Consider the following 57,671-nt stretch of genomic DNA (forward strand, 5'->3'; position numbering starts at 1 on the left):
ACCGAGACGTTCTCGGGGCCCGCGGGTACTGATGTGCTCGGCTACTCGGTGTCGCCGGCCAGGCGCGCGAGTTCCTCGTCGACCACGGACGGGTCGAGCTTGGTGAACAGCGGCTCCGGACGACTCAGCGGGGTACCCGGGACGATCGGCGTCGAGGCCCACCGGGCGTCGTTGTCGACGTAGTCACCGGTGATGACCGGGTAGTCCACCTTCTCCTCGGAGTCACCGATGGTGTCGTGTCCCGACTCGATCCGAGGCATGCCGGTCCAGGTCCCCGTGCCGCCCAGCATCGCGTACACCTTGTTGGCGGCGACGGGCAGGAACGGGGTGAGCAGGGTGTTGGCGTCCTGGACCAGCTGCAGCGCCACGTGCAGGACGGTGGCCATCCGCTCGGGGTCGGTCTTCTTCAGCGCCCAGGGAGCCTGGTCGGAGATGTACTTGTTGGCCTCGGCGACGGTGCGCATGGCCTCCTGCAGGGCGGCCTTGAACTGCGAGCGCTCCAGGCGGACGCCGACGGTGTCGAAGGCGGCCTTGGAACCGGCCAGGACCTCGCGGTCCTCGGCGGTGAGTTCACCGGCCTCGGGGATCTCACCCAGGTTCTTGGCGGCCATGGAGATGGACCGGTTGACCAGGTTGCCCCAGGCCGCGACCAGCTCGTCGTTGTTGCGGCGCACGAACTCGGCCCAGGTGAAGTCGGTGTCCTGGTTCTCCGGGCCGGCGGCCATGATGTAGTACCGCAGCGCGTCGGCGGAGTAGCGCTCCAGGAAGTCGCGCACGTAGATCACCACGCGGCGCGAGGAGGAGAACTTCTGTCCCTCCATGGTGAGGAACTCGCTGGAGACCACTTCGTTGGGGACGTTCAGCTCGCCCAGCGTTCCGACCTCGCCGCCCCGGTCGCCCTTACCGCTCGCGCCGAGCAGGATGGACGGCCAGATGACCGAGTGGAAGACGATGTTGTCCTTGCCCATGAAGTAGAAGGACTCGCTGTCCTCCGTCTGCCACCAGCGCTTCCAGGCGTCGGGCTCGCCCACGCGCTCGGCCCACTCGATGGACGCGGACAGGTAGCCGATGACCGCGTCGAACCACACGTACAAGCGCTTGTTGGCGTTCTCGCTCCATCCCTCCAGCGGGATCGGCACACCCCAGTTGAGGTCACGGGTGACCGCGCGCGGCTGCAGGTCCTCCAACAGGTTCAGGGAGAACTTGAGGACGTTGGGTCGCCATTGGTCCTCCTTGCCCTTGAGCCACTCGGTGAGGATCTCGGCGAAGGCCGGCAGGTCGAGCATGAAGTGCTCGGTGTCCGCGAACTCGGGGGTCTCCCCGTTGATCCGGGACCGCGGCGAGATCAGGTCGATCGGGTCGAGCTGGTTGCCGCAGTCGTCGCACTGGTCACCGCGGGCGCCGTCGTAGGCACAGATGGGGCAGGTGCCCTCGATGTAGCGGTCCGGCAGGGTCCGGCCGGTGGAGGGGGAAATCGCCCCCTTGGTGGTGCGAGTGAAGACGTATCCGTTGTCGTGGAGCGTGGTGAACAGTCGCTGGACCACGGAGTAGTGATTGCCGGTGGTGGTGCGGGTGAACAGGTCGTAGGACAGGCCGAGGGCGACGAGGTCCTCGGCGATGATCCGGTTGTAGCGGTCGGCCAGCTCGCGGGCGCTGACGCCCTCCTGGTCGGCCAGCACCTGGATGGGGGTGCCGTGTTCGTCGGTACCGCTGACCATCAGCACGTTGTTCCCCGACATTCGCTGGAAGCGCGAGAAGACGTCCGAGGGAACCCCGAAACCGGAGACGTGGCCGATGTGGCGCGGGCCGTTGGCGTAGGGCCAGGCGACCGCGGTCAGGATGTGGCGATTCGACGACATGCCCCAAGCCTAAAGCCGGCCGGGGTGTCCGCGGGCCGCATCCCTGGCCACGGCGCCGATTCCCCGATGTGACGGCGCTTCCCACCCCTTCCCCCCTCTCCTCCGATCCGGGGTTCCCGAACGGTCGATCGCACACGTTCCGGCAACGGTTGTCCACAGGGCGGCCGGCAGTGATTCCCCGGGGTGGGCCCCTGCCCTTATGCTCGGCTCAACGACGTCGAGTGCCACCGGGGCACCGACGCGGAACGACAGAGAGCGACCCTCCAACCCGGTCCCGAGGCGGTGGTCACCACGGATACCCGTGCCGTACCCCGTCCTGCCCGGAACACCGCGTCCCTGATCGCCGGCGTGGTGTTGATGGTCGTGCTGTCCTTCCCCTTGGCCGCCGCGCCGTCCGGTGACGGGGAGGCCCTCCCCTCCTCGGTCGGTTCGGCCGACACCCCGGCGACCACCGCCGATTCCGGCTCCTCCCCCTCCGCCAAGGAGGCGGGCAAGGAGGTCGGGCCCTATCTCGACCCACAGACGGTCGCGCTCGGGCCGCCCGCTGCCACCTGCGATCAGCGGTTGGTACTGCGGGACCTGCCCGACGCGGTCCCCTCTTGCGCTCTGCGCCTGGCGGTGTGGGACCAACCCTGGTGGCCGCTGCCCCTCCCCCTTCACGACCCCGTTCCCGAACGGGTCGACACCGAGGGGCTGCCATCCACTCGGGCGCCCCCTCTCACCGCGTACACCACCGTCTGACCACCCCCGGTCGGCCCTCACCCGTCTCGTACGGGTCCGGGCCCTCGCACCCCCCGTTCGGTCCCGGGCCTCGCGCCGCGCGCGAGCCGTCCGGTGCCCGGGCACGCGACCGGTTCCACCATCCGCAGTGAGAGGTTCACCCCTTGTCCAGTCAAACGGGAGCGGGAGCGCGCTGGACACGCGCGCTCATCTCCCTCCTCGTCATCCTCGTCGCGTTCGGCGCGGCGTGGTTCATCCCACCGCGCCTGGGTCTCGACCTGAGCGGCGGTACGCAGATCGTCCTCGAAACCCAGGACGGCCCCGACGGCACCGCCGCCGACTCGGAGAACACCGACAAGGTCGTCGAAGTGCTGCGTCAGCGCATCGACCGTCTCGGTGTGGCCGAGGCGAACATGTCGCGTTCCGGTGAGAACCGGATCATCGTCGAGCTGCCCGGCGTGCAGGACCCGGCGGAGGCCGCGCAGATCGTCGGCCAGACCGCCCAGCTGTCCTTCCACCCGGTTCTCGGTGTGGGCGAGTCCGGTGGCCAGGGCGTCCAGGCGCCCCAGGGTGGAGACTTCGCCAACCCGCCGGCCGACGAGGCCCGCGCCCCCTCCGACGGCGAGGGCGAGGCTCCCGCCGGCGGTGAGGGCGGCGAGATGACGCAGGAGGAGATGGAGGAGCTCCTCGGCGGCATGGGCGGCGACCCGGGCGGTGGCGGCATGCCCCAGGCGCCCGCCGGTCCCCCCGCGGAGAACCCCGAGGACGTCGCGCTGACCCTGCCCGACTCCGAGGGCACCATGCTTCAGCTGGGCGAGGCCGCCATCCAGGGCGACCGTGTCTCCAGCGCCGAGGCCGGCCTCGACCAGGTCAACCGCGCCCAGTGGGTCGTCAACGTCGGCTTCCGTGGTGAAGGCCGTGACCAGTGGCAGGAGCTGACCGGTCAGGCCGCCTGTTTCCAGGAGGGTGACCCGCGTCGCCGCGTCGCGATCGTCCTGGACGACCAGGTCATCTCGTCCCCGCAGGTGACGGCGGAGACCGCCTGTGAGGTGGGCATGGCCGGCGGCCAGACCACCATCAGCGGTGACTTCAACAGCGAGACCGCCGAAGAGCTGGCCGTGCTGATCGAGGGGGGCTCGCTGCCGCTGCCGGTCACCGAGGTCCAGCGTCAGACCGTCGGCCCGACCCTCGGTGCCGCCGCCATCGAGGCCAGCGCCATCGCCGCCATCCTGGGCATCGCGTTCACCGCGCTGTACATCACGCTGGTGTACCGCATGGTCGGCTTCCTGGCCTCCCTGGCCCTGGCGTTCTACACCCTGATCGCCTACGGCGCCCTGGTGGCCATCAGCGCCACACTGACGTTGCCGGGTCTGGCCGGTTTCGTGTTGGCGATCGGTATGGCCATCGACGCCAACGTGCTGATCTTCGAACGGGCGCGTGAGGAGTATCAGCGCCAGCAACAGGTCTACGAGGCCAACAAGGCCTCCGGCATGAAGGAGTCCGACAAGGAGGGCAAGGACGGCAAGGAGACCGGTGCCCTGGCACGTCGCCGTCGCCGCGCCGTGCCTCCCAACCTGGAGAAGGCCTTCGTCCAGGGCACGCAGAAGGCCTGGAGCGCGGTCCTCGACACCAACGTCACCACGATCCTGGCCGCCGCGCTGCTGTTCTTCTTCGCCTCCGGCACCGTCCAGGGCTTCGGTGTGACCCTGAGCCTCGGCACCATCGCCTCCATGATCTCCGCGCTCGTCATCGCGCGCGTGTTCGTGGAGTGGGCGGTGCGCCGGACCGTCATCAAGAAGCACCCCTCGATCAGTGGTATCGACCGCATCGGCAAGGTCCGCACCTGGCTGGTCGAGAAGAACCCGCAGCTGATGAACTTCCGCCGCGTCGGGCTCATCGTCGCCGCACTGATCGTGGTCACCGCGATCGCGGCGCCGTTGGTGCGCGACACCAACCTCGGTGTCGAGTTCACCGGTGGTCGCGTCCTGGAGTACGAGATCACCGGCGACCAGGACCTGTCCGTGGACGAGGCCCGAGGTGTCATCTCCGGGCTCGACTTCGCGGGTTCGGACACCGCGGTGGTCCAGGAGTCCGGTGACGGCGACCTGTCCGTCCGTACCGGCGACATCTCCGACACGGAGGCCGACGGCATCACCGAGGCCATCGCCGAGGAGACCGGGGGCGTGGACCTGGTCAGCGACGAGCTGATCGGGCCGAGCATGGGCGACGAGCTGCGCAACCGGGCCCTGATCGCGCTCGGCGCGGCCCTGGCCCTACAGATGATCTACCTGGCCTGGCGTTTCCGCTGGTCCTTCGGTGTCTCCACCATGGTGTCGCTGGCCTTCAACATGGTGCTGGTCGTCGGCCTGTTCATCTGGCTCGGCAAGCCCATCGACGGGGTCTTCCTCGCCGCGATCCTGAGTGTCATCGGGTTCACCGTCAACGACTCGGTGGTGGTGTTCGACAGGGTGCGAGACGAGTGGGCGAAGGACGACAAGTCCTCGTTCACCGAGATCGCCAACCGCGCGATCCTCAACACCCTGCCGCGTACGGTGAACACGACCGTCGGTGCGTGGATCATCCTGGTCTTCCTCACCTTCCTCGGTGGGTCCTCGCTCCAGGACTTCTCCATCGCCATGTTGGTCGGTCTGACCACCGGTGTGGTCTCCACCGTGTTCGTCGCGGTGCCGCTCGCCATCTGGCTGCAGAAGTGGGACAAGACACCCGCACCGCACGTGATCAAGGAACGCAAGGCCAAGCAGAAGGTGGCGGCCAAGGCCGCCCGCGACGCGGACGACGGAGCGGTCGTCTAGCTCGCGCCTTCACAGGCCCAAGAGATGGGAAGGCCCCGAACCGCCTCGTGCGGCTCGGGGCCTTCTCCTGTACGCGGTCCGTTCAGCCGTTGGTGGGGGTCGGTGCGCCCTCGGAGCCCTGGACGAGCACGAAGCCCTGCCCCTGCAAGGCGAGTTGGAAGGCCTCACCACTGCCGCGCCCGATGATCGCTCCGGCCTTGACCGTGCTGCGGATGTCGGCCTGTAGGGAAGTGCTCCAGGCGACGGCGGCCTGGGTGTCGACGAAGGTCGGCTGGTCCACGTTGAGCAGCACCGGGCTCCCGTGGCAGGCCACGGCGATCCGCCCCCGCCCGGTGAAGACCGTGTTGAAGAGTCCGCCGGCCACCATGCCGCCGAACCCCCGCACCTTCTGGATGTCCCAGTTCAGGGTGGGCTCGAAGGCCAGGACGTTGGCGCCGTTGACGGTGAGGGACTCCTCCTCCAGGTCGATCAGGTGCACGTCCCAGGCCTCGTGGGCCAAGAACACGTCCCCCTGCCCGGACACCTTCATCAGTGGCAGGCCCTCGCCCGTGAACGCCTTCTTCATGAACCGGCCGACGCCGCCCGCGCCCTGGTACGCGAATTCGATCCGCCCTTGGTAGGCGACCATCGATCCCTGTCGGGCGTAGAACTCACCGTTGAGCCCCACTCTCAGCATCTTGCGGTTCTGCGGGTGCATCCCCGGTTGCCGGGTCTCCTGGGCTTGTTGGAAGAGCTCACTGCGCATGAAGGAATCCTCTTTCGTCACTTGGGCCTCAGCGCTGTTCGACGCACCGACCCGGGAGCCGGTTTCGCCGGCGCCCGGATCCGCCGAGGTCACTCCGCCTCGACGACACCGTGGACCAGGTCGTAGACACGGCGCTTGGGCACACCGGTCTCCTTGGCGACCCGGACGATGGCCTCCTTGCGGCGCATCCCCTCATCCTCCAGCTCCCCCACCGCGGCGATCAGGTCGGTGTCGCTCGTGGTCTCCGCACGGGGACGGGCGCCCTCCACCACCACCGAGATCTCGCCGCGCACACCATCGGCGGCCCACTCGGCCAGCTCGCCCAGGCCGCCCCGACGCACCTGTTCGTAGGTCTTGGTGAGCTCACGGCAGACCGCCGCCCGACGTTCGACACCGAACGCCGCGGCCATCGTCTGGAGGGTGGCCGCGATCCGGTGCGGGCTCTCGAAGAAGACCATCGTCCGGCGCTCGTCGGCCAACTCCTCCAGGTAAGGCCTCAGTCCCTTGCGCGGTGGGAACCCCTCGAAGCAGAATCGGTCGGTGGGAAGTCCGGAGACCACCAGGGCGGTGGTCACCGCCGACGGTCCCGGGATCGAGGTGACGGGGATCCCCTCCTCGGCGCAGGCCGCCGCCAGGCGGTAACCGGGATCGGACACCCCCGGCATCCCCGCGTCGGTGACGACCAGGACCTCCTCGCCACGCCTCAGGTCGGCGAGGAGTTCGTCTCCTCTGCGGCTCTCGTTCGCGTCGTAGTAGGACACGACGCGGGCACCGGACTCACCACCGAGGCGGATGCCCGCACGGGAGGCGAATTGACGCAAGCGACGTGTGTCCTCCGCGGCGATCACGCGCGCTCCCTCCAGCGCGTGCAACAGCCGAGGTGGCGCGTCCTCCAGGTTCCCGATGGGCAACCCGGCCAAGACGAGCCTTCCGCCCGGCTGTGTTCTCTCGACACCCTCAACCACTGTGATCCCCGTCCTGTCGCGCTACGGTTGGCCATGATCGAACCATCCGAAACCCGGTTTCACGGCCCGCCCGCAACGGACCTCCATCTCTGACCCCAACCTACGAGCCGAGATGACCACCACCGCACTTCCCAGCGAGGCCGAGCCCTCGCCCCCTCCGGCCGTGGCCCGGCCCTCCGACCTCCGTTCCCGCTTCGTGCCCCGCATGCCCACACCCGCCTGGCCGGGTTGGCTGGGCGCCGGCCTCGTCGCGTTGTTCGCGGGGGCGCTCAGGTTCTTCAACCTCGGGCGGCCGGAACGGATCTACTTCGACGAGACCTACTACGCCACGGACGCCTTCGCCCTGTGGCGTTTCGGATACGAGCACGAGACCTTCGACAACTCGGACACCATGTTGGCCGAGGGCGATCCGAACATCTTCACCGGCGCGGGTGACTTCATCGTCCATCCGCCCGTCGGCAAGTGGATGATCGCGCTCGGCGACTGGCTGTGGACGCTGATGCCGTTCGGTTCGGCGGTCAGCCCCGAGGGTTGGCGGGTGGCCTCCGCCCTGGCCGGGATGATCTCCGTTCTCATCCTGGTCCGGCTCACCACCCGGATGACCCGCTCCGTCCTGCTCGGCTGCACCGCCGGGCTGATCCTGGCCCTGGACGGCCTGCACTTCACCCTGAGCCGCATCGCCATGGTGGACATCTTCCTCACCCTGTGGATCCTGGCGGGGTTCACCTGTCTGGTGATCGACCGGGACAAGACGAGGGAGCGTCTGGTCCGCCTGGCGGAGGCCGGGGTCGATCTGACCACGGTGGGTTGGCTGGGCATGCGCTGGTGGCGTCTGGCCGCCGGTCTGTGCTTCGGCCTGGCGGTCGGCACCAAGTGGTCGGCCCTGTTCTTCATCGCCGCCTTCGGTCTGCTCACCGTCGCCTGGGACTACGGTGCCCGACGCAGCGTCGGCCAGCGTCGTGTCCTCGGCCGTTGGCTGGGCGTCGACGCCGTACCCGCGTTCCTGCAGACCGTGGTGGTCGCCGGGATCGTCTACCTGGTCTCCTGGTCCGGGTGGTTGTTCACCCGCGGTGGTTACAACCGGGACTTCGCCGACGGTCTGGCCCCCGACCCGCTGCCGAACTTCGTGGCCGCGCCGTTGGAGGCCCTGTGGAGTCTGGTCGACTACCACGGCCGGATGATGAACTTCCACTCCGGCCTCACCAGCGACCACACCTACATCTCCGCGCCGTGGGAGTGGCTGATCATGCGCACCCCGGTGATGTTCCACTACAACGGGCAGGCCGTCGGGTGCGACACCGGGAGCTGTGTGACCTCGGTGGTCTCCATCGGAACCCCGGTCATCTGGTGGGTGAGCATCATCGCCATGGTGGTGATGCTGGGCTGGTGGATCACCTTCCGCGACTGGCGGGCCGGCGCGGTGCTGCTCGCGGTCGCCGCCGGTTGGCTCCCTTGGTTCGCCTACCCGGACCGCCCGATGTTCCTGTTCTACGCGCTGCCGTTCCTGCCGTTCCTGGTGCTCGGCGTCGTGCTGATGCTGGGGATGCTGATGGGCGCGGGAGAGGACAGTCCGCGCTTCGCTCCGTACACACGCGCCCTCGGCGGAGTGGTCTTCGGTGTCGTGGTGCTGTTGACCATCGCGCACTTCGCCTACCTTTACCCGGTCCTGTCGGCCTATCCAATGCCGGACGACACCTGGGGCGATCGGTTGTGGTTCGAGGTGTGGATCTACGGGCGCGACGCCTCCTAACGAGTGGACCGCCCGGGGAACGGCCGAAACCGTTCCCCGGGCACAACTCCATTAGTCGCACAAGGGCGGGAAATCAACCTTCTCGAGTAGCCGAAACAGGACACTCGGATATCGGGGATTCATGGCCGAAAGGCCTCGGCAAGATCCCATCCTCCCTGATACTGTCTGCAACTGGTTGCTGTTGTAGTTTCCATGGATGCCCGAGGCGCCTCGCGGAACTTCACGTGGGCGCTTGTCGATTCGGGTATGACCCTTCTTCGGTCCGGCGCCCGGCGACCCGGGACCAGCAGGGTGCGGTCCCGCCGTAGTCCCCAAGGGAGAGCACATGGCTCAGGGCACCGTGAAGTGGTTCAACTCTGAGAAGGGTTTCGGGTTCATCGCCGTCGAGGGTGGTCAGCCCGACGTGTTCGTTCACTACTCTGCGATCGCGGGCACCGGCTTCCGGAACCTGGAAGAGGACCAGAAGGTCGAGTTCGACATCATCCAGGGCCCGAAGGGCCCGCAGGCGGCGGACGTTCGCACGGTCTGACCGTCACACGTGCGTTTCCCCAGCCCTCCGCTCGCTTCGGGTGGGGGGCTGGTTCGCGTTCAGGGCCCCGACGTGCTCCGAGAGCCACCGATGGGTGTTGGATGGGGACACGGTTACCCAAGCGTGGCGATACCGGTTAACCTGCTTGAAGCCGGTCAGCACCCGAAGGCGAGGACCATACATGTTCGGCATCAGCGGTGGAGAGTTCGTCGTCCTCCTCCTTCTCGCGTTGCTGATCTTCGGGCCGGACCAGCTCCCGAAGGCCGCGCAGCAGGTCGGACGCGTCCTGCGCCAGCTCCGTACCATGGCCAACTCCGCCTCCAACGACATCAAGGAGGGGCTCGGCCCGGAGTACAAGGACTTCGACGTCCAAGACCTCAACCCGAAGAGATTCATTCAGAAACACTTCTGGGAAGAGGAAGAGGAGACCGACAAGAAGCCGGTCTCCCGCCTGAACGGCAAGCGCCCGCCCTTCGACGACGAGGCCACCTGAGCCGACCTTCCTCCCGCTCCACCGGACCGGTGCTCAGCCCACCAGCATGAGGAAGAACGCCCCCAGCACGAGCAGGACGATCGATCCCACGATGATCGCGGGCGATCCCACCGCCAGGATGAGCACCTCGGCCGTCACCGCGCCACCCAGCGCCGCGAGCAGCCACGGCCACCGTGGTCGCGGCGCCCAATCGTGTCGACGTTCCCGGGCCACCGTCAGCCCCAGACCCACCCCGATGAGCAGCCAGAACGCGAGGTGGGCGATGACGCGTACCTGCGGGTCCACGTAGTCGGCCATGCCCCCGACCACCATCACGTACAGGACCGTGGACGTTCCCAGACGCCAGAACCCCCGGCCGCGTTCGGCCCGCATGGTCTTGTTGCGCGCTCTGGTGGTGCGGCGGAATCCCTCGCCGACGACCGCCGTGGACTCCTCCGGAAGGGGCCGCACGCGGCTCTGGGGTGGGCGTCCGCTCGGCGCTCCCTCCGGGACGGGTGGAGGAGTGTACCCACCCGTGGGATCCGGTTCCTTCGGGTATTCGTATCCGCCTGACTGCTGAGGGGAGTCGGACACTGCTACTGGTCGCCCCTTCACGTTCGTTTCGGCCCCGACCCGGACGGCCCGGACGACGTATCGGGCTCTTACCCGGTCGGGTGTGCGGTCAAATCCCCCTCGCGATCACGGAGCGGAGTGTCCTGGGCGGACATGGCGAAGGGCCCGTCGACGATGTCGAACGGGCCCTCCGAACGTGACGGGCTCCGCGTCGGTGCCCGTCAAGCCGGCCTGGTTACCACCAGGTCCAGCCGTTGTTCTTACGAGAGCTCTGCGCGTGCACGGTCATGGCATCTACCTTTCTTGGTGTTTCCAGCCCATCCCGGAACCAAGATGTCCTATCGCGGCAGAGTCCACAAGGTCCGAGGCCGAATATTCATCATTCCATGGCCTACGGTCGACCAAAGTTCGTGGCACCGGTTCCGAAATGACCACAGAAGACGGAATCGGCGCAGCTCAGGGCGGTTTCCGGCCCCTTCCTGGCGCGACACCGTCTCCGATGACCTGCAAAGACAAGTCCCTTGATAAGCAAAACAAGAAGAGGCCGACATAACGGAGAGCGACGGTACGGATATTGCCACGGGGAGTATGGAAAACGACTCACGGAACCCGGTTCCCCTCGGGGCCGGCGCGTGTGGCGACGTCACGGCCGGGCGTCCGCATCCGCACATCAACCCAGAAACCCCCACATAGCGGTACTTCCGCGACTCTTCACCAGAAGAGGGACGTCACTTTGAGTGATCATTCAAAAACCCGGTTCCATCCGGACGCGCGTCCCTGAGGCCCCGGCTACCCCCGTTTCGGACGCGACCAAACCCGAGTATGTGCCTGAACCTTTCTGCTCGCCACTCCTCTCCGTAGGGAGGTTCGAACGAGCGTGAGGCCGCCCATCCTCAACGCGGTCCCGGCCGCCAGAAGGCCGCGTGCCTCCCGATCGTCCCGCGATCGTTCGACGGGCCCGGTGAAACCCTCGGTGGCGGGTCACCACCGCAAGGATCCGGGTGGTCGATCCGAGGTCCCGAACCCATAGGCGTTGCGGCGCGTCGGTGGTTAGGCTGGGAACCGCATCGGCACCACCCCGCCGCAGGGGATAGACGCTTCGCCGGTGACACTCGGGGCTCAGGTCCGGATGACCTCCCGCCGCAGGGAACAGCGAGCATGGCGTCCGGCCCCATCACGAGCACGAGAAAGGGCCCGATCCGTGGATCGGGCCCTGCTCTTTTTCGGTCTTGGAGAACAAAGAAGTCGAAGGGAAGACGTACTTCCCTTCGACTTCCCCTCTTCGGTGGAGCTGAGGGGATTTGAACCCCTGACCCCCTCGATGCGAACGAGGTGCGCTACCGGTCTGCGCCACAGCCCCGAAGACGTGACCAACTTTAGCAGGAAAGTTCGAGTGGTCCGAACGCCCGACCGGGCGTTCGGACCGGGTCAGTCCCCGGCGGCCCTCAGGCGGGCGTCCGCGTACTGGTCGTAGACCTGACTGCGGCGCTCCTGGAGTGCGATCACCTTGGCCAGACGCTGGGCCTCCCGTGCCTCGTGCTCCTGTCGGTCACGGTCCCGACGTGCGCGCAGGTAGGCCTGGCGGCGTGCCTTGAGGCGGGCCTGACGCTGTTCGGCGTCGACCTTGGCCGCCTCCCGGAGCAGTGCGAGGTGTCCGACGAGCAACAGGATCGGCGGCGCGATCACCCACCAGGGACCGAGACCGAAGGCGACGGCCACGATGGTGGCGACGTTGAGCAGGGTGAGCGCACTGGTGCGCCGACGACGACGGGCGATGATCCGGGCCCGGGGTTCGGGTACGGGCGTCCCGCCCCGTTCCACGGAACGAGGCTCCTCGGACTCCTGCGCCGCGTGCCCTCGGCGGGCCCGCGGCCGGGTGATGACTCGGGTCTCGGTGAGATCCGGGTCATCCTCGTCCGCGTCTTCCTCCTCGAACGACTCGTCGACCTCGTCGGTGTCCGGCTCGGCGTCCTCGCGCCGGGTCTCCTCGTGGGTCGGCTCGACCGCGTCCTTGCGCAACAGCATCGGCACCAGGACGATGAGCCAGACCACCACGATGGCGAGGTACAGGGGAGAGCTGCTCATCACCCCTCCTCACGATGACGGCCACTGAACGTTGATCGACACTTCGTCGACACCGCGCCGCGTGTACATGAACACTGCCTCGGGGGTACCGACGCCCCCCGGCCCGGTACCGTTCCTACTCCCTGCCGGAGCCGGAACGAATCCCGTGTGCCATATCCACGCGCTGCCCGCATCGTCAATGCGTCTATGTTCCGCACGGTACGACCCCGTGTCCATAAATGCGCCGCATTCCGACCGGAGTGTCGCAAGATTGTGGACCTTCAGTTTCGGTCGCCCCGCCCCTCCGGAAGAAATCGCAGGTCAGATGGTGACTGCGGAGCGCAGTGCCAATTCAACGCAAAGTAATGAATCAATGTGCTTAAAGTGAGGTTTAGGCTTCGGATGCATCCGTGATGCTGTCACGTTCAGTTCGGTCCCGGGTTCGGACTCGCCGGATCACGTGGATCCTCGTCGCCGTTCGGGCCATGTGGCCCCAATGCGGAACCGGGGCCGGAACCACCCTCCAAGGTCGGACCGGAAGTCCCCCCGTCGTACCAACGACGCAAAACCCCCCGGGGCACCTCCTCCGCGGTGAGCCCATAACAAATATGGTCCCGCCAGGCCCCGTCGATGTGCAGCTGTCTGCGCCGCACGCCCTCATCCCGGAAACCGAGTTTGGTGACCACGCGTCTGCTGGCCCTGTTCTCGGGTCGGATATTGGCCTCGATCCGGTGCAGTCCGACGTTGAAGAAGGAGTGGTCGACGGCCAACGCGACCGCGGTCGGGGTGATGCCCCGCCCCGCGTAGGCGCTGTCGATCCAGTAACCGACCTGTGCCGATCTGGCCGAACCCCACACGATGGCGCCCACCGTGAGCTGTCCCACGAAACGGTCGTCGTAGGTGACCGCCCAGGGCATGGACAACCCCTGTCGCGCCTCACCGCGGATGGCCTGGATCATCGCGACGTAGGGGGAGATCCCGGTGGTGCGCAACGGCATCTCCGGGTAGGTGGGCTCCCACGGCCGCAGCCACTCGGCGTTGCGGGCACGGGTGTCACGCAGGGCGGAGGCGTCGCGTAGGCGCAGTGGGCGAAGCGCGATCGAACCCTCCCTCAGGGTGACCGGCCACCTCTGTCTGCGATTCACGTCGTCCCTCCGTGGCCCTGTGCACCACTCGGCGCGGGTACGCCACCGGGCCCCGGGGCGTGGCCACGCCCGGTACCGGTGAGCCCTTCCAGTATTCCACCCCTGGGGACGTGCGGTAGCGGGTGTCACCTCCGCCACACAGGAATCGGATGATTCCAAACTCCATTCACTCCTGCACCGAAAACCGTACTAGGGTCAAGGAATTCTCTGCTTCCGGAATGCCCGGGATGTGATTGTGGTCATTACCGGGTCTCATTCCGACCGGGGGTGGTCACCGCCACGCATCTGGTCGATCGCGTGGCCCAGAACGGGTGCCAGCACGTCCATTCCGTCGCCCACACCGCCTCGGGACCCGGGCAGGTTCACCACGAGCATGCTGTGTCCATCCCGCTCCACGACCCCCGCCAGGCCTCGGGAGAGGATCGCGGTGGGCACTCCCTTGTCGCGCCCCGCGGCGCGCAGCGCCTCGGGGATGCCCGGTACCTCGAAGGCCAGCAGTGGACGGGTGGCCTCGGGGGTGCGGTCCTGCGGGGTGAGACCGGTGCCACCCGTGGTCAGCACGGCGTCGACGCCCTCATGGTGCGCACGCAACAACGCCTGGGCCACCGGCGGACCATCCGGCACCACCCAGGGTCCCACCACCGTGAAGTCCAGGCCGCGCAGACGCTCCACGATCACCGGCCCGGAGCGGTCCGGGTAGACCCCGGCGGCCGCCCGGTTCGAGGCGGTGACCACGGCGACCCGACGCGAAGAGCGTTCGTTCGGCTCAGTCGCCACGCTTCCAGTGCCCCTTCTTCCCACCGAGCTTCTCCTCGACCCTGACCGCGGTGACCTCGGCCTCCGGGTCGATGGCCTTGACCATGTCGACCAGGCCGAGCGCCGCGGTCATCACGCAGGTGAGCGCCTCCATCTCGACGCCCGTGCGGTCCGCGGTACGGACCGTGGCGGAGATGTCCACGCCGTCGTCGAGGACCCTCAGGTCCACGTCGACACCGTGCACCGCGATGGGGTGGCACAGCGGCACCAGGTCGGGGGTGCGTTTGGCGCCCTGGATGCCGGCGATGCGCGCGACCGCGAGGGCGTCGCCCTTGGGCACCTCGCCGTCGCGCAGGGCGGCGACGGTCGCGGCGCTGAGCAGGACCCGGCCGGTGGCGGTCGCGCTGCGGGCGCCGACGTCCTTGCGGGAGACGTCGACCATGCGCGCGGCGCCGGACTCGTCGAGATGGGTCATGCCGGAGGGGTGCGCCTCCGTCTTCGGGGTGTCGGTCATCGGGGTCACCCGTCGTCTTCGCGTGTGGACCACGCGGCCCATCGGTGCGCGGGCCGCGTGGGGCGCGCGGCGGCGCGTCCCACGCATGACCGTACTCCTCCACGGTGACAACGGCGCGGAGACCGCCTCGGGTCAGTGCCCGGGCAAGGTCAGGACCTCCGCGATCGCACCCGCCGGCAGCTCCGTGACCTCCTCCGGAACGACGAGGAGCCCGTTGGCGTCGGCCAGCGCGGACAACTGATGCGAACCCTGTCGGGCCGCGGGCGAGACGGTGTGCGCCACTTCGGTGCCGGGGGCCGCCGGCGACAGTACGGCGCGCAGGTAGGAACGTCGACCCTTCGGCGAGGTGACCGCGGTGGACAGTCGGGCGCGCACGGCCGGCAGGGGCGTGGGGTCGAGACCGCGCAGCTTCCGCAGCACCGGCCGTACGAACATCTGGAAGGAGACGAAGGCGCTCACCGGGTTGCCCGGCAGCGTGACGATGGGGGTCTTGTCCGGGCCGATCGTGCCGTATCCCTGGGGTTTGCCCGGCTGCATGGCCACCGAGGTGAACTCGACGGTGCCCTGCCTGCCCAGCACCTCCTTGACCACGTCGTAGGCGCCCATGCTGACGCCACCGGTGGTGACGACGATGTCGGCGCGCAGCAGCAACCCCTCCAGGGCGTCACGGACGCTGACCGGGTCGTCGCCGACGAAGCCGTGGCGGTGCACCTCGCCACCGGCCTCCTTCGCGGCGGCCGCGATCATGTAGCTGTTCGACTCGTAGATCTGGCCGGCGCCGAGCGGGTGCCCGGGTTCCACCAGTTCCTCGCCGGTGGACAGGACCACGACCCTGGGGCGGGGAACGGCCGGGACGGTCCGGCGGCCGACGGCGGCGAGCACACCCATCTCCCCCGCTCCGATGAGGGTCCCGGCGCTCAGCACACGCGCGCCCGCCTCGACGTCCTCACCGCTCCGGCGCACGAACCGCCCGGGCGTGGCCGGACGCTCGACGAGGACCTCCACGCTCCCACCGTCGGTCCACTCGACCGGGACGATGGCGTCGGCGCCCGTGGGCATGGGGGCGCCGGTCATGATGCGCGCGCACAGGCCGGGGCGGATCGCGCTCGGGGACGGATCGCCCGCCGGGATGTCGGCCACCACCGGCAACCTGACCGGAGAGTCGGGCGAGGCGTGTTCCAGGTCGCCGGAGTGGACGGCGTAACCGTCCATCGATGAGTTGTCGAAGCCTGGCAGGGACACCTCGGAGACCACCGGTTCGGCGAGTACCGTCCCGTGGGCCCGGAGCAGGTCGAGCTCCGTCGCCTCGGGCACGGCGACCAGCGCCAGCAGATCGGAGACGTGCTGTTCGACGCTCTTCATGGGGTCCCTCCGGTCGGTGGTACGCGCTGGGAACGGTCCACCCGTGTGGTCCGCCCCCGCCCCATTGTGACCGTTGACACCGGTGGGGCGCGCCGGGCGGGTCAGCTCCGGCCGGTGCGGTCGTGGCGGTCGTGGCGGTCGACGAACTCGCGCAGCCAGGGCAGGAGCTCCTCGGCCAGGTCCGGTCGCCGGAAGGCGAAGTCGACCACGGTGCGGATGTAGTCGGCCTTGTTTCCGGTGTCGTAGCGCTGTCCCCGCAGCAGGACCCCCCGTACGCCACCGCCCTCCTCGGGCTTGGTGCGGGTGAGTTCGAGCAGGGCGTCCGTCAGCTGGATCTCACCGCCGCGCCCCGGCGGGGTCCGGTGCAGGACCTCGAAGACCGCGGGGTCGCAAACGTAGCGACCGATGATCGCCCAACGGCTGGGCGCCTCCTCCCGAGAGGGCTTCTCCACCAGGTCGGTGACCGTGACGACGTCCTCCTCCCCGGTGGGTTCCACCGCGGCGCAACCATAGAGGGAGACCTGTTCGGGCTCGACCTCCATGAGCGCCACGACGCTGCCTCCGTGTTCGCGACGCACCTCGATCATGCGACGCAGCAGATCGGCGGTCTCGATCAGGTCGTCGCCCAGCAGCACGGCGAAGGGGTTGTCGCCCACGTGCGCCTCCGCGCACAGCACCGCGTGCCCGAGCCCGCGGGGCTCGCCCTGGCGGACGTAGTGGACCTGGGCGAGGTCACTGGACTCACGGACCGAACGTAGCCGCTCCACGTCGCCCTTGGCCTCGAGAGCGACCTCCAGCTCGTAGGCGCGGTCGAAGTGGTCCTCGATGGAACGCTTGCTGCGCCCGGTGATCATGAGGACGTCATGGAGACCCGACTCCACCGCCTCCTCCACGACGTACTGGATCGCGGGCTTGTCCACGATCGGCAGCATCTCCTTGGGAGTGGCCTTGGTCGCGGGCAGGAAACGGGTGCCCAGACCCGCCGCGGGAACGACCGCCTTGGTCACGGAAGGGGTCGGGGGACGCGTCTGGTCGATGTCGGCGCTCATGGTCAGGCACTTTAGGGCAGAGCGAGCCGTTCTCGTGCTCGCTCCACGGACGTGGCGACGAGAAGTCCCCGCGCTTTCGGGAGAATGCGGAGAAAACGCCACCTGGAGTTCACCCGGGTCGACGTACCGGCGTTCCCGGGCCATACGGAACGGCGGTGCCACACTGGGGCGCATGGGTGATCCGAACGGCCGCGACCGGGCCGACAAGCGCGCGCTACGTGAGCGTCTCCTCGCCGAGCGTCGGAGGCGGGGACCGCGGGAGCGCGACCGTGTGGGAGCGAGGATCCGCGACGTCCTGATGGGCCTGCCCTGGCCGGCGATGGGCGGGACCGTGGCCTGTTACTACTCGGTCGGCGGTGAACCCGACACGCGCGGGCTCGTGCACGCGCTGTGGAAGCGCGGGACGTACGTCCTGCTACCGATCTTCCTCCCGGACCACACCCTGGACTGGGCGTCCTTCGACGGCCCCGACTCTCTCGCACCGTCCGGGCACGGGCTGGTGGAACCCACCGGGCACCGCTACGGGCCCGAGGTGCTGGGCCGCGTGGACGCGGTGATCTGTCCGGCCCTGGCCGTGGACCGTCACGGTGTGCGCATGGGACGGGGGGCGGGCTGCTACGACCGCGCCTTGGCGCACAAGGGCCCGCACACCCCGGCGATCGCGGTGGTCCACGACGAGGAGTTCGTCGCGGAGCTGCCCTCGGAGCCCCATGATCGGCCCGTGGACGGGGTGGTCACTCCGGGTGGCGGACTGCACTCGTTCGACCCCGCGGCAACGGTCCGGCCCGACGGAGGCCGTGGCCGGAGCGGGTCCGGGCCGGGGTCGAGCGGGGATTAAGCGATCACACCGGGACGTTGTCGCTTGCGGTGCCCATCCCCATCGATGACCCCTCCGGATGAGGGGCGGTCGCGGCCGTGGCCGGCGAACGCGTACTATTTAGCAGTCAACGGGTGAGAGTGCCAGCAAGGAGGACCCGGAACAGTGCCTACGTATCAGTACGCGTGCACCGAGTGCGACGCCCAGATGGAGGTCGTGCAGAGCTTCAGCGACGACTCGCTGACGGTCTGTCCCGAGTGCGAGGGACGCCTGCGCAAGGTGTACTCGGCCGTGGGGATCGTCTTCAAGGGCTCCGGTTTCTACCGCACCGACAGCAGCTCGAGCACCTCCAACAGCTCGACCATGACCGGTTCGGGCTCCGCCGAGGGCAAGGACTCCAAGCCCTCCGGTTCCGGAGACTCGGCCAAGTCCGGCGACTCCACCGCCAAGAGCGCCTCCTCCGGAGGCGACTCCTCCAGCGGCGGCAAGAGCACCGGCAGCCCCACCACCGCGAGCACGAGCAAGAGCTGAGCCGCCCCACCTTCCGTTGACCTGTCCGCGCCGCCGGTATCCTCCGGCGGCGCTTTCGCGTGCGGGGTCTTTCCCACGCGGGGCCTTGTCGCGTATCGGTGCCGGGGCCGCCCGAGCGTTCCGTGGTCTTCCGTGGCCCGGGAAGGGTCCGGGGAATCCGACCTGTGGATAACCGGTCCGGCCCCCTCCCGTCGTCCTAGCGTTGAAGGCATGACCACCACCCCCTACCGTCACCGACGTGGGCTCCTGCGCCTCCTGGACCGGTACCGACGCGCCGTGGCGGCCCTCCTGGCCGCCTGCGCGGCGATCGGGGCCGTCATGGTCCTGCGGCCCCCTCCCGAGCCCACCACGGAAGTACTGGTCGCCGCCCGCGACCTGGACGCCACCGGGCCGGTGACCGAGGCCGACATCGCCGGTCGGACCCTGCCGGACCGTCTGCTTCCCGAAGGCGTCCTCTCCCCCGAGGACCCACCCACCGGGCTCGTACCGAACGCACCCGTACGCGAGGGAGAGGTTCTGACCGACGCCCGACTGGGCGACCCACCCGCCGCCCCCTACGGCCCCGACATGGTGGCGGTACCGGTCCGGGTCTCCGACCCCGGGGCGGTGGCCCTTCTCGCCCCCGGCAGCAGGGTCGACGTACTCGCCTCCCGGGCCATGGACGAACTCGGCGGCCCACCCGTCCGCGCGGGGCCCGCCGTCGAGGTGGTCGGAGACCGTCCTGTGCTCGACGTACCGACGGAGGACGGCGTCACCGGTGAGGGCGGTGCGCTGATCCTCATCGCCGCCACCGCGGAGGAGGCCCGCGTGCTGGCCGGGCACGCGACCGCTTCGCGACTGTCCGTCATCATCCGCGGTTGACCCATGTCCGGAGCTGGTGAAAGCTATCCGAGGCGCCGCGCCGCGGCGCCTTCCCGACAACTCCGAACACGTAGGGCAGTACCCCATGGAAGGCTTCAAGAAGTTCCTGCTCCAGGGAAACCTGGTGCAGCTGGCCGTCGCGGTGGTCATCGGCTCCGTCTTCGCCAGTCTCATCACGGCGTTCACCGAAGGGTTCATCACCCCGCTGCTCGGCATCTTCGGTGGTGTTCCCACCTTCGGCGACCTCTACTTCGAGGTCAACGGCAGCCGGTTCCTCTACGGCTCCTTCATCGACGCCCTCATCTCCTTCCTGATGACCGCGGCGATCCTGTACTTCTTCGTGGTGTTGCCGCTCGGCAAGCTCATGGAGAAGTTCATCAAGGCGGAGGAGGCGACCACCCGCGAGTGCCCGCACTGCTTCACCGAGATCGACAAGAGGGCCGTCAAGTGCGCCCACTGCACCGGTGAGGTCACCCCGGAGGTCGCCACGACCCCGGAGAACACGGCCTGACCCACCACGCCTCCCGCACACGCGTAAGGGCGGCCCCGCGGGGCCGCCCTACGGGTTCACGGGCCGATCAGCCCTCGTACTCCCAGTGCCAGGGTTCGAACGGACTGGACTTGGCCCAGGCCGGGTGGATCCAGCCGTAGTCGCCTCCGTTGGCCTCCATCCAGTTCCATTTCTCGGAACGGAAGTTCTGGATGCCACAGCCCAGGTCGATCGCCTGTCCCAGACCGTGGTTACTCGTGCCCGGAACGGCGGCGAAACCGGGTGCCACCTCGCCGTACACACGGTGTTGGTTGGGCAGGTCACGGTAGGAGCTGGTGATGCAGATGTTCTCGCCGTACTGCTCGACGTGTTTCATGTTGAGTTCGAGGAAGGACTTGGCGGCGTCCGCTCTCAGGAAGTGTCCGTCGTACATCTCACACAGGGATTCCTTCGGCAGCAGCCCGTTGGGGTAGCCGTCCGCCTTGGAACCCGCGGAGGCGTCGCACTCCGAGGCGGCCATGAAGGTGTCGGGGTCCAGACCGCGCGACTCCAGTTCGTCGGTGAGCGCGTTGGTGCTCTCCTCGGACTGGGCGCGCAGATCCTCCACCTGGGCGGCGAGTTCCGCCTGCTCCAGCTGGGTGAAGGTCTGCAGTTCCTGCGCCTCGCTCGCCAATCCGACCTGCTCCTCACGCAGGTCCGTGGCGTCCTGGATCAACGCCTGGTTGTCCTCGGACAGCTTGGCGGCGTAGGACTGGGTCTGGAGGTCCTCGTCGAGGTCACCGGTGGCGAGGATGCCGAGTACGCCCGCCTCGGGCTGCTGGTACATGGTGCTGGCCAGCCGGGCGAGCGGTTCGCGCATCTCACCGAGGTCGACCTCGATCTGCTGTAGCTCGTGGAGCGTCCCGACCAGGTCCTCCTGAGCGGATTCCACGGCCTCTTGGCGCTCGACGTACTCGTCGGTGGCGTCCTCCAGCTCCTGGGTCGCCTCTTCGGCGTTGCTCCTCAGGTCCTCGAGGTCGGCCTCTGCGGAAGCGGGTGCCAGTGCGGCTTGCGGCAAGGGGACGACGAGCAGCGCGGTGACCAGGACGAGCGTCAGCGCCTGCGTCATCCGGACCCGCTGCGCCAGGCTCAGGGCGGACAGCGCCCCGCCACCCGACACGCGGAACCTGCGCCGCGCCGAATCAGAATTGAACGGCACGAATGATCCTCCGGCTGCTTTTCCTCGAACATCTACTCGTGGCCGCATGGCAACGTACTACATGTCCACATGCGGACACACTGGGCAGTTCCATCCGGTGGCCACGGCCGCGGACAGCGAGCCGTTCCCCTGCGGGGCGTCCCACTCGACCCTCGGCGGAAGGCCTGGTCATCGGATCACCGATGGAGGTCACGTCCATCAACCCACAGTGACCGTAGCGCTCAAGCCGCCATAATCGCGACACGCGACATGAACAACATCACACCGCTACCAGGACAACCAATCGTAGGTCAGCGTACTCCGCCACGCACACAGCGTGCCCCCGCGGCGCCGCCGGAACATCAATCGGCATCCCATGCACGCCCATCCTGGGTTAGGCTTGACCCCGCGACGGGGTAACCTCCGTCAAAACCATGGCTCCGTAGCTCAGGGGATAGAGCACCGCTCTCCTAAAGCGGGTGCCGCAGGTTCGAATCCTGCCGGGGCCGCCACACAAGGCGCGGGCGTCGTCCTCCAACGGGGACGGTGTCCGCGCCTTTTTGCTTTCCCATGGTCGCCCCCAGAGACGATCAAGTCCCCACAAGTATCGCGGACAGCACACCCGGTACCGATTCTCCCCGAACAACGACCTTTCGGACGCACCGGTTCCTTGGAGGCCCCGTTCTGGGGAGAACTCTGGACGGAATCGCCCTTCCACGTCGTGTCGGGACGGGCTTCACCAGGCTCCGGCCTCGATCATGGAGACCCGGCCGACCAGGCCGGACACGCGTGATCCAGGGCGAACGGGGGCGAGCCGGGTGGCGAACGGAGACCACGGGACCGAACGCGACACCGAGCGGGAGAACGGTCGGCCGCGAGGGCGGCAACGAGGTGGGTCGCCCTCGGCGATCGCGTCCGCGCTCAGCAGGGATCCCCATCCGGGGCCACAGCACTGGGGTGGACCGCGGCCACGTCGTGCGGAGCCGGAGGTGTTCTTCCCCCGCAGGTTCCCCCGGTTCTCCCCCGAGGATTGACTTCGCCGGGGACGGCGTGGCCTTGGGCGAGGGATCCTCGAAATCGGGTTCCATGGCGGGACTTCCCTGCGCCGATCTCACACGAGGAAGGTGGACCCGAGAGCCCGCAGAGGAAGCTACGCCACGGTGCCAGGACGATCTCGCTGAACTTGGCCATGACGGGGCGACCGCGCCACTCCTCCTCGGGCAGCTCGCGGGCGTTGGTGAGGTCGACGTCGAAGACCCGCTCCAGGTGCTTGGCCACACCCTCGTCGAAGAGCTCCACGTTGATCTCGTAGTTGCCGATGAGGCTGAGCCGGTCCACGTTGGCGGTGCCGATGGTGCTCCACTGGCCGTCCACCGTGGCGGTCTTGGCGTGCACCATCGTGCCCTGGTACAGCCACAGACGCACCCCGCCGCGGAGCAGTTCGGAGTAGCGACCGCGCGCCAACCAGTCCGCGACGACGTGGTTGGAGTTCTCCGGGACGAGGACGTTGACGTCCACTCCCCGACCGGCGGCCTCGACGAGCACGTTGGCGAGCTCCTGGTCGGGGATGAAGTACGCCTGGGTGAAGAGGACCCTGTCCTTGGCACGGTCCAGCGCCTCCAGGAACATCGCCCGGATCGGGTAGATGAGCTGTTCGGGAACGTTGCGATGGACGCGGATGTGGGGGTCCCATTCGGTCTCGCCCAACCCCTCCAGTTCGGGGTCGCTCGCGGCCTTGTTGCTGTTCCAGAAGTCGACGAAGGCGTTCTCCAACTCCCACACCACCGGGCCGGCCACCCGCAGGTGGGTGTCGCGCCACTCCATCGCGTAGGTGGAGCCGATGTTGAACCCACCGACGAACCCGATCTCGCCGTCGACGGTGAGGATCTTGCGGTGGTCCCGACCGGACTTGCGCACGTCCAGGAGCAGCATCCCGAGCCGGAACACCGGGTAGCGCAGGACCCGTACCGAGGGTGGGAACTCGAAGAACCGACGGGGCACCACCAGGTTCGCGAAACCGTCGTAGACGACGTACACCTCGACACCGCGTTCGGCCGCCTCGATCAGGGCGGCCTTGAACTCGCGGCCGACGGCGTCGGACTTGATGATGAAGGACTCGAAGAGGACGCGACGGCGGGCACCGCGGATGGCCCCGAGCATGTCCTCGAACAGGTCGGCGCCATAGGTGTAGACGGTGGTGGTGTTGCCCCCGAGCGGCAGGGACGTGGGTTCGGTACGGGGAAAGTTCACCCGGTGCGGGCGCACCTTCTTTCGCCAGTGGTCGATCCCGACAAGGGTCGCCACCACGGCGATCTGAGTGGCGAGGAGTCCCAAGAGCCCTCGCCGAACCCAGGTCATGACGGTCGAACGTCTCAGCATACGGTCGCCTCCCGGAACAGGCCGTCCGCCGTGGGGTCGCCCTGGGGCGCGGCCCGGCACAGTTTGTGTCCCAACCGTATCCGGCCGTGCACGGTGGACCTTGGACGAATCACCTCGCCCCGGGCCGGGTCGGCCCTGTTCGCGCCTGCGCGGCAAGAGCGGTTCGGTGGTGGGGCCTTCCCATCTGCCACGGACCGGTCGACGGTCCACCCGGTAGAGGAGGGCGCCGGCCGGCCGAGACTCTCCGGTACCGCCGCGTAGCGATCGTCGTCGGTGACGTGGAAGAGCACGTCCATGCACGATGCGGCGTCCAGGCTCGTGTCCTCGAAGGCATCCAGTGCGGACACGTCCTGGCGGACGAACCGGTGGGGGGACGTCCGCGCAGACGCCCCACCGCCGCGTGGGACATGTCACAACCGGTGACCACGTCGGCTCCGAGTCGACCCCACGGGTCCACGTAGAAGCCGGTTCCGCCGCCCGCGTCGAGAGCACGCGCCCCGCGCGGCTCCAGCCGGCCCACCTCACGGAGGAAGACCTCTTCCCGTACCCGGTACGTCCACCTGCTGAAGGGCCGCCCGAGCGCGCGGCGGCCCACCCCGTCCTGTTCCAGGACCGTGAACCCCACCTCCTGGGCGATCGTCCTCGGCAGGCCGCGCGGGTGCGTCTTCCGCTCCTCTTTCCGGCGCATGGGCCACCGGGTGTACTCGATGTGGTCGAGGAGCAGGAGCAGTCCACCGGGGCGCAGTACCCGCAGCATCCGTTCCAGGGCGCGGCGTTGGTCGGGGATGACGCAGAACGCCAGGGCACAGACCACGGTGTCGAAGGTGGCGTCGGCGAAGCGCAGGTCCTGGACAACCCGGACCCGGTGGAGCGGCGGGCGATCCCGACCGCGCACCTGGCGGATCTGGAGGAGCGCATGGCCCTGCTGCGTGAGGCCCGGGAGATCGTCGAGCAGGAGATGGTCCGCCGACACGAACAACCCTGATCGGTCGACTGCGCCGCTGCACGGGCGCGGGCGAACACTCACGGCTCGGCCTCGGCTGTCTCCGGCCGCTGCTAGACATATCGCATTCCCCGGCGCACGCCCCTCGATCCGAGAGAAGGAAACACGCTTGAACAGCGAGCACCTCACCGAGTACGCGGGACTGCCCATCGTCGACTTCCTTACGGAGGGCGCCGAGAAGACACACCTGTACGAGGCCTTCCAACGGGACCGGAGGGACGGGGTGGAGACACCCACCTCCACCCCGCACCGGGAGCGGATGGAGAAGGCCATGACGGCCCCGGCCTCCGTGGCCTGGCGGCTGCACCTGCACGAAGGCCCGGAGACCTTTTCCCGCTACATGGACCGGTTCGTCCGTGAGGTGGACACCTCTCGGGTCACCGCCCTGGTGATCGGTTCCTGGGCGGGGTGGGACAACTCCGACGTTCCCTCGGACGTGGCCCGGGACGCCCTCATCGAACACGTCTCCGCGTTTCCGGCTCTGAGTTCGGTGTTCCTCGGCGACATCACGTTCGAGGAATGCGAGATCTCCTGGCTCCAGCAGTGCGACCTGGCACCGCTCCTGACCGCTTACCCGCGTTTGTCGGAGGTCACCGTCCGTGGTGTGGGCGACCCCGACCGCACCACCAAGACCTACCCCCTGTCCCTGAAGGTGCCCGAGCACACCGGTCTGCGCTCCCTGACCCTGCAGAGCGGCGGTCTTCCCGGCACCGTCGTACGCGGGGTCGTCTCCTCCGGATTGCCACACCTGGAACACCTGGAGCTGTGGCTGGGCGTGAAGGACTACGGGGGTGACGCCGTCCCCGAGGACCTGGCCCCGGTCCTGTCCGGTGACGCCTTCCCGAACCTGCGCCACCTGGGTCTGCGCAACGCCCAGGACACCGGTCTGTGGCTGCGTGCCCTGGTCGACTCGCCCGTGCTCGCCCGCCTGACCTCTGTGGACCTCTCCGAGGGTTCGCTGCGCGGCCGGGACGTGGACCACCTCCTCGCCTCGGTCCCCGCGCTGGCCCACCTGGAGAGTCTGGACCTACATCACCACTACCTATCGGAGGAGGAGACCGAGCGGGTGTGCGCCGCCTTCGCGGCGGCCGGGGTGGAGGTGGACCTCTCCGAGCGGGAGGTGCCCGACGGCGACGAACCCGACGACGAGTACGCCTACTACCCCTCGGTCACCGAGTGAGCGTCCCGGTGGGTGGACGACCGCTGGTCGTGGTGTGCGTGCCGGGCAATCGACGCCGCGCGCTCTTCGCGGAGGCCGCCCGGGAGAGGGGGTGGCCGGAGCCCGTCGTGCTGCCCTGGCACGAACTCGCCGACCCGGCCACGGCCCCGAACCTGCCTCCCGACGCGTTGGTACGGGTGGACTCCCCCGGCGAGGACGTCACCACGGCCCGCCTGCTGCGCGGTTGGGTACGGGATCCCGACCTGTACCGGGCCGAGGGCACCGCCGATCAACACCGTGGGTTCGTCCGCGCACTGGGGCGTCTGTCCTCCCTGGTGGCCGCGACCTCCGGCGCGCACTTGGTGCAGGACCCCGTCGACCTGATCGACATGTGCGACAAACGACGCGCTCACGCGCGCCTGGCGTCTGCCGGAGTCCCGGTGGCGGACGCCCTGCCGGGGCCGATCACCGGCTACGCGTCCCTGCGCGAACGCATGGCCGAGCACCGCGCGCACCGAGTGTTCGTCAAGCCCGCGCACGGCTCCTCGGCTTCGGGGGTGATCGCGCTGGCCACCGGTGGGGCGGGCAGGATCAAGGCGGTCACCTCCGCCGACCTCACCTGGTCGCAGGACGGATCGGTGGCGCTGTTCAACTCGCTGCGACCGCGCACCTACACCACCGAGACGGAGGTGGCGGCGGTCGTGGACGCCCTGGCCCCGGACGGTCTGCACGTGGAGCGTTGGCTGCCCAAGGCCGGCTTCGAGGGCCGTGTGGTGGACCTGCGGGTCCTGGTGGTCGCCGGTCGCGCCGCCCACGTCGTGGCGCGCTCCTCACGCTCTCCCCTGACCAACCTGCACCTGGGCAACGCCCGTGGTGACGTGGACGCGCTCCGCGAGACCATGGGACCGCGCGCGTGGCGGGAGGCCATGGCCACCGCCGAGGCGGCGGCCGGGGTGTTCGGTTCGACCCTGCACGTCGGGGTGGACCTGTTGCTCTCCCCGGGGTGGCACAGTTTCACGATCTGTGAGGTGAACGCCTTCGGCGACCTGCTCCCTCGGGTTCTCCACGAGGGCCGCGGCACACACGCCGAACAGTTGCGCGCGCTCACGACCGGCCGGTTCCCGGTGTCTCCCCCACGGTCCGGCCCCTCTCCCTCGGCGTCCCCCGTCCCCGCACCGCATCGACCCACCTTGGAACACCGTTGAATACCGATACCCCCGGGCCGGCCCTGCCGGGAACCACCCCGGACATGAACACCGTGGTGGGCACGCACGACCTCCTGCTGCTCACTCTGGACACGCTGCGATACGACGTGGCGGTCGAACTCGCCACCGCCGGGCGCACACCCCATCTGGCCCGGTTGCTGCCCGCGGGCGGTTGGCAGGAGCGGCACGCGCCGGGGAGCTTCACCTACGCCTCCCACCTGGCGATGCTCGCCGGATTCCTGCCCACCCCCGCCTCGCCCGGGCCCCACCCGCGCCTGTTCGCGGCCTCGTTCCCCGGCAGCGTGTCCACCGCCCCCGGTACCTGGACTTTCGAGACCGCCGATCTGCCCTCCGGGCTGGCGGCCGAGGGTTATCACACCGCCTGCGTGGGCGGCACGGGCTTCTTCAACCGTCGGTCGGCGCTGGGGTCGGTGCTGCCGGGACTGTTCGCCGAGAGCCACTGGGAGGAGTCGTTCGGGGTCGCCGACCCCCACTCCTTCGAGAACCAGGTCGAACGCGCGGTGCGGATCAGCGAGAACGTCCCCGCCGACCGTCCCCTGTTCCTGCTGTTGAACGTGGCCGCCCTGCACCAGCCCAACTGGTTCCACCTGCCCGGTGCGAGCCGGGAGGCCGGGGACACCCGTGCCAGCCACGCGGCCGCGCTGGAGTACGTGGACCGGCACCTGCCACCGTTGTTGGAGGCCATGAGCGCCCGGCGTCCCTGCTTCGCGATCGTGTGCTCCGACCACGGCACCGCCTACGGCGAGGACGGACACACCGGCCACCGGATCGGCCACGAGGTCGTGTGGACCGTTCCCTACACCCACGCGGTCCTGCCCCACGGCTACCGTTCCGCGGCCCCCGCGCCCGACGAGAAGAAGGAGAAGGCGTGAGCCTCGTCCCCATGACCGAACCCGTGCGCGCGGACTCCCCGTACCGCTCGTACGTGTACTCCTACCCGCACAAGACGGCCTACCGCCCCTTCGACGACCGGCCCCGCCTGAGCGACCTGTGGCGGGGCGAGGACGTGGGCGCGCTGTCGCTGTACGCGCACATCCCGTTCTGCGAGATGCGGTGCGGGTTCTGCAACCTGTTCACCCGTTCCACTCCCCCGGCCGAGCAGGTCACCACCTTCCTCGACGCCCTGGAGCGTCAGGCCGACGTGGTCGCCTCCTGTCTGCCCGAGGGCGCGTCGTTCGCCCGTGCGGCCCTGGGCGGCGGCACCCCCACCTACCTGACCGCCACGGAACTGGTCCGTGTCTACGACCTGCTCGAACGCACCCTGGGCGTGGACCTGACCGCGATCCCCACCTCGGTGGAGACCTCGCCCGCCACCGCCACCTCGGAGCGGCTGGCGGTGTTGAGCGAGCGCGGCGTCACCCGGATCAGCATGGGAGTGCAGAGCTTCGTCGACAGTGAGGCGCACGCCGCCGGACGGCCGCAAAGGCGCGCGGAGGTGGACCGCGCCCTTGCCGACATCCGGGCGTGCACCGACGCCGACCTCAACGTCGACCTCATCTACGGCATCGAGCGGCAGACCTCGGACACCTGGCGTTACTCGTTGGACACGGCGCTGTCCTGGTCGCCGGAGGAGGTCTACCTGTACCCGCTGTACGTGCGGCCGCTGACGGGGTTGGGCCGTCGTGCCCGAGAGTGGGACGACCACCGACTGTCCCTGTACCGGCAGGGCCGCGACCACCTGCTCGGGCACGGCTACGAGCAGGTGTCCATGCGCATGTTCCGAAGGGCAGACGCCGCCGAGACGGCCGGCCCCGAATACTGTTGCCAGACCGACGGCATGGTGGGGCTGGGCTGTGGGGCGCGTTCCTACACCTCGGGCACCCATTACTCGTTCGACTACGCGGTGGGCGTGGGCAAGGTGCGGTCGATCATCGAGGACTACGTGGGGCGTGAAGCCGGGGACTTCGCCCGTGCCGAGGTGGGGTTCCACCTGGACGAGGAGGAGCGTCGGCGCCGCCACGTCCTACAGTCGCTGCTCCGGGTGGAGGGCCTGGACGCGCGGGCCTACGCCGAACGTTTCGGTGGTCACCCGGTGGCGGATCTCGCCGAGGAATTCGGCGCGCTGGCCGCACGCGGGTGGTTGGTCGCCGGGGAGGACTCCGTCGACGCCGCGACGATCCGGCTCACCGAGGAGGGTTTGGCCCACTCCGACTCGATCGGACCGGACCTGTTCTCGGCCCGGGTGAACCGGCTCATGGCCGAGTACGAGGCGGGGTGAGGCCGGTGCCGTCCGACTCCGCCGTGCCGCTCCCGGACCCGACCATGGGTCCCCCCGCGCGCGCCGCTCTGCCCGCCCACCTGACCCTGCTCTACCGGGGGCCGTTGGCCAGCTGCGACTACGACTGCCCGTACTGCCCGTTCGCCAAGCGTCGGGACTCCCCCGACACCCTGCGGGTGGACCGTGCGGCGCTGGAGCGTTTCACCGACTGGGTGGCCGAACGCGCCGAGCACGATCCCGGGACCCGGATCTCGGTGCTGTTCACCCCCTGGGGCGAGGGTCTGGTCCGGTCCTGGTACCGGCGGGCGATCGTTCGGCTCAGCCGGCTGCCGCACGTGGACCGGGTCGCGATCCAGACCAACCTGGGCGGACGCCTGGGCTGGCTCACCGAATGCGACCTCGACTCGGCGGCGCTGTGGACGACCTACCACCCCGGTGAGGTCGCCCACGAGCGGTTCCTGGCCAAGGCCCGCGAGCTCATCGACCTCGGGGTGCGGTTCAGCGTCGGTGTGGTGGGGCTGCCCGAGCACCTGGGAGCGGCCGCTCGGATGCGCGCCGCCCTGCCCGAGCAGGTGTACCTGTGGGTGAACGCGGCCGAGGGACGTTCCTACACCGACGCCGAAGCCGCGACCTGGCAGCGAATCGACCCGCTCTTCCACCACAGCCGACTGCCCCATCCCAGCCGTGGCCTTCCCTGTCGCACCGGTGAGAGTGTGCTGTCCGTGGACGGGGACGGAAACGTGCGGCGCTGCCACTTCGTGGACGACCCCCTGGGCAACCTCTACGACGGGTCCTTCCGCGAACGACTCGGACCCTCGGGTTGCCCGCTGACCACCTGTGACTGCCACATCGGCTACGTCCACCTGGAGCCCCTGGACCTGTACGACGTGTTCCGGGGCGGGGTGATCGAGCGGATCCCTGCGATCCGCGGCTCCTGACACATCCACGTGAGAAGTACCGACGCCCCTTCGAAACCGTCACCGGGGACGGCCATAATTCGTCCCATGGTCCTTCCCCGTGTCATCGCCACCGACCTCGACGGCACCCTCCTGGGCCGATCGGGCGAGGTCTCCGAACGCAACCGCAGGGCTCTGAACGACGCCGTCGACGCCGGAATCAGGGTGGTCATCGTGACCGCCCGACCACCCCGCAACACCGCCGCCATCGCCGAACTGTTCGAGTGCGCCGCAGTGGTCTGCGGCAACGGCGCCCACACCCAGGTGCCCGGCCGCGATCCGCTGGTCAGGGCGATCGACCGCGACACCTCCGGAACCCTCGTAGACAAGCTCCGGGGCGCCCTGCCCGAGGTCGGGTTCGCGGTGGAGACCGGCGTCGGCTTCTACCACGACGCCGACTACATGTTGGAGTCCTGGATGCCCCGGGACTGGGTGACCGAGGTGTTGGAGGACACCGACGCCCTGCTGGCCGCCGCGAACCCCGTCACCAAACTCCTCGCCCGGTCCACCGCCATGCCCGTGCACCTGATGCTCGACGCCGCCTCCCAGTCCATCGGACCCCTGGCGGAGGTGACCTACTCCGGTTCGTCCGGGTTGGTCGAGGTGAGCGCGACCGGGGTGAACAAGGGCAGCGCTTTGGCGCTGCTCTGCGAGGAATGGGGGGTCTCCCGGGAGGAGGTCGTGGCCTTCGGCGACATGCCCAACGACCGGTCCTCGCTCACCTGGGCCGGGTCCGGCTACGCGATGCGCAGCGGCCACCCCGAACTGCTCGACCCGGAGCTGGGGCTGCTGGTGGCCCCGCCCAGCCACGAGGACGGCGTGGGACGTGTGGTGGAGCAACTGCTGCGAGGGTGAGCGACCACCGGCCGAAACGACCGTGGCCCCGGCGGAACGTCCGCCGGGGCCACGTCGGTTCAACGGCCGTGCGCACGGGGGTCCTCCGGGGTGGGGAGAGGAGTCGGGCGTCCCGGAAGGCGCGTCCCAACGACCCTGGACACGACCACCCGGCGACCGTTCGTCGTGGATGGGGACCGTTCACCGCACGATGGGCGACCGCTCGACGCTTCGCACCCGCGTTCGGCGCGTGTTCGGGCGCGTCCCCTGCTCAATCGGTGGTGTCGCTCCTTACAGTATCGAGTAATTCAGGTCACATCCTCGGGATGTGACCTGACCAGCGTCACCGTCCCGCCCATCCCCCCGGAGGTAGCACATGGCGAGTAAAGAACCACCGCAACCCACAACCACCGCGGAGCAGGGTCCAGAACCCACCGAGGAAACGCTGTCCACTGAAGCGGTCATCGCCATGCACAGCGACCCGAGGTTCCTCCACCTCAAGAAGAGCCTCTTCTCCTTCATCTTTCCGATGAGTCTGGCCTTCATGGCCTGGTACCTGCTCTACGTCCTGATGACGGCGTTCGCACGCGACCTGATGAGCGTCCAGCTGTTCGGGAACGTCAACCTGGCGTTGCTCTTCGGTGTGCTCCAGTTCATCACGACCTTCAGCATCGCCATCATCTACTCGAACTACTCGCGTAAGCGTCTGGATCCGGCCGCCGCGGCCGTCCGTGAGGCTCTGGACAACCCCGTGGAGGAGAAGAAGTGAACCTCACCGGCATCCAGCAGTTCACACTCGAGACGGCCGCCGTCAGCGACAGCAGTCGCGCCATCACCATCGGCCTGTTCTCGGTCATCATCGCCGCGACCCTCTACATCACCGTCTGGGCGAGCCGGCGAACCCACAACGCCACCGACTTCCACTCCGGTGGACGCGGCTTCACCGCCACCCAGAACGGGTTCGCGATCGCGGGGGACTACATGTCCGCCGCCTCTTTCCTGGGCATCGCGGGCATGATCGCCCTGTTCGGCTACGACGGCTTCCTGTACTCCATCGGCTTCCTCGTGGCCTGGCTGGTGGCTCTGCTCCTGGTCGCCGAACTACTGCGCAACTCCGGTCGCTACACCATGGGCGACGTGCTGTCCTACCGGATGCAGCAGCGTCCGGTGCGCACCGCCGCGGCCGTCTCCACCATTACCGTCTCCATCTTCTACCTCCTGGCGCAGATGGTGGGCGCGGGCGCTCTCATCTCCCTGCTCATGGGCATCCAGCCCGGTGAGACCTACCTGGGCATGTCCGGGGAGACCGCCAAGATCGTCGGCATCGTGCTGGTCGGCATGCTGATGACCATCTACGTCTCCTTCGGCGGCATGAAGGGCACCACCTGGGTCCAGATCATCAAGGCCATCATGCTCATGACCGGTACCGGTCTGCTGGTGGTACTCACCCTGTCGATCTACAACTTCAACCTCGGCTCCCTGATGACCGATGCGGCCTCGGCCAGCGGCCAGGGAGCGGCCTTCCTCGAACCCGGCCTGCGTTACGGCGTCGAGGTGTCCGGTGACGCGGTCCAGTCCATGTGGAACAAGCTGGACCTGATCAGCCTCGGCATGGCCTTGGTCCTGGGCACTGCCGGTCTGCCGCACATCCTCATCCGCTTCTACACGGTCCCCGACTCGATGACGGCCCGTAAGTCCGTGAACTGGGCCATCGGCCTCATCGGCACCTTCTACCTGTTCACCCTGGTGCTGGGCTTCGGCGCCGCCGCCATCGTGGGTCACCAGGCGATCACCGACCAGGACGCGGCGGGCAACGCGGCCGCACCCCAGCTGGCACAGGCCGTCGGCGACCACTTCGGTGGGGAGACCACGGGAGCGATCCTGCTCGCGTTGATCGCCTCCGTCGCCTTCGCGACGATCCTGTCGACGGTGGCGGGTCTGGTCATCGCCTCGTCCTCCTCCCTTGCCCACGACTTCTACAACTCCGTGATCCGCAAGGGGAAGGCCACCGACAACGAGCAGGTCCGTGTCGCGCGGATCGCCGCCGCCGGCATCGGTCTGGTCGCCGTCGTCCTGGCGGTCTTCGCGCAGAACCTCAACGTGGCGTTCCTCGTGGCCCTGGCCTTCGCCATCGCCGCCTCGGCCAACCTGCCGACGATCCTGCTCAGCCTGTTCTGGAAGCGGTTCAACACCCGTGGCGCGATCTGCGGTGTCTACGGTGGTCTGATCAGCGCGGTGGGTCTGGTGCTCTTCTCCCCGGTCGTCTCCGGCTCCGAGACCGCCCTGATTCCGCACATGGACTTCGCCTGGTTCCCGATGCCCAACCCGGCACTGTTCTCGGTGCCGCTGGGTCTTCTCTGCGCGGTCGTGGGCACGCTCACCTCCAAGGAGCAGGACTTCGAGAAGTTCGCCCAGCTCCAGGTGCGCGCCTTGTCCGGTGCGGGCGCCGAAAAGGCCTCCGATCACTAGTTCTCACCCCGGGCCCCCGATCAGCCACTTACGGGGGCCACGCACGGAACGTGGCCATCTCCCGATCGCGCTCCGTGCGTCCCGGCCCGTCACCCCTCCTCCCGGGGGTGGCGGGCCCTTCCACGTGAACGAGAAGAAGGCGATCCGATCGACGTGACCGTTGACACACTATGCGGGGATAAGATCGGTGCGTGTCGTATCGGTGGCTGTCGTGGCTTTCCCCCTCCCGGCGCCCCTCCTCTTCGGATCGTCGGGCGAGCATCGAGTTGATGCGCCAGGTCCACGCCTTGGGAATCGATCTCCAGGACGGGTTGCACGGCCGCAACGTGGGCGCGGCCGCCAGAAGGCTGCGCCGGATCCTCGCCGTGGAGGGTGTCCTGCTGGCCGACCTGGACGGACCGATCACCGCGAACGGAACCCGCCCCGGGTCCGAGGAGATCGAGGGTGTCCTGGCCCAGGTCTTCGAGTACGGGGGCAGTGCCCGCGCCCGCTCGACGGAGGGCGCCTCGGTCTACGCGGTCCCGCTGCACGTGGCCGACGAACTCGCCGGCGCGTTGGTGGCCATCGGCGAACCGGTGGAGTCGGACGTCGAGGCGGCCGCGGCACTGGTCTCGGACAGCCTGGACCACGCGGCGCTGCGCCGGGCCCGAGCCCGGATCGCCGCCGCCGACCTGCGCACCCTGCGCGCCCAGATCTCCCCGCACTTCATGCACAACTCCCTCGCCGTGATCGCGGCGTTGGTGCGCACCGACCCCGACCGGTCCCGTCAACTGCTGTCGGACTTCGCCGACTACCTGCGGTACGGGTTCTCCGACAAGGGCGACTACGCCACGGTCTCCGACGAGTTGGAGGCCACGCAGACCTACCTCGAACTACAGCGCGCCCGCTTCCACGACCGGTTGGACATCACCGTGCGGATGGCACCCGAGGTGCTGCCCATCGCCATCCCGTTCCTGGTGGTGCAACCGATCGTGGAGAACGCGATCCGGCACGGGCTGGAACGCAAGGAGGGCCGTGGCCACATCAGCGTGTCCGGTTTCGGTGAGGGTCCGCTCTGCGTCATCGAGATCGAGGACGACGGTGTGGGCATGCACCCGGAACTGGCACGCGCCCTCCTCGCGGGTACCGGGCCCGAGGCCCGTAGCGTCGGTCTGGCCAACGTGGACCAGCGACTGCGAGCGGTCTACGGACCGGAGTACGGTCTGATGATCGAGACCGCGCTGGGGGAGGGAACGAAGGTGACCGTGCGCGTACCGAGGTTCGCACCCGGGGTGGTCGTGCGATGAACCCCGAACTCCGTGTACTGGTGGTGGAGGACGAGGCCTCCACCCGCCAGGAGATGGCCTCGCTCCTGGGCGACATGCCCGAGGTGTCGGAGGTCCTGGTGGCCTCGAACGGGGCTTCGGCGGTGCGGTTGTTGGGCACGACCAGCATCGACGCCGCCTTCCTCGACATCCTCATGCCCGGCTTGGACGGCATGGACGTGGCCCGGGTGCTGAGCGTGATGTCGGAGCCGCCGTCGATCGTGTTCGTGACCGCGTCCGAGGCGCACGCCGTGGAGGCGTTCGGGATCGGCGCGGTGGACTACCTGCTCAAACCGATCCGCCCCGAGCGTCTGGCCGAGGCCGTAGGCCGGATCGCGCAACTGCGCGACGCCAACGCCACCTCCTCCCCGGCGGAGGACCTGCACGTGGTGCAGATCGACACCGGCCGGCGCACCGTGTTCGTCAAACGCGACGACGTGCAGTTCGTGGAGGCCCAGGGCGACTACGTGCGGTTGCACACCGCCGAGGGCACCCACCTGATCCGGCTGTCGCTGTCGTACCTGGAGGAGGTGTGGGCCTCGGCCGGGTTCGTCCGGGTGCACCGCGGCTTCCTCATCGCCATCTCCTGGGTCCGGGACCTTCGGGTGACCTCCTCCTCCGGTCTGGTGGCCGGGACCCCGGCCGGAGACGTACCCGTGAGCCGCCGCCACGGACGCCATCTGCGCGCCCAACTCCTGGAGGCGGCCAAACGCGACCAGCTCGGCCGTTCGGCGACCGGACGCCCGGGGACGGCCAAGGAGTGGTAGTTGAGTCCACGCCGTGAGAAGCTCACCAGCCCGCAGACGAGGATCGCGTTGGCCAGGGGCAACCGGCCGGTGCAGCACCTACAGCCGGTTCCCGAACCCGTGGACACCGAGGCCGCCCGAGCGCTGTTCCGCGCGCAGCGACGCGGGGCCGTACGCACCGTGACGCTGCTGGGACTGGTGCTGTTCGGGCTGAGCGGCGCCTTCTCCCTGTTCCCGACGCTCGGAGACCTCCGGGTGGTGGGGGTGCCGATCTCCTGGCTGCTGCTGACCGTGGCGATCTACCCGTCGTTGTTCGGCCTGGCGCTGTGGCACGTGCGATCGGCCGAGCGTCTGGAGGACCGGGCCGAGGCCGTCGCACGGGCCGGGGCCGTCACCCGGTCGACCCGCAACGACGAACCGTACCCTCGCGATGACGGGACCTCATGACCACCGCCGTCCTGGCCATCGGCCTGGTGCTCGTCGCGAGCCTGGTCATCGGGATCTACGGAGTGCGGGCCGCGCGGTCCACCTCCGACTTCCTGGTCGCCTCACGGCGGGTGTCGCCGAACTGGAACGCCCTGGCGATCGCCGGTGAATACCTGTCCGCCGCCTCCGTGCTCGGCCTGGCCGGACTGCTGCTCAAGAACGGGCTGGGCACCATGTGGTACGCGGCGGGGTTCAGCGCCGGGTACGTGGCCGTGGTCGCGTTGGTGGCCGGACCGATGCGACGTTCGGGTGCCTTCACCGTGCCGGACTTCGCCGAGTACCGACTGGGCGCGCCCCGTCTACGGAAGCTGTGCGGCTGCGTGGTACTGGTCATCATGCTGCTGTACCTGGTCCCCCAGTTCAAGGGGGCCGGGGTGGTGTTGAGCCTGGTCAGCGGAACCCCCTACTGGGTCGGGGTGCTGCTGGCCGGGTTGGTGGTGAGTGGTTCCATCGCGGCGGGCGGCATGCGTTCGGCCACCTACGTGCAGGCCTTCCACTACATCATCAAGTTGACGTTCCTGGCGGTGCCGGCGATCTACCTGGTGGTGCACGCCGGCGCCGACACCCGCTCCGAGGCCCTGCACCCCGAATGGGGTACGCGATTCCCGCAGGCCACGCCGGTGGAGTTCACCGTCGGTACCGAGTTCACGTTGGACGAACCGGTCACCGTGGTCACCGCCGACGGCGAGGAGTTGGAACTCGCCGCGGGAGGGCACTCCGTGGAACAGGGCACTGAGTACGTGTTCCCGGAGGGCGCCACCATCCCGCACCCCGAGGGCCTGCCGGAGCTCGGCGGTGAACGCTGGAGCACGCCCCTGCTGGACATGGGCGGCTACCCGTTGTTCGAGACCTGGTCGACGCTGCTCGCCATCACCCTGGGCTGCATGGGTCTGCCGCACGTGATCATGCGCTTCCACACCAGTCCGACCGCGCGGATCGCCCGCCGGGTGGCCGTGGGCGTGATCGCGTTGCTGGGGCTGTTCTACCTTTTCCCCACCGTGTACGGACTGTTGGGCCGCGTGCTCACGCCACAGCTGGTGATGTTGCAGGGCACCGACACCGTGACGGTGGTGCTGCCGGCCCAGGCGGTCCCGGGTTCGGTGGGGACCCTCCTGACGGCGATGGTCGCCGCGGGTGCCTTCGGCGCCTTCCTGTCCACCTCCTCCGGGCTGTTGCTGGCCCTGGCCGGCGGACTGTCGCACGACCTCTTCCACGGCAGCGTGCCCCGTCTACGGCTGGCCGTGGTCGTCGGTGCCTGCGTGTCCGTCCTGTTGGCGCTGCCCGCGCAGATGATCGACATCAACGCGTTGGTGGTGTGGGCGTTCACCGTCGCGGCGTCCACCTTCTGTCCCCTGCTGGTGTTGGGGATCTGGTGGCGCCGGCTGACCCTGCCGGGCGCCGCCGCCGGACTGATCGTGGGTGGGGGCACCGCCACCGGGGCGGTGGGATGGTCGATCCTGCTGCCCACGATCCCGGGATGGGGGACCGTGTTGTTGGCCCAACCGGCGGCTTGGACCATCCCCTTGGCGTTCCTGACGATGATGGTCGTCTCACGTTTCACCCGACCTCCCGAATGGGCCGAGCACGCGGTCCTGCGCCTGCACTCCCCCTGACCGCCCCGTTCGCGGGGTGGGGCGGGACCCGACGGAGTACGATTACCTCGTGTCCAAAACCAGCCACGAGGAGTAGCGTGCCTCGCCTGCCGCGTGCGTTTCCCTTCCTGTTCGCCGCCGGAGTCGTGCTGTGCTCCTGCGCGGCGGCCCAGGCCGACGAGTCCGGGTACGCCCCGCCCCCCGACACGAGTGTCACGGCCGGGCCCCAGGACGTCCGTGTGGACACCCCCGACACCCATGTGGAGTCCACCCCGGAGTGGGTGGTCGTGTGCGCGGGCGAGGTGACGGTCGTGATCGGTCCGGGCGCCTGCCCGCTGTCACCGCCCGCGTTCGTCCCCGAACCCGCGCCCGAACCGGGTCGTTCCGTCCCCGATGCGCCCGTACCCGAGCCTCCGATCGTGTCGGCACCGGCCACGGCGGCCACGGCGGAACCGGCCGCATCGGAATCGCCCGGGCCCGAGGGTCCCGCCCCCGAGGCACCACCGGCGCCGGAACCCGCCGAACCCGCGGAGCCCCTCACACCGGTGGAGGCGGCCCGAGTGATCGAGGCCGCCCATCAGGACCCCCTCATCGCCGCCGACCGACCCACCACGGACACCGCGACCGGGGTCTTCACACCGATGCGCACCATGGTCCTCATCGCCGTGGTGGGCGCCGTCGCCGCCGCCGGTGCCGGCCGCGCCGGCGCCACCCGGCAAAGGTAAGGAGGTCAGGGCGTGACCATCGTCGAGTCGACACGTTCGAACGTGGCCAGCGCCGCCGACAACCCCTCGGCGTCGACCTTCAACGCCGACGCGTAGGGATCGCCGATGTAGAAGAGCAGAGCGATGGTGGCGAACACGAACAGCAGGTTGACGGCGGCCCACAGGTAGGCCACCCGGGCACCGCGCTTGATCATCGCGAACGGCATCACCGCGACCACCGCACCGGAAGCGGCGGTCAGCACCAGCAGCAACGTAGGAATGCCGTCCCCGGCGGCGTCGGACCTGGCCACGCGCGCGTCGCTGAGGTTGCCGAGTTCCTGACGCGCGGTCAAGCGGTCGAGCCCGTCACCGGAATCGGACGCCGAGAGCGTGCGCACCGACGTCGTCAGCGCGGCCATGGCCTCGTCCCCCTCCGCGCTGAGTTCCCCCTCGGTCACCATGCGCGGCCAATCGTCCTCCACCACGGTCGTCAGGTAGGCGCGAAGGTTCTCGCGCACCGCGATGGCCTCGTCCTCGGGCAGGGCGGTGGTGCTCCAGTACAGGGATTGCGCAGCGCCGGTCTCGGCGACGATCCCGTCTTCCGCGGTGGTGAAGTTCTCCCAGGCGATCACCGCGCCCATGGCGGCGGCCACGAGGTAGAGGGCGAGCACGCAGGGTGCGATGGTGGCGCCCAAGGCACCGCCGGAGAACTCATCGTCGACCTGGAGGCGTCGGGAGATCAGTACGGCGCCGGCGACCATGACGATCAGGAGGGCGGCGAGCAGCAGCAGGGTGGACAATCGGGGCTCCCAGCAGGAGAAACGGGTATCGACTGGTCATCGTTAACACGCCCCGACCGGTCCCGCCCCCGAAACGGATGAACGCCCGCTTTTATCCCCCGTCCCGTCCGACGAGACCTCGGCCCCTGGAGCCCGACGTACCGATTGGTACGTTCTCAGCGCCGCTCTCCCCCACTCCAGCGCTCTCGGAAGGACCACCCGTGCCCACCATCCTCTCCCCCCGCGGCCCCTTGCTCCGGCTCACCGCGCTCGCCGCCGCGACCACCGCCTCGGTCCTCCTCGCCCCTTCCACCGCGATCGCCGAGGATGATCGCGCGCACAGCTCCTCCGTGGAGGTCATCATCACCGACGATGGCTTCTACGAGGTCGGTGAGGACGTGGAGAGCCTGAAGACCTTCCTGGACGAGAACCCCCGGTACGCCGACGCCGTGGACGACCCCGGCGAGGTCGGCGAGGTCGGCGAGGTCGGCGCCCTGGCCGCCGAATCGGCCGCGCTCACCCACGGCACCCTCACCATCCGGACCACCGACTGCACCACCGCGAAGGTGAGCTACTCCAAGGCCTCCGGAAGCCGGATCACCGTGGAGCTGCGCGTGGGCCAGATCGGTCGCCTGGAACGCAGGGGCGGTCCCCGGGTGGTCTCCACGGGCCGGTCCGCGTCCTTCACCACCGGCATCGCCTCGTTCGGCGACGTCCAGGGCCGGATGCACGTCTCGGAGCAGGACACGACGTTCCGCACCGGCTATGTCTCCTGCCGTTGACCCGTGTTCGGACCACGACGAGGGGCGCGGACACCGTCGTGCCCACGCCCCTCGTCGTCGGTCGACCCCCGATGTGCGGAGAAGGGAGGGGGACGACCCGGGTGGCTACCCGTCCAGGCGGTCCACCAGCGCGTGGTACTCGTCCCAGAGCTCGTTCGGGAGGTTGTCACCGAAGGTCCTGAAGAACTCGGGGACCAGCGCGGCTTCCTGCTTCCAGACGTCGGGGTCGACGTCGAGGACGAACTTCATGTCCTCGTCGGAGATGTCCAGCCCCTCGGTGTCGATGCCGTCGGCGGTCGGCACCAGACCGATCGGGGTCTCCACGGCCTCGGCCTCGCCTTCGAGCCGCTCGACGATCCACTTGATGACGCGGCTGTTCTCACCGAAGCCCGGCCAGACGATCTCGCCGTCGGCGTTCTTCTTGAACCAGTTGACGTAGAAGATCTTCGGCAACTCGGCCTGGTCGGCGCCGGCACCGATCTTCAGCCAGTGGGCGAAGTAGTCGCCCATGTTGTAGCCGCAGAACGGCAACATCGCGAACGGGTCGCGGCGCAGCTCGCCGACGGAGCCCTCCTGGGCGGCGGTCTTCTCGGAGGAGACGTTGGCGCCGAGGTAGACGCCGTGCTGCCAGCTGAGGGACTCGCTCACCAGCGGCACCGCGGTGGCGCGGCGGCCACCGAACAGGATGGCCGAGATCGGCACACCCGCGGGGTCCTCCCACTCGTCGGCGATCGTCGGGGCCTGCCCGGCCGGGGTGGTGAAGCGGGAGTTGGGGTGGGCGGCGGGCTCACCGGACCCGGGGGTCCAGGGACGGCCCTTCCAGTCGGTCAGACCGGCCGGGGGCTCCTCGGTGAGGCCCTCCCACCACACGTCGCCGTCCTCGGTGAGGGCGACGTTGGTGAAGATGCTGTTGCCCCACAGTGTCTCGACCGCGTTGGCGTTGGTCTTGGCGCCGGTGCCGGGCGCGACGCCGAAGAAGCCGGCCTCGGGGTTGATGGCGCGCAGCCGTCCGTCGGCGCCGAAGCGCATCCAGGCGATGTCGTCACCGACGGTCTCGACCTTCCAGCCGGGGATGGTCGGCTGGAGCATGGCGAGGTTGGTCTTGCCGCAGGCGCTCGGGAAGGCGGCGGCGACGTAGTGTGACCTTCCCCGCGGCGAGGTCACCTTGAGGATCAGCATGTGCTCGGCGAGCCAGCCCTCGTCGCGGGCCATGACCGAGGCGATGCGCAGCGCGTAGCACTTCTTGCCGAGCAGGGCGTTGCCGCCGTAGCCGGATCCGTAGGACCAGATCTCACGGGTCTCGGGGAAGTGCGAGATGTACTTGGTGGTGTTGCAGGGCCAGGCGACGTCCTGCTGTCCGGGCTCCAGCGGGGCGCCGACGGAGTGGATGGCCTTGACGAACTCGCCGCGTTCCTCGATGAGGCGCAGGGCGGCGGCGCCCATGCGGGCCATGACGCGCATGGAGACGACGACGTAGGGGGAGTCGGTGATCTCGACGCCGAGCTGGGAGATGTCACCGCCGAGGGGACCCATGCAGAAGGGCACCACGTACATGGTGCGGCCGCGCATGGCTCCCTTGAAGACCTCGCCGAAGGTGGCGCGCATCTCGTCCGGGGCGATCCAGTTGTTGGTGGGGCCCGCGTCCTCTTCGCGCTCGGAGCAGATGAAGGTGCGGTCCTCCACTCGGGCGACGTCGCTCGGGTCCGACTTGCAGTAGAAGCTGTTGGGCCGTTTCGCGGAGTCGAGGCGGGTGAACGTGCCCTGCTCGACCAGTAGGTCGGTGAGGCGGGTCCACTCCTCCTCGGAGCCGTCACACCACACGACCTCGTCCGGCCTGGTCAGCTCCGCGACGTCACGAACCCAGGAGATGAGTTCTTCGTTGTCGGTCAGGGCGGTGCCCACGTCAATACCCACGTCAGCAGTCACAACGGCTCCTCTTCGAATGACGAGATCTCTCGAATGATGAACGACGAGGAGCGGAACTGACCAATTGGTCTAGGCCAGTGGTCTAATAATGGCCGCACGGGATATCGGATTCCGCTGCATGGCAAGGGATTCGGGCACTCGACCACGGTGTGCCCGCACACGCTCAACGGGCTCGCCCCGACACGGCTCGGAGCAGCTTTTCCCTGCGTCGCGGGCCGAAGGCACGTCCACGACGACACACCGTGCCATTCGTCACACGGGCTCACCGTCCGGGCACCGAAGCGCCGCGGAGGCGCGGAACGAACACCCTCTAGACCACTGCCGGGTCTTCGCAGTTCAACGAAGTATGGCCACCGGGCCCCGGGCGCCGTGCAGGACCGAGTGACTCACCGATCCCAGCAGCAGGCCGCGGAACCCGCCGCGGCCGCGCGAGCCCACCACGATCAGGTCGGCGGGGGTGGCCTCCTCCAGAAGGGCCACCACCGGGTGCGCACGGACCACCCGCGTGTGCACCCGAACCTTGGACCGCATCAACCGCAGGTCCATCAGTTCCTCGTCCAGGGCCTGCCTGGCGGCCTCCGCGGCCGTCGCGTCGTCGAACAGTTCCGGCGGGATGGGACCGGTCGCGGCGGCGAACGCCACCAACGGTTGCCAGGCGCTGACCGCCACCAGGTCGGCGTCGGCGAACTCCGCCTGGTCGAAGGCGAACCTCAACGCTCGCCGGCTCGGCTCGGAACCGTCCGCACCCACGATGACCCGGCTGCGCACCCCGTGCGCGGCGGCGTGGTCCCGGGGCAGCACTATGACCGGCACCGGTGAACGAGCGGCCAGTTCGATGCCCACCGACCCCACGAACGCCGCGGCGATCCCGCTCAGTCCGCGCGAGCCCACCACGACCGCCGCCACCCCCGGTTCGTGGGACTCCGTGATCAGGGCCTGGGCGGGCCGGTCGAACGACATCCGGGTGCGCACGGACAGTTCGGGGAACAGCCGCGACACCCAATCCTCGGCGTGGTCGAGCAGGGTCCGGGCCCCCGAGCCCTCCGTCGCCCGGGCCTGCTCCTCGACGCTCGACCACACGTCGAAACCGTCCGTGGCCAGCGGGCGCGCGGCGGCCACGATCAACACGCCCAGGCCACGAAGCATGGCCTGGTACGCCGACCATTCCAACGCGTGCCTGCTGGAGTCGCTGCCGTCCACCCCCACGACCATCCATCGTGTCGTGGTAGCGCCGTTCATCTGCGTGCGCCCTTTCCGTAGGTCTCGGCGGTCATGGGATCTTCGCCTCCGCCGGTGTTTCCATGCTCTTCCCGATGATGCCGTCCGAACACGCACCGGCGGATAACAGTGCCGCCGCGAGTTGGGTGACGTAAAGTCCCAAGACGACCAGTGTCCCCGCAGGAACGGAACGCGCGGACGTCAGGTCGCGTCCGAGAGACATAAGCGAGTCATCGGCGGATGGGGAGCGCGATGTCCCACTCGAACACCGGACACCTGCACTGGGACCACCGTGACGGCCGTGTGGCCGCGGTGGTGGCCGCCGTGGTCTACAGCATGTGGGCGCTGGAGGTCGTCTTTCCCGTCGGGCTCGGATCCGGCACCGGCGCGTTGGCCGACCCCGAATCCACCTTCGGGCGGATGTTGGACAGCGCCCACCGGACCGCGGCGATCCTGGTCGTGCTCGCCGCCGGCCTCGGGCTGGCGCTGGGCGCCGAGCGACCGCGCCGTTGGCTGACGATCTCGTGGTGGTCCATGGTCGTGTTCGGCGTCACGTCCTTGACCTCGTCCCTGCTGCCCGGGCGATGTGTGGTGTCCACCGACGCGGCGTGCGCGGTGGAGTCCGTGGTGGAGGGGATGGGCGGGGTGAGCGTCCTCCAGCCACCGCTGGCCGTGGTCGCGACCCTCGCGGCGTTGGTGGCCTCGGCCGCGCTCACCAGGGACCGGCACGTGGCGGGCGAGCGCTCCTGGATCGTGTTGGCGCTGATCACCGCCGCGCAGGCGGTGGCCGCCGTGGCCGTCCTGGTGCTCGCCGCCGGCCTGTACCTCTCGTCCGGGGACGGCTCCCCGGGTGTCGCGTTGGGGATGGCGGAACGCCTCCACCTGGTGACGGTCGCCCTGTGGCTGCTGGCCGTGGGGTTGATCCCCGGCCACTGGAAGCGGCGTGGCGGCCGGATCCGCGCGCCCGAGCGGCTGAGCTGACCCGCTCTCACACCACCCGTCCGACACCCTCCGCAACCTCGGAGGGTGTCGGAGCCTTCGAGGCCGCTCCCTCGGCCGACGACGTGCCCCGGCCACTCGGTGAAGGCCTCCGAGGCGGCCCGGGTGCCGGGTGTGTCGGCCCCCGGTGCGGTTCGCGCAGGTCCTCGTCGGCGCGTTCCGGTTCGTCGGCCCCGGCCCGTTCCAGCGTCCGCCGCAGCCGCCGGTCCAGGGCCGGGCGCGCGTCCGAATTCAGGCGAGTTCGGGTGGCAGGGCTCGGCCGTGGACCACGTGCAGTGAACTCACCGCTCGGGTCAGGGCCACGTACAGGCGGTTTGCTCCCCGTTCCTCGGCCTCGACGATGGCGGCGGGCTCGACCACCACCACGGCGTCGAACTCCAGGCCCTTGGCCAGGCTCGCGGGGACCGCGATCAGTCGGGCGTCGTCCAGACCGACCTCGCCCAACAAGGGCGCCTCCACCCCTTCGGCGGCCAGGGCCGACCTCAGTTCGGCGATCTGGCGGTCGGCGGCTACCAGCCCCACCGATCCCTCTCCCTTGAGCGCGGCGCGGCAGGCCTCCGCCACCGTGGGGGCCGGGTCCCCCGCGACCGGGGAGAGGCGCAGCGCTCCGGGTGATCGGCGCACCGCGGTCGGAGCCCCCAGCCCGGGGGCGATGGTGGGCAGCAGTCGGGCGGCGAAGTCGATGATCTGCGCGGGCACCCGGTAGCCACGGTCCAGCACGTGCAGGTGGCCGGTGGGTTTTCCCAGGTGTTCCAGGAGCGTCGACCAGTTCCGCGCGGCCGAAGGACTCGTGCCCTGGGCGATGTCACCGAGAACCGTGAGCGAGCCGGAACCGCTGCGTCGCGCGATCGCCCGGCACTGCATCGGGCTCAGGTCCTGGGCCTCGTCCACCACGACGTGCCCCATCCCGGAGGGGCGTTCGATCAGCGCCGCCGCTTCGTCCACCAGTGCCAGGTCCTCTTCCGACCATTTCGCGGACTTGGGGCCGCGCGGGTTGCCCGGTAGCCGCAGCAGGGCCTGTTCCTCGGCGGTGAGCAGGCCCTCCGCCGCGCGGGCCAGGCGTTCGGGGTCGGCGAGCAGCCCCAGCACCAGCTTCAGCGGATCGACCTTGGGCCACAGCGTGGTGACCGCCGTACGGATCGCCGGGTCCCGGCGTACCCGTGTGTGCGTGCGGTCGTCGCAGGTCCGCCCCTCGGCCTCCATCTGGGTGAGGATCACGTGCGCCATGCGGTGCGAGAGCAGTTCACGCCCCGAACCGTAGGCCACCCCGCGTTCGGCGAGTTCGGTGACGAGCGGGCGCACGTCCTCCGGGTACAGCCGCCACCGGCGCGAGCCCCCGCGCACCATCACCGTCTCCTCCGGTTCGCGCAGGTGCGCCCACAGGTCGCGACGGAGCACCTCGGCCATGACCGCGGAACCCTTGACCCGCGCGACCTCCGGGGACTCCACCCGGCGGATCCATCCCTGAGGGTGCCCGGCCCGCTCGGGCAGGTCCCGGGTGAGCAGGTCGACGACGGTGGTCTGGTGGACGTCCACCTCCCCGAGGGCGGGTAGGACGTCGCGGATGTAGGACAGGAAGGACCGGTTGGGCCCGATGATCGCCACTCCGGTTCGGGAGAGCCGTGCGCGCTCGGTGTAGAGCAGGTAGGCGATGCGGTGCAGGCCCACGACGGTCTTGCCGGTGCCGGGCGCGCCCTGGACGCACAGGGTGGTATCCAGCGGCGCTCGGACCAGGTCGTCCTGCTCGGGCTGGATGGTGGCGACGATGTCGCGCATGGGTCCGGTGCGCGGCCGTTCGATCTCCGTGCTGAGGAGCTCGCTGGTGGGGGCCGGTGCGTCCGGGTCGACCAGGAGGTCCTCGTCCTCGAAGGCGGTGAGGAGCGTCCGGGGCTCACCGTCGGCGTCGGCCGTGGTGGTGAACCCGTAGCGGCGCCGGGTGCGCACCAGCATCCGGTCCGCGGGCGAGGCCCGGTAGTAGGCGATGCTGATGGGCGCGCGCCAGTCCAGGACCATGGGACGGCCGTCGGCGTCGTACACGTGGCGTCGGCCGATGTGGATCCGGTCGGGCTCGTCGGCGGCGCGGGGTCCGGCCTCGTCCTCTTCGTCCTCCTCCAGGAAGACGGTGCCGTGGTCGAAGTCCAGGCGCCCGAAGTACAGGGGCGCGTCGGGGATGTCGGTCAACTCCGCGAGTCGACGCTCACGGCCGCGGCGCAGGGCGGCGTCGGTGACCTTGTCCTTGACCACGTCACCGAAGAGCAGTTCGGTGGCGTCGACGTGCTCGCGCATGCGGTCCAGGGCGGCGCGTGCCGCGGCGAGGTGACGGCGTTCGGACGCGAGTTCGGGGTCGGGTTCGGACTCGGCGGGCATGGTCGTGGGATCGGTCGTGGTCATGGGCGGACCTCTGGTCGGCGGGACAGGACGCGGCTTCGCGCGTGCGCGGGGTCCCGCCCCGGTCACCGATGAGGTCCGGTTCGTTCCGATCCATTGAGCGCGCACAGACGACCCCGTGGGGTTGCGAGGCCGAACGGTCCAATCTACCCGAACGGGCGGACCCCGCCCTTTTACGCAGCCTTTGGCCGGTTTCGTCCCTCAGGTCTTGCGCAGGCGAACCCGACTGACGCGGTGGTCCTCGCCTTTGAACAGCACGAGCGTGGCGCGGCCACGGGTCGGGCGGATGTTCTCCAGGAGGTTCACCTCGTTGACGGTGCGCCAGGTGTTGGCCGCGAAATCCATGGCCTCGTCCTCGCCGATGGTGGTGGCCATGTGGTGGAAGTAGGAGCGCGGGTCGGAGAAGGCGGTCCGGCGCAGTTCCCGGAACCGGTCCAGGTACCAGTTGCGGACGTTCTCCGCCTTGGCGTCGACGTAGATGGAGTAGTCGAAGAAGTCGGCGACGGCCAGGCGCCCGGCGGTGGCGGGCTGTAGGACGTTGATGCCCTCCACGATGAGGATGTCGGGCCGGTGCACCGTCTGGCGCTCGCCGGGCACCACGTCGTAGTGCAGGTGGGAGTACACCGGAATGTCGAGGCGCTCGGCGCCGGCCTTCATCTCCGAGACGAACCTGACCAGGGCACGCCGGTCGTAGCTCTCCGGGAACCCTTTTCGCCGCATGAGTCCGCGGGACTGCAGGACGGAGTTGGGGTACAGGAAGTTGTCGGTGCTGACCAGCTCGACGTCGGGATGGTTGGGCCACTGGGCGAGCAGGGAGCGCAGGAGCCGCGCGGTGGTGGACTTGCCCACGGCCACGCTTCCGGCGACCCCGATGATGAACGGGGCCGGGCGATCGGACTCGCCGAGGAACGCGCGCACCGCCGCGTGCCGCTGTTGGGTGGCGCCGACGTACAGGTTGAGCAACCTGGACAGGGGCAGGTAGATGTCGCGCACCTCCTCGAGGGAGGTGGGGTCGTTGGTCCCGCGAAGCTCGTTGAGGTCGGCTTCGGTCAGGGACAGGGGCGTGGAGGCGCGGAGCGCGGCCCAGGCCGGGCGGTCCAACTCCACGTACGGTGAGGAGAAGCCGTTCTTCGTCACGTGAGACACGGTTGACCACCCTAGAGCAGCCGCTCCGCCGTCCCGGGCGGCCGGCCCCCTCATTGGCCGACCTGGTGCGTGATCGTTCCCGAAACCACACGTTCACCACGCCGACTCCGAAGGTTTTTTGTCCTGATTCGGACGGAGTGGAACCGGTTCCACTCGCGGACCAGACCAGTCCTCCCACCTGCGCGATCCATCCCGCATACACCAAATGGTCTATACCGCGACCTGCGAAAACAGCGAGTGGTATGGACCTCTCACTGGTCGAACCAGCGCACCTTTTCACTTACGCTGGCGGCCATGTGCGGAATCGTTGGCTACGTCGGGCCGCAACCGGCGCTCGAGGTCGTTGTGAACGGCCTTGCGAGGTTGGAGTACCGCGGATATGACTCCGCGGGTGTCGCCGTGCTGGGCGAGGGCGCCCTGCACACGGACAAGCGAGCCGGTAAGCTCGCCAACCTGCGTCAGGCCCTTGAAGAACGACCCATCTCCGGAGACGGCGCCGGGATCGGGCACACCCGTTGGGCCACCCATGGGGCCCCCAACGACGTGAACGCCCACCCCCACGTCGACAACGACAACCGGGTCGCGATCGTCCACAACGGCATCATCGAGAACTTCGCCGCCCTCCGGCTGGAGCTGGAGGAGCAGGGCTGCAAGTTCCTGTCCGAGACCGACACCGAGGTCGCCTCCCACCTGCTCAGCACCACGCTGGCGAGCCGGGGCGACGGTGACCTGGCCGGCGCCATGCGCGACGTCTGCAAGCGTCTGGAGGGCGCCTTCACCCTGGTCGCGGTCTCCACCGACGACCCCGACCTGGTCGTCGCGGCCCGCCGCAACTCCCCGCTGGTCGTCGGCCGCGGAGAGGGCGAGAACTTCCTGGCCAGCGACGTGGCGGCGTTCATCGCCCACACCCGCGAGGCCGTGGAACTGGGCCAGGACCAGGTCGTGGAACTGCGCGCCGACTCCGTGGTCGTCACCGACTACGATGGCGAACCCGTGGACGTCAACGAGTACCACGTGGACTGGGACGCCTCCGCCGCCGAGAAGGACGGCTACGACTACTTCATGCTCAAGGAGATCGTCGAGCAGCCGCGCGCGGTGGCCGACACCCTCCTGGGCCGGGTGACCGTCGACGGCCAGCTCACCCTGGACGAGATGCGGCTGAGCCCCGCCGACCTGCGCGGCGTCGAGAAGATCGTCATCATCGCCTGTGGTACCTCCTACCACGCGGGTCTGATCGCCAAGTACGCCGTCGAGCACTGGTGCCGGATCCCCTGCGAGGTGGAGGTCGCCAGCGAGTTCCGCTACCGCGACCCGATCCTGGACCAGCAGACCCTGGTCATCGCCATCTCCCAGTCCGGCGAGAGCATGGACACCCTGATGGCGGTCCGTTACGCCCGGGAGCAGCGCGCCAAGGTCCTGGCGATCTGCAACGTCAACGGGTCCACCATCCCGCGCGAATCCGACGGTGTGCTGTACACGCACGCCGGTCCGGAGGTCGGGGTGGCCGCCACCAAGACCTTCCTCACCCAGCTGGCCGCCTGCTACCTGATCGGTCTCTACCTGGCGCAGGTCCGCGGGATGAAGTTCGGCGACGAGATCAACGCCGTCATCGCCCAGCTGGCCACCATGCCCGAGCAGATCGAGAAGGTCCTGGACACCATCCAGCCGGTCCGTGAGCTGGCCCATTCGTTGGCCGACGCGGACACGGTCCTGTTCCTGGGCCGCCACGTGGGCTACCCCGTGGCGATGGAGGGTGCGCTCAAGCTCAAGGAACTGGCGTACATGCACGCCGAGGCGTTCGCCGCCGGTGAGCTCAAGCACGGCCCGATCGCGCTGATCGAGGAGGGTCTGCCGGTCGTCGTGGTGGTCCCCTCCCCCAAGGGCCGCAGCGTGCTGCACGACAAGATCGTGTCGAACATCCAGGAGGTGCGCGCCCGTGGCGCCCGCACCATCGTGATCGCCGAGGAGGGCGACGAGTCGGTCCGACCGTACTCGGACGTGCTCATCGAGATCCCGGCGGTGCCGACCCTGCTGCAGCCGATCGTCTCGACGATCCCGATGCAGGTGTTCGCCTGTGAGCTGGCCCTGGCCAAGGGCAACGACGTCGACCAGCCGCGCAACCTCGCCAAGAGCGTGACCGTGGAGTAGGAACGTCCCTCGCGGGGCGTGTCGAACGGGGGTGCTCCCCCGGGCGGTGCGCCCCGTCCCTTTCGGGTACCGCTCAGTGGGCCGCCCGTGTGGCGTGGGTGGCGCGGGCCGCCGGGACGTCCGGATGGGTCGGCAGCACGGAGCGCAGTTCGAGTACGTCGAGGATCCGGTGGAGCTGGCGGGGAGCACTCGCGATCAGCAGGTGCCGCTGGCGGCCGGAGGCCAGGCGGGCCGCTCCGATGAGGACGTTGACCCCGGAGGCGTCGATGAAGCCGACGTCGGACAGGTCGACGATCGCGCACGCCTCCAGAACGGCGGCGCTCAGCCGGGAGTAGGCCTCCTCGGCGGTGGCGATGTCGATCTCGCCATCCAAGCGCACGATGGTCGTGCCATCGCAGGGGAAGTGCTCACGGTCGGGGTCCAGTACGGCCACGCCTCACTCCCACGGTTCGGGGTCTGTGGGGTTGTTCGTCTACCGCTGCCGGTCGAATACCGACATGCGTTGACAGCCAGCCTACTCGCCCAGAGGAGTCGTAACCGCTCTCCCGCGGTCCCGTCCGCTTTTTGCGGTCCGGAGCGCGCCCGGGAGATGCCCGATGATGCCTTTCGAGGTCAGAAGGGGTCCGGGCCGCACTCCGCCCAGACGACCTTTCCGTGTCCGGCGATGGGATTCCATCCCCATTCACGTGCGAAGGCGGCGACGAGGCCGAGGCCACGGCCGGATTCGGCGAATTGATGCGCGGAGACCCGCATCGGCCCTCGTGCTTCGGGGTCGGCGACCATGCAGACCACGGCGTCGACGGAGGGCAGCGGTCGGAGTTGGAGCAGGACACGGGTGTCCTCGGGGACGCGCCTGGAGACGGCGTGGCGACAGGAGTTGCCGACGAGTTCGGAGACGATCAGGCAGAGGTTCTCGGTGACCTCGGACATCCCCCACTCGTTCAGGCACTTGACGGCGAATCGTCGGGCCGCGCCGACCGAGGTGGGCACCGCGGCGTAGGCGTGCGCGGCCACGCCCAGCCCGAGCGTGCCCTGTCCGATCCTCAGGTCGCCGAGCCCGACGTCCCACCGTCCCCGCGGTAGTGCCGGGTGGCCCCAGGATGCCCTGGTATGCAGCTCCGAGGGCATCAGCTCTGCGTTCATCACTGTCCTCACGGGTGATGTCGGTTCGCGAGTCCGCTTCCACAGTGTCCTGCGTGTCGCTTACAGACGTAAGACACAGATGCACGTGCAGATCAACGTTCGGCAACCCTATAGGAAGCTTCGCTCCTATTGGTAGGGGCCTGGCGAAGAATTCACCTTCATCGCCGTTGATTCGTAGTACGGGACCTTGGTCCCGCCCCGAATCCACGTCGATACCTGTCGAGGCGAGAACAGCATCGGTATACTGAGCGGTCGCTCGCGCCAATACCACTCCTAGGGAGGCGAAGTGGTAGCCGACCCCGTCGAGAACCACCAGGCCACACAGGATTTCCTGGCCAATTCCAGTGGTGGGCCCACAGTGCTGCGCATTCTGTTGGGCACCCAGCTCAGACGGCTGCGCCAGGAGAAGGAAATTTCCCGGCACGACGCCGGATACGCCATCCGCGCGTCCCACGCCAAGATCAGCCGAATGGAACTCGGTCAGGTCAGTTTCAAGCGTCGTGACGTCGACGACCTGCTGAAACTCTACGGAGTGGACGAGCGTGAGCAGCGCGAGGCCCTGCTGGGGCTGATTTCCAGCGCCAACGCCCAGGGGTGGTGGCACAAGTACGGTGACGTGCTGCCCCACTGGTTCGGGGTCTACGTCGGCCTGGAGGAGGCCGCTTCGGTGATCCGTACCTTCGAGGTGCAGTTCGTCCCCGGGCTGTTGCAGACCGAGGGGTACGCGCGCTCGGTCATCCGCCTCTCCCGCACGGCCACCTCCGACGACGACGTGAACAGTCGCGTGAGGATGCGCATGCATCGGCAGCGTCGTTTGTCCGATGGACCCGACGCGGAGATCCCCGCCCCGCGGCTGTGGGCGGTGATCGACGAGGCGGTCCTGCACCGGCCCTACGGCGACTCGAAGGTGATGCGCGAGCAGATCGAACACCTCATCGAGATGGCCCGGCGGCCCAACATCACCATTCAGATCGCCACGTTCGACATGGGCGGTCACCCCGCGGCGGGCGGTCCGTTCAGCATCATGCGCTTCCCCACGCCGCAGCTGCCCGACGTGGTGTACCTGGAACAGCTGAACAGCGCGCTGTACTTCGACAAGTACGACGACACGAGCGGCTACGCCCAGACCATGGACCACCTCGCCACCCAGGCCCCGCTGCCCTCGCAGACCGAGGGCATCCTCAAAGGCTTCCTGGAGCGCTACGGCGACTGACCACCACCTTCCCCCGCTTCCCCGCCGCCCCGGACACCTCACGCCCGGGGCTTCGTTCTTTCGCCGTGTGTCCTACTTCGGCCACGAGTGAAGAACGATCCGAAAACGGCGAACCATCTACGCCCACCACGCGTTAGGCCTGACATGCGGTTCCTCCACCGGGGTTCTCTGCGCGGGCCCATGAGTGTTTGCCGATGCAATCACGGATGCACGTGCATGCACTACGCTTTGGCCTCGCAAGGGGACATCAGGACCATCCGGTGGCGCGGCCGACCCGATCGGCGGGACCGTGGCGGCCCGATCCGACGAGTGCGGCGCGCTGGAGCCGCGTGTGGACCACCCGCGAGTCCCCCGAAGTTCCAGGAGGTTGAGGATGTATCCGATCTACAACGGCGTTCCCGCGGACCGGCTATGGGTCGATTGGACCAAGAGCAGCTGGAGCAACCCGGACGGGAACTGCGTAGAGGTCGCCACCCTCCCCGACGGCGACATCGCCGTACGGAACTCCCGAGATCCCGAGGGGCCGGCCCTCGTCTACACCCCCGAGGAGATCAAGGCCTTCGTCCGAGGCGCCAAGACCGGTGACTTCGACGCCCTCTTGAGCTGACCCTCGCCCCCGCCCCGGGCACCCTCACCCCCCAGGAAGAGCCAGCCCGGGAACGTGTGTACGTCGAGGTCCGCGTGGTCCACTCCCGTGCCGCGCGGGCCGACATCCGTCCACGGCGTACACACGAACGGAGCCCGGCACCAAACCAGGTGCCGGGCTCCGTCTGTTCATGGGAAGTCGTTCGGGTTCGTGGTGAGGTCGGCGGTAAGGGACCGCCGACCTCACCCGGTCCCGTCCGCCCTAAGGGGTGGGCCGACGGGGTCGCGTGAACCTCCCGCGTCCGGCGTTCCGTGTCAGATGCGGGTGGGGTCGACCAGGCCGTTGGCGCCGACCGGGGCCTGTTCCCACGGCAGGTGGGTGGCTCCCAGAGCGGGTTTGAGGTCGAACAACCAGGCCGCCTTCTCGTCGTACTGGGCGAAGAACGGCTTGCCGACCAGCTCCGGGTCGCGTGCCTGGATGAAGTGGAGGACGAAGACCTTCTCTCCCGCGATCTCCGTCACCCCGTCCACGCACACCTTGCCCGGGGTCGCCGACATGGACGGCCCACGCACCGTCCGGGCCAGGCCCGAGACCTTCTGGTAGGCGCCACGGAAGATGTCGTAGGCCTCGGCCAGCGGCACCGCGAAGTAGTCCTGCGGGCCGGTGTCACGCTCCACGAACATGTAATAGGGCACCATGCCGTGCCGTACGTGCGTCCGCCACATGCTCTCCCAGGTGGCGGAGTCGTCGTTGATCGTGCGGATCAGCGGAGCCTGCGTGCGGATGACGGCACCGGTCGCGCGGATGCGGCGCACGGCCTCCTGGACGAGCTCCGGACGCATCTCGTTCGGGTGCGAGAAGTGCGCCATGAACGCGAGGTTCTTGCCCGAGGCGACGACCTTCTCGAACAGGCGCAGCGTGTCGTCGGCGTCCGGGTCGGTGGTGAAGCGCTGCGGCCAGTAGGCCAGGGCCTTCGTACCGATCCGGATCGCTTCGAGGTGCTCGATCTCCAGTAGTGGCTCGATGTAGCGGGAGATGACCCCCTCACCCATGATCATCGGGTCGCCACCGGTGAACAGGACACTGGTGACCTCGGGGTGCGAACGCACGTACTCGACCATCTGGTCGATCTCGCCCGACGCGAACTTCAGGTCGGCGTCACCGACGAACTGTGCCCAACGGAAGCAGTAGGTGCAGTACGCGTGGCACGTCTGCCCCTGCTTCGGGAAGAAGAGCACCGTCTCCTTGTACTTGTGCTGGATGCCGGGGATGGGCTCCTCGTCGCCCGTGGTGGGCACGTTGAGGTCCATCTGACCGGCGGGGTGCGGGTTGAGCTTGGCGCGGACCTGGTTGGCGGCCTCGTTGAGCTCCTTGCGCCCGGCACCGGCGCTCAGCAGGTCGGCGATGCGGGCGACGTCCTCTGGCGGGAGCATGTCCGACTGGGGGAAGACCAGTCGGTAGATCGGATCGTCTGGAGCGGCGTCCCAGTCGATGAGCTCGTCGATGACGTAGCTGTTGACGCGGAACGGCAGCACGTGTGCCACCGCCTTGACCGCGAGCTGCTCGTCGGTCGAGAGACCGGCTCGCGCCGTGAACTCGTCGAGGTGTTTCGTCGTGTAGGCACGAAACCGACGTCCGGCGGACGGGGACTGTGCCGCGTCAGGCGTAACGCTCACGCCTCTCCTCTCCTGCGGTAGGCAGGGCGCCCGGAAGGCAGCCCTGAGCGGGCGGCTCCGGCATTACGGGTACCGGTGGACCACCTCTGGATGAAAATTCGGTTGTCTCCCGTGCACGGAGTGTTCCGAGCAGGGGAGCCGGCGAGCGGGTATACCCCCACAGGGGGTTTTGTACCCATCCCGCATGAAATCCAGCCCTGACCTGGACATTCTGGAAGTATCCTCGCATGAGTGTACGAACTCGCCCGATAAAGGCGTGACGAGGGTGACGCGGTACCATCCCCGGATTGTGAGGAACCAACCGACGATGAGTGGCACACCCGACGCGGAACCCCCCACTCCGCGAACGTCACCGCCGATCATCGCGGTGGACGCCATGGGTGGCGACAACGCGCCCCGAGAGATCGTGCGCGGGGCCGTAACGGCCGTTCGTGAACTGGGCCTTCGCGTGCTGCTGGTGGGCCGACGCACCGAGATCGCGGCGATGCTCGCCGAGGAGGGCGCCCTGCGCGACATTCCGGTCGTGCACGCCGAGGACAGCATCGCGATGGACGAGGGCGCCCTGGCCAGCTGGCGGCGACCCCGCTCCAGCGCCGCCGTCGCCTGCCGCCTCATTCGACGCGGCGACGCCGACGCCCTGGTCTCCGCGGGTTCCACCGGAGGGATCGTGGCCACCTCCACCGTCCGCCTGCGCACCCGACCGGGGGTCCTGCGCCCCGCGCTGGCGGTGACCCTTCCCACCCTGCCCACTCCCACGATCCTGGTGGACGCCGGCGCCAACGCCGACGCCAAGCCGGAGATGCTCGTGCAGTTCGCGCACCTGGGCTGCGCGTACGCGCAGACGGCGTTCGGCGTCCAGAACCCACGGGTGGGCATGCTGACCATCGGTTCCGAACCGGGGAAGGGCAACAAGCTGGTCCGCCGCACGGTGGAGCTATTGGCCGAGGTTCCGGACCTGGACTTCCAGGGCAACGTCGAGGGCCACGACCTGCTCACCGGGAAGGTGGACGTGGTGGTCACCGACGGACACACCGGCAACGTGGCGCTCAAGACCGTCGAGGGAACCGCCGGGTTCACCCTCGACGCCATGAAGGAGGCGATGACCTCCTCCACCATCGCCAAGGCCGGGGCCGTGCTGCAACGAGGCGCGCTGCGCCGACTGCGCGAGCGCTTCGACAGCGAGACCTACGGGGGCGCCGCCCTGCTCGGACTGAACGGCACGGTGGTGATCGCCCACGGCGACAGCAACCGCACGAGCATCGCCCACGCCTGTCGGCTCGCCAACGACCTGGCGGGTGGCCGGATGGACGAACGGATACGCCGACGGGTGCCCCACCGTTCACCGGTCTGGCTCCACCGGCGCCCACAGGACGAACGCTGATCGGACCCCCGCCGAAGCTCCACGCAGACCACGGGGGGTCGCCCGTTCGGGCACCGTCAGGCCCTGTTCTCGGAAAACCCGTGGAGGTGCCGCAGGTGTGATCGCTCGAAGAGGAACTGTCGGCCGCCAGGTCGCCCGTTGAGGGTGGTGGCGGGCGACGGGTGGGCGAGCCATCACACCGTAGGTGCCACAGCCTCTCCCGCAACCCCTTCCTGACTCCCAGGTGCCCGAACACGCCAAAGCGCCGGCGGAGGCGCCGAACTACACGGTGAGGCCGCGGACGTACTCCTCCTGTTCGGTGGTCTCCACGGCGAGCGTCGAGTAGTGCTCTCGCACGTAGCCCACCGCCTCTTCCGCTGGGACTCCGTCGAGGACCGTCAGACAGGCCAGCGCCGTTCCCGTACGCCCCCGCCCACCGAGACAGCCCAGTTCCACCCGCTGCTCCGTCGAACGCTCCAGTGCCTCCCGTAGACGCTTCAGGGTGTCCGTGTCGTCCGCGGGCAGCCCGAAGTCCTCCCAGCGCACCCACCTGGACACCCACTGGACCGTGGGCGGTTCATGGTCGAGCAGGTACACCGCGAACTCCGGGCGCGGGCCGGCCGGCAGCGGCAGGACGAGCCCACGACCGCGCACCAGGCGTCCGGAGGGCAGTCGCATGACTCCGGGGGAGGCCGGATCCCACAGTTGGTTCCTGTCTCTCATGTCTTCGAGCCTAGGCAGGGGTTCGGGCTCGGCACAGCCCCCGAAAGTCCTGGACGTGGCCTGGGCCATACCAGTAGGGAAGGGTGTGGCCGGTCGGTAGGCTTAGGGCTATGGCCGACCCGCAGGAAGTACTCTCGCGACGGGTCCAGTCCGCCCTCGGCGCCGCCTTCGGTCCCGAGTTCGCCGACACCGACCCCGTCATCCGCCCGTCCCAGTTCGCTGACTACCAGGCGAACGCCGCACTCGCGCTCGCCAAGCGTCTGGGCCGAAAGCCCCGCGAGGTCTCCGCGGCGATCATGGAACACCTGGACGTCTCCGACGTCTGCCGTGACGTCGAGGTCAGCGGCCCGGGCTTCATCAACCTCACGCTTCGCGAGGACTGGATCGCCGACCAGGCGCGCCTGCTCCTCGACGACGACCGTGTCGGCGTGCCCCTTCAGGAGCGGAAGAACATCCCGCTCGACTACTCCGCGCCCAACGTGGCCAAGGAGATGCACGTCGGGCACCTGCGCACCACGGTCGTGGGCGACTCCTTGGCCCGCACCCTGGAGTTCCTGGGTCACAACGTCATCCGGCAGAACCACATCGGCGACTGGGGCACCCCCTTCGGCATGCTCATCGAGCACCTGCTGGAGGTCGGGGAGGACTCGCCCGAGTCCGACCTGCTCACCACCGACCCCAACGCCTTCTACCAGGCGGCCCGCACCAAGTTCGACTCCTCCGGTGAGGAGCCCGGCGACTTCGCCGCGCGCGCCCGCCGTCGGGTGGTCGCCCTCCAGGGCGGCGACGAGGAGACGCTGCGGTTGTGGCGCAAGCTGGTGGGCCTTTCCAAGGTCTACTTCAACAAGGTGTACGCCCGACTCGGCGTGACCCTCACCGACGACGACCTTGCCGGTGAGAGCAGCTACAACGACATGCTCGCCGACGTGTGCGCGGAGCTGGAGTCCAAGGGCATCGCCGAGGTCAGCGACGGCGCCCTGTGCGTGTTCCTGGACGGCTTCACCGGCCGCGAGGACAAGCCGGTGCCGCTGATCATCCGCAAGAGCGACGGCGGCTACGGCTACGCCACCACGGACCTGGCGACCATCCACCACCGGGTGGACGACCTCAAGGCCGACCGCGTTCTGTACGTGGTGGGCGCTCCGCAGGCCATGCACTTCAAGATGGTGTGGTCCACCGCCCGCAAGGCCGGGTGGCTGCCGGAGGACGTGGAGACCACGCACGTGCAGATCGGCAACGTGCTGGGGGCGGACGGCAAGATCCTGCGTACCCGCAGTGGTCAGCCGGTCCGGCTCATGCAGCTGCTGGACGAGGCG

51 protein-coding genes, 2 tRNA genes and 1 pseudogene (1 of these 54 running past the window's edge) are annotated in these 57,671 nt (G+C 68.9%); 31 read left to right on the top strand and 23 right to left on the bottom strand.

Annotated features, from left to right (window positions below; translation table 11 throughout):
• Positions 1-41: 41 nt before the first annotated feature.
• The gene (metG, locus tag NLI01S_RS06085; protein ID WP_067600540.1) at positions 42-1,859 is read right to left on the bottom strand and encodes a methionine--tRNA ligase; all 1,818 of its coding nucleotides are present in this window, start codon (positions 1,857-1,859) and stop codon (positions 42-44) included.
• 282 nt (positions 1,860-2,141) lie between these two features.
• Between metG and NLI01S_RS06090 the strand changes: the two genes are divergently transcribed.
• Together NLI01S_RS06090 and NLI01S_RS06095 are read left to right on the top strand one after the other, a co-directional pair.
• Positions 2,142-2,600 (top strand): hypothetical protein, encoded by a 459-nt coding sequence (locus NLI01S_RS06090; RefSeq protein WP_067600543.1) that lies wholly within the window; start codon positions 2,142-2,144, stop codon positions 2,598-2,600.
• Positions 2,601-2,743: 143 nt separating this feature from the next.
• A complete protein-coding gene (locus tag NLI01S_RS06095; RefSeq protein ID WP_067600547.1) occupies positions 2,744-5,392 on the top strand; it encodes a protein translocase subunit SecDF in 2,649 nt (882 codons plus the stop codon).
• Between the two features lie 82 nt (positions 5,393-5,474).
• On the opposite strand, the gene NLI01S_RS06100 is transcribed toward NLI01S_RS06095, so the two are convergent.
• Both NLI01S_RS06100 and rsmI read right to left on the bottom strand, forming a co-directional pair.
• The gene (locus tag NLI01S_RS06100) at positions 5,475-6,137 is read right to left on the bottom strand and encodes an AIM24 family protein (protein WP_067600721.1); all 663 of its coding nucleotides are present in this window, start codon (positions 6,135-6,137) and stop codon (positions 5,475-5,477) included.
• A gap of 89 nt (positions 6,138-6,226) precedes the next feature.
• Positions 6,227-7,102 (bottom strand): 16S rRNA (cytidine(1402)-2'-O)-methyltransferase, encoded by an 876-nt coding sequence (gene rsmI / locus NLI01S_RS06105; protein WP_067600551.1) that lies wholly within the window; start codon positions 7,100-7,102, stop codon positions 6,227-6,229.
• Between the two features lie 112 nt (positions 7,103-7,214).
• Here rsmI and NLI01S_RS06110 point away from each other — a divergent pair, with 112 nt between their 5' ends.
• The 3 genes from NLI01S_RS06110 to NLI01S_RS06120 all read left to right on the top strand — a co-directional run bounded on the left by NLI01S_RS06110 (position 7,215) and on the right by NLI01S_RS06120 (position 9,874).
• On the top strand, positions 7,215-8,852 hold the full coding sequence (locus NLI01S_RS06110) for a dolichyl-phosphate-mannose--protein mannosyltransferase (protein WP_067600554.1): 1,638 nt from the start codon (positions 7,215-7,217) through the stop codon (positions 8,850-8,852).
• 325 nt (positions 8,853-9,177) lie between these two features.
• A complete protein-coding gene (locus tag NLI01S_RS06115; RefSeq protein WP_017603347.1) occupies positions 9,178-9,381 on the top strand; it encodes a cold-shock protein in 204 nt (67 codons plus the stop codon).
• 181 nt (positions 9,382-9,562) lie between these two features.
• Positions 9,563-9,874: a sec-independent translocase gene (locus NLI01S_RS06120; RefSeq protein ID WP_067600557.1), complete on the top strand. Its 312-nt coding sequence runs from the start codon at positions 9,563-9,565 to the stop codon at positions 9,872-9,874.
• 33 nt (positions 9,875-9,907) lie between these two features.
• Here NLI01S_RS06120 and NLI01S_RS06125 read toward each other — a convergent pair whose 3' ends face one another.
• The 8 genes from NLI01S_RS06125 to galU form a co-directional block, all read right to left on the bottom strand.
• Positions 9,908-10,324 (bottom strand): hypothetical protein, encoded by a 417-nt coding sequence (locus NLI01S_RS06125; protein WP_084392348.1) that lies wholly within the window; start codon positions 10,322-10,324, stop codon positions 9,908-9,910.
• Positions 10,325-11,712: 1,388 nt separating this feature from the next.
• Positions 11,713-11,786 (bottom strand) — tRNA-Ala (locus NLI01S_RS06130).
• A 68-nt stretch (positions 11,787-11,854) separates the two neighbouring features.
• Positions 11,855-12,511, bottom strand: a complete 657-nt coding sequence (gene sepX, locus NLI01S_RS06135) for a divisome protein SepX/GlpR (RefSeq protein WP_067600562.1) — start codon at positions 12,509-12,511, stop codon at positions 11,855-11,857.
• A 404-nt stretch (positions 12,512-12,915) separates the two neighbouring features.
• A complete protein-coding gene (locus NLI01S_RS06140) occupies positions 12,916-13,635 on the bottom strand; it encodes a GNAT family N-acetyltransferase (RefSeq protein ID WP_067600565.1) in 720 nt (239 codons plus the stop codon).
• Positions 13,636-13,887: 252 nt separating this feature from the next.
• Positions 13,888-14,412 (bottom strand): MogA/MoaB family molybdenum cofactor biosynthesis protein, encoded by a 525-nt coding sequence (locus NLI01S_RS06145; protein ID WP_223809132.1) that lies wholly within the window; start codon positions 14,410-14,412, stop codon positions 13,888-13,890.
• Positions 14,402-14,905: a cyclic pyranopterin monophosphate synthase MoaC gene (moaC, locus tag NLI01S_RS06150; protein WP_067600568.1), complete on the bottom strand. Its 504-nt coding sequence runs from the start codon at positions 14,903-14,905 to the stop codon at positions 14,402-14,404. Before moaC ends, NLI01S_RS06145 begins: the two co-directional genes overlap by 11 nt.
• 132 nt (positions 14,906-15,037) lie before the next feature.
• Positions 15,038-16,267, bottom strand: a complete 1,230-nt coding sequence (glp, locus tag NLI01S_RS06155; protein ID WP_067600571.1) for a molybdotransferase-like divisome protein Glp — start codon at positions 16,265-16,267, stop codon at positions 15,038-15,040.
• A gap of 101 nt (positions 16,268-16,368) precedes the next feature.
• A complete protein-coding gene (galU, locus tag NLI01S_RS06160; RefSeq protein WP_067600573.1) occupies positions 16,369-17,316 on the bottom strand; it encodes a UTP--glucose-1-phosphate uridylyltransferase GalU in 948 nt (315 codons plus the stop codon).
• 172 nt (positions 17,317-17,488) lie between these two features.
• Between galU and NLI01S_RS06165 the strand changes: the two genes are divergently transcribed.
• From NLI01S_RS06165 to NLI01S_RS06180, 4 genes are all read left to right on the top strand, one after another.
• Positions 17,489-18,154 carry a 5-formyltetrahydrofolate cyclo-ligase gene (locus NLI01S_RS06165; protein WP_067600578.1) on the top strand — a complete coding sequence of 222 codons (666 nt, stop codon included), beginning with the start codon at positions 17,489-17,491 and terminating at the stop codon, positions 18,152-18,154.
• 144 nt (positions 18,155-18,298) lie between these two features.
• Positions 18,299-18,664, top strand: coding sequence for an FmdB family zinc ribbon protein (locus NLI01S_RS06170; RefSeq protein ID WP_067600581.1), 366 nt, complete (start codon positions 18,299-18,301; stop codon positions 18,662-18,664).
• A gap of 210 nt (positions 18,665-18,874) precedes the next feature.
• On the top strand, positions 18,875-19,525 hold the full coding sequence (locus NLI01S_RS06175) for an SAF domain-containing protein (protein ID WP_067600583.1): 651 nt from the start codon (positions 18,875-18,877) through the stop codon (positions 19,523-19,525).
• Between the two features lie 85 nt (positions 19,526-19,610).
• A complete protein-coding gene (locus tag NLI01S_RS06180; protein ID WP_067600586.1) occupies positions 19,611-20,036 on the top strand; it encodes an MscL family protein in 426 nt (141 codons plus the stop codon).
• A 67-nt stretch (positions 20,037-20,103) separates the two neighbouring features.
• Here NLI01S_RS06180 and NLI01S_RS06185 read toward each other — a convergent pair whose 3' ends face one another.
• Entirely contained in the window at positions 20,104-21,213 is a 1,110-nt protein-coding gene (locus NLI01S_RS06185; protein ID WP_067600589.1) for a D-alanyl-D-alanine carboxypeptidase family protein, read from the bottom strand.
• Between the two features lie 415 nt (positions 21,214-21,628).
• Between NLI01S_RS06185 and NLI01S_RS06190 the strand changes: the two genes are divergently transcribed.
• A tRNA-Arg gene (locus NLI01S_RS06190) sits at positions 21,629-21,704 on the top strand.
• A gap of 306 nt (positions 21,705-22,010) precedes the next feature.
• A complete protein-coding gene (locus NLI01S_RS26255; protein WP_084392350.1) occupies positions 22,011-22,226 on the top strand; it encodes a calcium-binding protein in 216 nt (71 codons plus the stop codon).
• 109 nt (positions 22,227-22,335) lie between these two features.
• On the opposite strand, the pseudogene NLI01S_RS06195 reads toward NLI01S_RS26255, so the two are convergent.
• Together NLI01S_RS06195 and NLI01S_RS26725 are read right to left on the bottom strand one after the other, a co-directional pair.
• Positions 22,336-23,571, bottom strand: a pseudogene (locus tag NLI01S_RS06195) (phospholipase D-like domain-containing protein); the annotation flags it as partial.
• 109 nt (positions 23,572-23,680) lie between these two features.
• Positions 23,681-24,724 (bottom strand): methyltransferase domain-containing protein, encoded by a 1,044-nt coding sequence (locus NLI01S_RS26725; RefSeq protein ID WP_190318373.1) that lies wholly within the window; start codon positions 24,722-24,724, stop codon positions 23,681-23,683.
• On the opposite strand from NLI01S_RS26725, the gene NLI01S_RS06210 reads away from it, so the two are divergent.
• The 13 genes from NLI01S_RS06210 (at position 24,684) to NLI01S_RS06270 (ending at position 38,289) form a co-directional block, all read left to right on the top strand.
• A complete protein-coding gene (locus NLI01S_RS06210) occupies positions 24,684-25,754 on the top strand; it encodes an STM4015 family protein (protein ID WP_067600598.1) in 1,071 nt (356 codons plus the stop codon). The genes NLI01S_RS26725 and NLI01S_RS06210 overlap by 41 nt on opposite strands.
• 8 nt (positions 25,755-25,762) lie before the next feature.
• On the top strand, positions 25,763-26,938 hold the full coding sequence (locus NLI01S_RS06215) for an STM4014 family protein (protein ID WP_157090966.1): 1,176 nt from the start codon (positions 25,763-25,765) through the stop codon (positions 26,936-26,938).
• 44 nt (positions 26,939-26,982) lie between these two features.
• Positions 26,983-27,831 (top strand): STM4013/SEN3800 family hydrolase, encoded by an 849-nt coding sequence (locus NLI01S_RS06220; protein ID WP_067600604.1) that lies wholly within the window; start codon positions 26,983-26,985, stop codon positions 27,829-27,831.
• 11 nt (positions 27,832-27,842) lie between these two features.
• Entirely contained in the window at positions 27,843-29,177 is a 1,335-nt protein-coding gene (locus NLI01S_RS06225; RefSeq protein ID WP_067600727.1) for an STM4012 family radical SAM protein, read from the top strand.
• Between the two features lie 44 nt (positions 29,178-29,221).
• Positions 29,222-30,115, top strand: a complete 894-nt coding sequence (locus NLI01S_RS06230; protein WP_067600730.1) for an STM4011 family radical SAM protein — start codon at positions 29,222-29,224, stop codon at positions 30,113-30,115.
• A gap of 66 nt (positions 30,116-30,181) precedes the next feature.
• Positions 30,182-30,988 (top strand): HAD family hydrolase, encoded by an 807-nt coding sequence (locus NLI01S_RS06235; protein WP_067600607.1) that lies wholly within the window; start codon positions 30,182-30,184, stop codon positions 30,986-30,988.
• Between the two features lie 355 nt (positions 30,989-31,343).
• A complete protein-coding gene (locus NLI01S_RS06240; protein WP_067600610.1) occupies positions 31,344-31,736 on the top strand; it encodes a DUF485 domain-containing protein in 393 nt (130 codons plus the stop codon).
• On the top strand, positions 31,733-33,436 hold the full coding sequence (locus tag NLI01S_RS06245) for a solute symporter family protein (RefSeq protein WP_223809133.1): 1,704 nt from the start codon (positions 31,733-31,735) through the stop codon (positions 33,434-33,436). The genes NLI01S_RS06240 and NLI01S_RS06245 overlap by 4 nt, the downstream gene beginning before the upstream one ends.
• A gap of 269 nt (positions 33,437-33,705) precedes the next feature.
• Entirely contained in the window at positions 33,706-34,722 is a 1,017-nt protein-coding gene (locus NLI01S_RS06250; protein ID WP_067600613.1) for a sensor histidine kinase, read from the top strand.
• Complete coding sequence (locus tag NLI01S_RS06255) at positions 34,719-35,507, top strand: LytR/AlgR family response regulator transcription factor (RefSeq protein ID WP_067600616.1); 789 nt, start codon at positions 34,719-34,721, stop codon at positions 35,505-35,507. Before NLI01S_RS06250 ends, NLI01S_RS06255 begins: the two co-directional genes overlap by 4 nt.
• Positions 35,508-35,933, top strand: a complete 426-nt coding sequence (locus NLI01S_RS06260) for a hypothetical protein (RefSeq protein ID WP_067600619.1) — start codon at positions 35,508-35,510, stop codon at positions 35,931-35,933. It abuts the gene before it with no gap.
• Complete coding sequence (locus NLI01S_RS06265; RefSeq protein WP_067600622.1) at positions 35,930-37,585, top strand: sodium/solute symporter; 1,656 nt, start codon at positions 35,930-35,932, stop codon at positions 37,583-37,585. The genes NLI01S_RS06260 and NLI01S_RS06265 overlap by 4 nt, the downstream gene beginning before the upstream one ends.
• Positions 37,586-37,662: 77 nt before the next feature.
• Positions 37,663-38,289 carry a hypothetical protein gene (locus NLI01S_RS06270; protein WP_067600625.1) on the top strand — a complete coding sequence of 209 codons (627 nt, stop codon included), beginning with the start codon at positions 37,663-37,665 and terminating at the stop codon, positions 38,287-38,289.
• 5 nt (positions 38,290-38,294) lie between these two features.
• On the opposite strand, the gene NLI01S_RS06275 is transcribed toward NLI01S_RS06270, so the two are convergent.
• The gene (locus NLI01S_RS06275) at positions 38,295-39,068 is read right to left on the bottom strand and encodes a bestrophin-like domain (protein ID WP_067600628.1); all 774 of its coding nucleotides are present in this window, start codon (positions 39,066-39,068) and stop codon (positions 38,295-38,297) included.
• A gap of 200 nt (positions 39,069-39,268) precedes the next feature.
• Here NLI01S_RS06275 and NLI01S_RS06280 point away from each other — a divergent pair, with 200 nt between their 5' ends.
• On the top strand, positions 39,269-39,829 hold the full coding sequence (locus NLI01S_RS06280) for a hypothetical protein (RefSeq protein ID WP_067600631.1): 561 nt from the start codon (positions 39,269-39,271) through the stop codon (positions 39,827-39,829).
• Positions 39,830-39,934: 105 nt separating this feature from the next.
• Here the strand turns inward: NLI01S_RS06280 and NLI01S_RS06285 are convergent, their stop codons facing one another.
• Complete coding sequence (locus NLI01S_RS06285) at positions 39,935-41,743, bottom strand: phosphoenolpyruvate carboxykinase (GTP) (protein ID WP_067600634.1); 1,809 nt, start codon at positions 41,741-41,743, stop codon at positions 39,935-39,937.
• A gap of 348 nt (positions 41,744-42,091) precedes the next feature.
• A complete protein-coding gene (locus tag NLI01S_RS06290) occupies positions 42,092-42,994 on the bottom strand; it encodes a universal stress protein (RefSeq protein WP_067600637.1) in 903 nt (300 codons plus the stop codon).
• A gap of 231 nt (positions 42,995-43,225) precedes the next feature.
• Between NLI01S_RS06290 and NLI01S_RS06295 the strand changes: the two genes are divergently transcribed.
• Positions 43,226-43,954, top strand: a complete 729-nt coding sequence (locus NLI01S_RS06295; RefSeq protein ID WP_067600640.1) for a hypothetical protein — start codon at positions 43,226-43,228, stop codon at positions 43,952-43,954.
• A gap of 249 nt (positions 43,955-44,203) precedes the next feature.
• Here the strand turns inward: NLI01S_RS06295 and NLI01S_RS06300 are convergent, their stop codons facing one another.
• Positions 44,204-46,363: a HelD family protein gene (locus tag NLI01S_RS06300; RefSeq protein WP_067600643.1), complete on the bottom strand. Its 2,160-nt coding sequence runs from the start codon at positions 46,361-46,363 to the stop codon at positions 44,204-44,206.
• 198 nt (positions 46,364-46,561) lie between these two features.
• A complete protein-coding gene (gene coaA, locus NLI01S_RS06305; RefSeq protein WP_067600736.1) occupies positions 46,562-47,467 on the bottom strand; it encodes a type I pantothenate kinase in 906 nt (301 codons plus the stop codon).
• Between the two features lie 333 nt (positions 47,468-47,800).
• On the opposite strand from coaA, the gene glmS reads away from it, so the two are divergent.
• Entirely contained in the window at positions 47,801-49,654 is a 1,854-nt protein-coding gene (gene glmS / locus NLI01S_RS06310) for a glutamine--fructose-6-phosphate transaminase (isomerizing) (protein ID WP_084392353.1), read from the top strand.
• A gap of 73 nt (positions 49,655-49,727) precedes the next feature.
• On the opposite strand, the gene NLI01S_RS06315 is transcribed toward glmS, so the two are convergent.
• Together NLI01S_RS06315 and NLI01S_RS06320 are read right to left on the bottom strand one after the other, a co-directional pair.
• Positions 49,728-50,087 (bottom strand): STAS domain-containing protein, encoded by a 360-nt coding sequence (locus NLI01S_RS06315; RefSeq protein WP_067600650.1) that lies wholly within the window; start codon positions 50,085-50,087, stop codon positions 49,728-49,730.
• 179 nt (positions 50,088-50,266) lie between these two features.
• Positions 50,267-50,797: an ATP-binding protein gene (locus tag NLI01S_RS06320; RefSeq protein WP_067600653.1), complete on the bottom strand. Its 531-nt coding sequence runs from the start codon at positions 50,795-50,797 to the stop codon at positions 50,267-50,269.
• A 286-nt stretch (positions 50,798-51,083) separates the two neighbouring features.
• Here NLI01S_RS06320 and NLI01S_RS06325 point away from each other — a divergent pair, with 286 nt between their 5' ends.
• A complete protein-coding gene (locus tag NLI01S_RS06325) occupies positions 51,084-52,010 on the top strand; it encodes a helix-turn-helix domain-containing protein (RefSeq protein ID WP_084392354.1) in 927 nt (308 codons plus the stop codon).
• Positions 52,011-52,383: 373 nt separating this feature from the next.
• A complete protein-coding gene (locus tag NLI01S_RS06330) occupies positions 52,384-52,617 on the top strand; it encodes a DUF397 domain-containing protein (protein ID WP_067600656.1) in 234 nt (77 codons plus the stop codon).
• Positions 52,618-52,910: 293 nt separating this feature from the next.
• Here NLI01S_RS06330 and NLI01S_RS06335 read toward each other — a convergent pair whose 3' ends face one another.
• Positions 52,911-54,272: a KamA family radical SAM protein gene (locus tag NLI01S_RS06335; RefSeq protein ID WP_067600659.1), complete on the bottom strand. Its 1,362-nt coding sequence runs from the start codon at positions 54,270-54,272 to the stop codon at positions 52,911-52,913.
• A gap of 307 nt (positions 54,273-54,579) precedes the next feature.
• On the opposite strand from NLI01S_RS06335, the gene plsX reads away from it, so the two are divergent.
• Positions 54,580-55,653, top strand: coding sequence for a phosphate acyltransferase PlsX (gene plsX, locus NLI01S_RS06340; protein ID WP_067600662.1), 1,074 nt, complete (start codon positions 54,580-54,582; stop codon positions 55,651-55,653).
• Between the two features lie 261 nt (positions 55,654-55,914).
• Here the strand turns inward: plsX and NLI01S_RS06345 are convergent, their stop codons facing one another.
• Entirely contained in the window at positions 55,915-56,355 is a 441-nt protein-coding gene (locus NLI01S_RS06345; protein ID WP_067600665.1) for a protein-tyrosine phosphatase family protein, read from the bottom strand.
• Between the two features lie 110 nt (positions 56,356-56,465).
• Between NLI01S_RS06345 and argS the strand changes: the two genes are divergently transcribed.
• Positions 56,466-57,671 carry the 5' portion of an arginine--tRNA ligase gene (gene argS, locus NLI01S_RS06350; protein WP_067600668.1) on the top strand. 540 nt of this gene lie beyond the right edge of the window, so 1,206 of the gene's 1,746 nt are visible here — the first part of the coding sequence; it begins with the start codon at positions 56,466-56,468; the stop codon falls past the right edge of the window.

The sequence above is a fragment of the Nocardiopsis listeri NBRC 13360 genome (assembly GCF_001570765.1).
Lineage (GTDB): Bacteria > Actinomycetota > Actinomycetes > Streptosporangiales > Streptosporangiaceae > Nocardiopsis > Nocardiopsis listeri.

What these genes read in the sequence shown, in the direction of transcription:
- metG (WP_067600540.1), bottom strand. Translation starts at nt 1,859, where the DNA reads ATGTCGTCGAATCGCCACATCCTGACCGCGGTCGCCTGGCCCTACGCC.
- NLI01S_RS06100 (WP_067600721.1), bottom strand. Translation starts at nt 6,137, where the DNA reads ATGCGCAGTGAGCTCTTCCAACAAGCCCAGGAGACCCGGCAACCGGGG.
- NLI01S_RS06110 (WP_067600554.1), top strand. Translation starts at nt 7,215, where the DNA reads ATGACCACCACCGCACTTCCCAGCGAGGCCGAGCCCTCGCCCCCTCCG.
- NLI01S_RS06115 (WP_017603347.1), top strand. Translation starts at nt 9,178, where the DNA reads ATGGCTCAGGGCACCGTGAAGTGGTTCAACTCTGAGAAGGGTTTCGGG.
- NLI01S_RS06120 (WP_067600557.1), top strand. Translation starts at nt 9,563, where the DNA reads ATGTTCGGCATCAGCGGTGGAGAGTTCGTCGTCCTCCTCCTTCTCGCG.
- sepX (WP_067600562.1), bottom strand. Translation starts at nt 12,511, where the DNA reads ATGAGCAGCTCTCCCCTGTACCTCGCCATCGTGGTGGTCTGGCTCATC.
- moaC (WP_067600568.1), bottom strand. Translation starts at nt 14,905, where the DNA reads ATGACCGACACCCCGAAGACGGAGGCGCACCCCTCCGGCATGACCCAT.
- glp (WP_067600571.1), bottom strand. Translation starts at nt 16,267, where the DNA reads ATGAAGAGCGTCGAACAGCACGTCTCCGATCTGCTGGCGCTGGTCGCC.
- galU (WP_067600573.1), bottom strand. Translation starts at nt 17,316, where the DNA reads ATGAGCGCCGACATCGACCAGACGCGTCCCCCGACCCCTTCCGTGACC.
- NLI01S_RS06165 (WP_067600578.1), top strand. Translation starts at nt 17,489, where the DNA reads ATGGGTGATCCGAACGGCCGCGACCGGGCCGACAAGCGCGCGCTACGT.
- NLI01S_RS06175 (WP_067600583.1), top strand. Translation starts at nt 18,875, where the DNA reads ATGACCACCACCCCCTACCGTCACCGACGTGGGCTCCTGCGCCTCCTG.
- NLI01S_RS06180 (WP_067600586.1), top strand. Translation starts at nt 19,611, where the DNA reads ATGGAAGGCTTCAAGAAGTTCCTGCTCCAGGGAAACCTGGTGCAGCTG.
- NLI01S_RS26725 (WP_190318373.1), bottom strand. Translation starts at nt 24,724, where the DNA reads ATGGGCAGTCCCGCGTACTCGGTGAGGTGCTCGCTGTTCAAGCGTGTT.
- NLI01S_RS06220 (WP_067600604.1), top strand. Translation starts at nt 26,983, where the DNA reads ATGAACACCGTGGTGGGCACGCACGACCTCCTGCTGCTCACTCTGGAC.
- NLI01S_RS06225 (WP_067600727.1), top strand. Translation starts at nt 27,843, where the DNA reads ATGACCGAACCCGTGCGCGCGGACTCCCCGTACCGCTCGTACGTGTAC.
- NLI01S_RS06230 (WP_067600730.1), top strand. Translation starts at nt 29,222, where the DNA reads ATGGGTCCCCCCGCGCGCGCCGCTCTGCCCGCCCACCTGACCCTGCTC.
- NLI01S_RS06235 (WP_067600607.1), top strand. Translation starts at nt 30,182, where the DNA reads ATGGTCCTTCCCCGTGTCATCGCCACCGACCTCGACGGCACCCTCCTG.
- NLI01S_RS06240 (WP_067600610.1), top strand. Translation starts at nt 31,344, where the DNA reads ATGGCGAGTAAAGAACCACCGCAACCCACAACCACCGCGGAGCAGGGT.
- NLI01S_RS06250 (WP_067600613.1), top strand. Translation starts at nt 33,706, where the DNA reads ATGCGCCAGGTCCACGCCTTGGGAATCGATCTCCAGGACGGGTTGCAC.
- NLI01S_RS06255 (WP_067600616.1), top strand. Translation starts at nt 34,719, where the DNA reads ATGAACCCCGAACTCCGTGTACTGGTGGTGGAGGACGAGGCCTCCACC.
- NLI01S_RS06265 (WP_067600622.1), top strand. Translation starts at nt 35,930, where the DNA reads ATGACCACCGCCGTCCTGGCCATCGGCCTGGTGCTCGTCGCGAGCCTG.
- NLI01S_RS06290 (WP_067600637.1), bottom strand. Translation starts at nt 42,994, where the DNA reads ATGAACGGCGCTACCACGACACGATGGATGGTCGTGGGGGTGGACGGC.
- NLI01S_RS06295 (WP_067600640.1), top strand. Translation starts at nt 43,226, where the DNA reads ATGTCCCACTCGAACACCGGACACCTGCACTGGGACCACCGTGACGGC.
- NLI01S_RS06300 (WP_067600643.1), bottom strand. Translation starts at nt 46,363, where the DNA reads ATGACCACGACCGATCCCACGACCATGCCCGCCGAGTCCGAACCCGAC.
- glmS (WP_084392353.1), top strand. Translation starts at nt 47,801, where the DNA reads ATGTGCGGAATCGTTGGCTACGTCGGGCCGCAACCGGCGCTCGAGGTC.
- NLI01S_RS06320 (WP_067600653.1), bottom strand. Translation starts at nt 50,797, where the DNA reads ATGAACGCAGAGCTGATGCCCTCGGAGCTGCATACCAGGGCATCCTGG.
- NLI01S_RS06330 (WP_067600656.1), top strand. Translation starts at nt 52,384, where the DNA reads ATGTATCCGATCTACAACGGCGTTCCCGCGGACCGGCTATGGGTCGAT.
- plsX (WP_067600662.1), top strand. Translation starts at nt 54,580, where the DNA reads ATGAGTGGCACACCCGACGCGGAACCCCCCACTCCGCGAACGTCACCG.
- NLI01S_RS06345 (WP_067600665.1), bottom strand. Translation starts at nt 56,355, where the DNA reads ATGAGAGACAGGAACCAACTGTGGGATCCGGCCTCCCCCGGAGTCATG.